This window comes from Providencia sp. PROV150, assembly GCF_028481025.1.
Taxonomy (GTDB): Bacteria; Pseudomonadota; Gammaproteobacteria; order Enterobacterales; family Enterobacteriaceae; genus Providencia; species Providencia hangzhouensis.
Map to the genome: position 1 here is coordinate 1 of NZ_JAMPPJ010000031.1, position 57,671 is coordinate 57,671.

General features: G+C 41.8%; 51 protein-coding genes and 1 riboswitch (1 of these 52 running past the window's edge). Of the genes, 21 read left to right on the plus strand and 30 right to left on the minus strand.

The window, feature by feature from the left end:
* Window positions 1-92: 92 nt before the first annotated feature.
* Window positions 93-293 carry a hypothetical protein gene (locus tag PSE83_RS18675; RefSeq protein WP_036958857.1) on the minus strand — a complete coding sequence of 67 codons (201 nt, stop codon included), beginning with the start codon at window positions 291-293 and terminating at the stop codon, window positions 93-95.
* A 325-nt stretch (window positions 294-618) separates the two neighbouring features.
* On the opposite strand from PSE83_RS18675, the gene secE reads away from it, so the two are divergent.
* The 9 genes from secE (at window position 619) to PSE83_RS18720 (ending at window position 13,990) form a co-directional block, all read left to right on the plus strand.
* Window positions 619-1,005, plus strand: coding sequence for a preprotein translocase subunit SecE (gene secE, locus PSE83_RS18680; protein ID WP_004265885.1), 387 nt, complete (start codon window positions 619-621; stop codon window positions 1,003-1,005).
* Window positions 1,006-1,551, plus strand: a complete 546-nt coding sequence (gene nusG / locus PSE83_RS18685; protein ID WP_004264378.1) for a transcription termination/antitermination protein NusG — start codon at window positions 1,006-1,008, stop codon at window positions 1,549-1,551. It begins immediately after the preceding gene.
* A gap of 158 nt (window positions 1,552-1,709) precedes the next feature.
* A complete protein-coding gene (gene rplK, locus PSE83_RS18690) occupies window positions 1,710-2,138 on the plus strand; it encodes a 50S ribosomal protein L11 (RefSeq protein WP_004264379.1) in 429 nt (142 codons plus the stop codon).
* Window positions 2,139-2,142: 4 nt separating this feature from the next.
* Window positions 2,143-2,844, plus strand: a complete 702-nt coding sequence (rplA, locus tag PSE83_RS18695; protein WP_004264380.1) for a 50S ribosomal protein L1 — start codon at window positions 2,143-2,145, stop codon at window positions 2,842-2,844.
* Window positions 2,845-3,178: 334 nt separating this feature from the next.
* Entirely contained in the window at window positions 3,179-3,676 is a 498-nt protein-coding gene (gene rplJ / locus PSE83_RS18700; RefSeq protein WP_004264381.1) for a 50S ribosomal protein L10, read from the plus strand.
* A gap of 60 nt (window positions 3,677-3,736) precedes the next feature.
* Complete coding sequence (gene rplL / locus PSE83_RS18705; protein WP_004264384.1) at window positions 3,737-4,102, plus strand: 50S ribosomal protein L7/L12; 366 nt, start codon at window positions 3,737-3,739, stop codon at window positions 4,100-4,102.
* A gap of 360 nt (window positions 4,103-4,462) precedes the next feature.
* A complete protein-coding gene (rpoB, locus tag PSE83_RS18710; RefSeq protein WP_004264386.1) occupies window positions 4,463-8,491 on the plus strand; it encodes a DNA-directed RNA polymerase subunit beta in 4,029 nt (1,342 codons plus the stop codon).
* Window positions 8,492-8,599: 108 nt separating this feature from the next.
* Window positions 8,600-12,823, plus strand: coding sequence for a DNA-directed RNA polymerase subunit beta' (gene rpoC, locus PSE83_RS18715; protein ID WP_004264390.1), 4,224 nt, complete (start codon window positions 8,600-8,602; stop codon window positions 12,821-12,823).
* A gap of 216 nt (window positions 12,824-13,039) precedes the next feature.
* Entirely contained in the window at window positions 13,040-13,990 is a 951-nt protein-coding gene (locus tag PSE83_RS18720; RefSeq protein WP_004264394.1) for a hypothetical protein, read from the plus strand.
* A gap of 71 nt (window positions 13,991-14,061) precedes the next feature.
* On the opposite strand, the gene dcuC is transcribed toward PSE83_RS18720, so the two are convergent.
* Complete coding sequence (gene dcuC / locus PSE83_RS18725) at window positions 14,062-15,435, minus strand: C4-dicarboxylate transporter DcuC (RefSeq protein ID WP_004264398.1); 1,374 nt, start codon at window positions 15,433-15,435, stop codon at window positions 14,062-14,064.
* Complete coding sequence (pepT, locus tag PSE83_RS18730) at window positions 15,432-16,685, minus strand: peptidase T (RefSeq protein WP_196725485.1); 1,254 nt, start codon at window positions 16,683-16,685, stop codon at window positions 15,432-15,434. The genes dcuC and pepT overlap by 4 nt, the downstream gene beginning before the upstream one ends.
* An 890-nt stretch (window positions 16,686-17,575) precedes the next feature.
* Here pepT and PSE83_RS18735 point away from each other — a divergent pair.
* Both PSE83_RS18735 and PSE83_RS18740 read left to right on the plus strand, forming a co-directional pair.
* The gene (locus PSE83_RS18735; protein WP_094962838.1) at window positions 17,576-19,135 is read left to right on the plus strand and encodes a sulfatase-like hydrolase/transferase; all 1,560 of its coding nucleotides are present in this window, start codon (window positions 17,576-17,578) and stop codon (window positions 19,133-19,135) included.
* Window positions 19,136-19,259: 124 nt separating this feature from the next.
* The gene (locus PSE83_RS18740) at window positions 19,260-19,979 is read left to right on the plus strand and encodes an oligogalacturonate-specific porin KdgM family protein (protein ID WP_004264412.1); all 720 of its coding nucleotides are present in this window, start codon (window positions 19,260-19,262) and stop codon (window positions 19,977-19,979) included.
* A gap of 174 nt (window positions 19,980-20,153) precedes the next feature.
* Here the strand turns inward: PSE83_RS18740 and PSE83_RS18745 are convergent, their stop codons facing one another.
* The 11 genes from PSE83_RS18745 to agaR form a co-directional block, all read right to left on the minus strand.
* The gene (locus PSE83_RS18745; RefSeq protein ID WP_004264422.1) at window positions 20,154-21,221 is read right to left on the minus strand and encodes a glycoside hydrolase family 88/105 protein; all 1,068 of its coding nucleotides are present in this window, start codon (window positions 21,219-21,221) and stop codon (window positions 20,154-20,156) included.
* Between the two features lie 17 nt (window positions 21,222-21,238).
* Window positions 21,239-21,994: a 2-dehydro-3-deoxy-D-gluconate 5-dehydrogenase KduD gene (gene kduD, locus PSE83_RS18750; RefSeq protein WP_036958862.1), complete on the minus strand. Its 756-nt coding sequence runs from the start codon at window positions 21,992-21,994 to the stop codon at window positions 21,239-21,241.
* A 68-nt stretch (window positions 21,995-22,062) separates the two neighbouring features.
* Window positions 22,063-22,893, minus strand: a complete 831-nt coding sequence (gene kduI, locus PSE83_RS18755) for a 5-dehydro-4-deoxy-D-glucuronate isomerase (protein WP_096865042.1) — start codon at window positions 22,891-22,893, stop codon at window positions 22,063-22,065.
* A 37-nt stretch (window positions 22,894-22,930) separates the two neighbouring features.
* Window positions 22,931-24,103, minus strand: a complete 1,173-nt coding sequence (gene nagA / locus PSE83_RS18760; protein ID WP_272661021.1) for an N-acetylglucosamine-6-phosphate deacetylase — start codon at window positions 24,101-24,103, stop codon at window positions 22,931-22,933.
* The gene (gene agaF, locus PSE83_RS18765) at window positions 24,100-24,531 is read right to left on the minus strand and encodes a PTS galactosamine/N-acetylgalactosamine transporter subunit IIA (RefSeq protein ID WP_096865040.1); all 432 of its coding nucleotides are present in this window, start codon (window positions 24,529-24,531) and stop codon (window positions 24,100-24,102) included. Before agaF ends, nagA begins: the two co-directional genes overlap by 4 nt.
* 62 nt (window positions 24,532-24,593) lie before the next feature.
* Window positions 24,594-25,481, minus strand: a complete 888-nt coding sequence (locus PSE83_RS18770; RefSeq protein ID WP_036958865.1) for a PTS system mannose/fructose/sorbose family transporter subunit IID — start codon at window positions 25,479-25,481, stop codon at window positions 24,594-24,596.
* On the minus strand, window positions 25,471-26,241 hold the full coding sequence (gene agaW, locus PSE83_RS18775) for a PTS N-acetylgalactosamine transporter subunit IIC (protein ID WP_094962833.1): 771 nt from the start codon (window positions 26,239-26,241) through the stop codon (window positions 25,471-25,473). The genes PSE83_RS18770 and agaW overlap by 11 nt, the downstream gene beginning before the upstream one ends.
* A gap of 48 nt (window positions 26,242-26,289) precedes the next feature.
* A complete protein-coding gene (gene agaV / locus PSE83_RS18780; RefSeq protein ID WP_004264439.1) occupies window positions 26,290-26,784 on the minus strand; it encodes a PTS N-acetylgalactosamine transporter subunit IIB in 495 nt (164 codons plus the stop codon).
* Window positions 26,785-26,818: 34 nt separating this feature from the next.
* On the minus strand, window positions 26,819-28,003 hold the full coding sequence (locus PSE83_RS18785; RefSeq protein ID WP_004264442.1) for an SIS domain-containing protein: 1,185 nt from the start codon (window positions 28,001-28,003) through the stop codon (window positions 26,819-26,821).
* A gap of 8 nt (window positions 28,004-28,011) precedes the next feature.
* On the minus strand, window positions 28,012-29,295 hold the full coding sequence (kbaZ, locus tag PSE83_RS18790) for a tagatose-bisphosphate aldolase subunit KbaZ (protein ID WP_004264449.1): 1,284 nt from the start codon (window positions 29,293-29,295) through the stop codon (window positions 28,012-28,014).
* A gap of 51 nt (window positions 29,296-29,346) precedes the next feature.
* On the minus strand, window positions 29,347-30,123 hold the full coding sequence (agaR, locus tag PSE83_RS18795) for a transcriptional repressor AgaR (RefSeq protein ID WP_036958927.1): 777 nt from the start codon (window positions 30,121-30,123) through the stop codon (window positions 29,347-29,349).
* A gap of 527 nt (window positions 30,124-30,650) precedes the next feature.
* On the opposite strand from agaR, the gene PSE83_RS18800 reads away from it, so the two are divergent.
* The 6 genes from PSE83_RS18800 to PSE83_RS18825 all read left to right on the plus strand — a co-directional run bounded on the left by PSE83_RS18800 (window position 30,651) and on the right by PSE83_RS18825 (window position 38,224).
* Entirely contained in the window at window positions 30,651-31,886 is a 1,236-nt protein-coding gene (locus PSE83_RS18800) for an anaerobic sulfatase maturase (RefSeq protein WP_272661022.1), read from the plus strand.
* Window positions 31,887-31,909: 23 nt separating this feature from the next.
* The gene (locus tag PSE83_RS18805) at window positions 31,910-33,517 is read left to right on the plus strand and encodes a sulfatase family protein (protein ID WP_110592650.1); all 1,608 of its coding nucleotides are present in this window, start codon (window positions 31,910-31,912) and stop codon (window positions 33,515-33,517) included.
* 63 nt (window positions 33,518-33,580) lie between these two features.
* Window positions 33,581-35,047 carry a DUF2264 domain-containing protein gene (locus PSE83_RS18810; RefSeq protein WP_094962828.1) on the plus strand — a complete coding sequence of 489 codons (1,467 nt, stop codon included), beginning with the start codon at window positions 33,581-33,583 and terminating at the stop codon, window positions 35,045-35,047.
* Window positions 35,048-35,162: 115 nt separating this feature from the next.
* The gene (locus PSE83_RS18815; protein ID WP_036958871.1) at window positions 35,163-36,017 is read left to right on the plus strand and encodes a tagatose bisphosphate family class II aldolase; all 855 of its coding nucleotides are present in this window, start codon (window positions 35,163-35,165) and stop codon (window positions 36,015-36,017) included.
* 87 nt (window positions 36,018-36,104) lie between these two features.
* Window positions 36,105-36,686: a DJ-1/PfpI family protein gene (locus PSE83_RS18820; protein ID WP_096865035.1), complete on the plus strand. Its 582-nt coding sequence runs from the start codon at window positions 36,105-36,107 to the stop codon at window positions 36,684-36,686.
* Window positions 36,687-36,922: 236 nt separating this feature from the next.
* A complete protein-coding gene (locus PSE83_RS18825) occupies window positions 36,923-38,224 on the plus strand; it encodes a uracil/xanthine transporter (protein ID WP_036958874.1) in 1,302 nt (433 codons plus the stop codon).
* 80 nt (window positions 38,225-38,304) lie between these two features.
* Here the strand turns inward: PSE83_RS18825 and PSE83_RS18830 are convergent, their stop codons facing one another.
* The 16 genes from PSE83_RS18830 to PSE83_RS18905 form a co-directional block, all read right to left on the minus strand.
* Window positions 38,305-39,306 carry an ABC transporter substrate-binding protein gene (locus tag PSE83_RS18830; protein WP_004264481.1) on the minus strand — a complete coding sequence of 334 codons (1,002 nt, stop codon included), beginning with the start codon at window positions 39,304-39,306 and terminating at the stop codon, window positions 38,305-38,307.
* A gap of 12 nt (window positions 39,307-39,318) precedes the next feature.
* Complete coding sequence (locus tag PSE83_RS18835) at window positions 39,319-40,086, minus strand: ABC transporter ATP-binding protein (protein ID WP_228677527.1); 768 nt, start codon at window positions 40,084-40,086, stop codon at window positions 39,319-39,321.
* A 2-nt stretch (window positions 40,087-40,088) separates the two neighbouring features.
* Window positions 40,089-40,847: an ABC transporter permease gene (locus tag PSE83_RS18840; protein ID WP_004264486.1), complete on the minus strand. Its 759-nt coding sequence runs from the start codon at window positions 40,845-40,847 to the stop codon at window positions 40,089-40,091.
* A gap of 12 nt (window positions 40,848-40,859) precedes the next feature.
* Complete coding sequence (locus PSE83_RS18845; protein ID WP_004264489.1) at window positions 40,860-42,662, minus strand: arylsulfotransferase family protein; 1,803 nt, start codon at window positions 42,660-42,662, stop codon at window positions 40,860-40,862.
* A gap of 331 nt (window positions 42,663-42,993) precedes the next feature.
* Entirely contained in the window at window positions 42,994-44,115 is a 1,122-nt protein-coding gene (gene thiH, locus PSE83_RS18850; protein WP_004264492.1) for a 2-iminoacetate synthase ThiH, read from the minus strand.
* Window positions 44,112-44,882: a thiazole synthase gene (locus PSE83_RS18855; protein WP_004264496.1), complete on the minus strand. Its 771-nt coding sequence runs from the start codon at window positions 44,880-44,882 to the stop codon at window positions 44,112-44,114. The genes thiH and PSE83_RS18855 overlap by 4 nt, the downstream gene beginning before the upstream one ends.
* Window positions 44,883-44,884: 2 nt before the next feature.
* Window positions 44,885-45,085: a sulfur carrier protein ThiS gene (gene thiS, locus PSE83_RS18860; RefSeq protein ID WP_004264499.1), complete on the minus strand. Its 201-nt coding sequence runs from the start codon at window positions 45,083-45,085 to the stop codon at window positions 44,885-44,887.
* A complete protein-coding gene (locus PSE83_RS18865) occupies window positions 45,073-45,831 on the minus strand; it encodes a HesA/MoeB/ThiF family protein (protein WP_004264502.1) in 759 nt (252 codons plus the stop codon). The genes thiS and PSE83_RS18865 overlap by 13 nt, the downstream gene beginning before the upstream one ends.
* A gap of 75 nt (window positions 45,832-45,906) precedes the next feature.
* Window positions 45,907-46,608 (minus strand): thiamine phosphate synthase, encoded by a 702-nt coding sequence (thiE, locus tag PSE83_RS18870; RefSeq protein ID WP_148495218.1) that lies wholly within the window; start codon window positions 46,606-46,608, stop codon window positions 45,907-45,909.
* Window positions 46,592-48,565 (minus strand): phosphomethylpyrimidine synthase ThiC, encoded by a 1,974-nt coding sequence (gene thiC / locus PSE83_RS18875; protein ID WP_272661023.1) that lies wholly within the window; start codon window positions 48,563-48,565, stop codon window positions 46,592-46,594. The genes thiE and thiC overlap by 17 nt, the downstream gene beginning before the upstream one ends.
* Before the next feature lie 144 nt (window positions 48,566-48,709).
* A riboswitch (TPP riboswitch) is annotated at window positions 48,710-48,821 on the minus strand.
* A 374-nt stretch (window positions 48,822-49,195) separates the two neighbouring features.
* The gene (locus PSE83_RS18880) at window positions 49,196-49,858 is read right to left on the minus strand and encodes an HAD family hydrolase (protein WP_272661024.1); all 663 of its coding nucleotides are present in this window, start codon (window positions 49,856-49,858) and stop codon (window positions 49,196-49,198) included.
* 18 nt (window positions 49,859-49,876) lie between these two features.
* Entirely contained in the window at window positions 49,877-50,893 is a 1,017-nt protein-coding gene (locus tag PSE83_RS18885) for an ABC transporter ATP-binding protein (RefSeq protein ID WP_036958879.1), read from the minus strand.
* The gene (locus tag PSE83_RS18890; protein ID WP_004264512.1) at window positions 50,893-51,723 is read right to left on the minus strand and encodes an ABC transporter permease; all 831 of its coding nucleotides are present in this window, start codon (window positions 51,721-51,723) and stop codon (window positions 50,893-50,895) included. Before PSE83_RS18890 ends, PSE83_RS18885 begins: the two co-directional genes overlap by 1 nt.
* Complete coding sequence (locus tag PSE83_RS18895; protein WP_004264514.1) at window positions 51,713-52,615, minus strand: ABC transporter permease; 903 nt, start codon at window positions 52,613-52,615, stop codon at window positions 51,713-51,715. Before PSE83_RS18895 ends, PSE83_RS18890 begins: the two co-directional genes overlap by 11 nt.
* Window positions 52,615-53,430, minus strand: a complete 816-nt coding sequence (locus PSE83_RS18900; protein ID WP_004264515.1) for an alkaline phosphatase family protein — start codon at window positions 53,428-53,430, stop codon at window positions 52,615-52,617. The genes PSE83_RS18895 and PSE83_RS18900 overlap by 1 nt, the downstream gene beginning before the upstream one ends.
* A 28-nt stretch (window positions 53,431-53,458) precedes the next feature.
* A complete protein-coding gene (locus tag PSE83_RS18905) occupies window positions 53,459-54,511 on the minus strand; it encodes an ABC transporter substrate-binding protein (protein ID WP_094962814.1) in 1,053 nt (350 codons plus the stop codon).
* 249 nt (window positions 54,512-54,760) lie between these two features.
* Here PSE83_RS18905 and nudC point away from each other — a divergent pair, with 249 nt between their 5' ends.
* From nudC to PSE83_RS18925, 4 genes are all read left to right on the plus strand, one after another.
* Window positions 54,761-55,552, plus strand: coding sequence for an NAD(+) diphosphatase (nudC, locus tag PSE83_RS18910; protein ID WP_004264517.1), 792 nt, complete (start codon window positions 54,761-54,763; stop codon window positions 55,550-55,552).
* Between the two features lie 92 nt (window positions 55,553-55,644).
* Window positions 55,645-56,709, plus strand: coding sequence for a uroporphyrinogen decarboxylase (gene hemE, locus PSE83_RS18915; protein WP_004264519.1), 1,065 nt, complete (start codon window positions 55,645-55,647; stop codon window positions 56,707-56,709).
* A gap of 109 nt (window positions 56,710-56,818) precedes the next feature.
* Entirely contained in the window at window positions 56,819-57,490 is a 672-nt protein-coding gene (gene nfi / locus PSE83_RS18920) for a deoxyribonuclease V (RefSeq protein ID WP_050763795.1), read from the plus strand.
* A 74-nt stretch (window positions 57,491-57,564) separates the two neighbouring features.
* Window positions 57,565-57,671, plus strand: partial view of a YjaG family protein gene (locus PSE83_RS18925; RefSeq protein WP_004264521.1) — the beginning only. Its footprint extends 481 nt past the window's final position; the window shows 107 of its 588 coding nt (coding positions 1-107); the start codon lies at window positions 57,565-57,567; its stop codon lies off the right edge, out of view.

Here is a 57,671-nt window from a genome sequence, read left to right on the forward strand (position 1 = left end):
CCGCTCTTTCTGAATAAGAAAGAACCACTTAGTAAAAAAGGGCGTCTAATAGACGTCCTTTTTATACGTTGCAAAATTCAGACGTTGCAAAATTAAGAACCTATCTCATCAATCATTTGTATAATTATTGGTGAGATAGGCTCTGAAACAACGAATTGATAACTGTGCGGGCTACTTTGCGCAGTTATATGAGATTTATTAAGGTTTTGCTCGGAAGATATGGTATATTTTACTGCTGCCACAAAAAGAAAGTCACTTTCTTGATTGGTGTAGTTAAAAAATTTACTGGGCATGCTGAAATTCCTGCAAAATGGAATAGCACTTGTGAAATGGGTAGCACTTGTAAAGTGATAGTACTGACGTACACGTAGTACTTGCGAAATAAAATGTTACTGCAACTTGTTATTTTTGCAGAACGAATAACGCTAATTACCTCCATTAACAAGGCTAATTACTTTTTAGATCGCAGGTGATGCTATTGATATCCCTATCAAATTTTTGCAGGCTTAGTTTGTAGTAATTGAGGGATATGTTGGCATATTCTATTGGTTTGGCTTGGTTGTCTTACCTTTGTAAACAAGCAAGCTTTGTACATACTTCATGGTAACAGGTTGAATTATGAGTGCGAATAGCGAAGCTCAAGGAAGTGGACGCAGTGCAGACATCTTCAAGTGGGTCATTGTCTGTGCCTTATTAATAATTGCTATTGTTGGTAATTATTACTTCCGTCAATATAATCTCGCGCTGCGTGCTTTTGCAGTTGTGGCTGTTGTCGCTATTGCAGGTGCTGTCGCTTTATGGACCACAAAAGGTAAAGCAACACTGGCGTTTGCACGCGAAGCTCGCGTCGAGATGAGAAAAGTCATTTGGCCTACTCGCCAGGAAACATTACAAACTACTTTAATTGTTGCTGCAGTAACGGCTGTAATGTCATTAATACTGTGGGGACTAGATGGTATCCTGGTGCGTTTAGTTTCATTTATTACAAGCCTGAGGTTATTCTAAATGTCCGATTCACCTAAAAAGCGCTGGTATGTCATTCAGGCATTCTCTGGTTTTGAAGGTCGCGTAGCACAATCTTTACGTGAACATATCAAATTACATGCTATGGAAGATTCTTTTGGCGAAGTTATGGTTCCAACAGAAGAAGTTGTTGAAATCCGTAGCGGTCAGCGCCGTAAGAGTGAACGTAAATTCTTCCCAGGCTATGTCTTAGTCCAAATGGTCATGAATGATGACTCTTGGCACTTAGTGCGTAGTGTACCGCGTGTAATGGGGTTCATTGGCGGGACGTCAGATCGTCCAGCGCCAATTAGCGATAAAGAAGTTGATGCTATCATGAACCGCTTACAACAAGTTGGTGATAAACCACGTCCGAAAACACTGTTTGAACCGGGTGAAATGGTTCGTGTTAGCGAAGGTCCGTTTGCTGACTTTAACGGTGTGGTTGAAGAAATTGATTATGAAAAGAGCCGCTTGAAGGTTTCTGTTTCTATCTTTGGTCGTGCAACTCCAGTCGAATTGGATTTTGGTCAGGTAGAAAAAGCCTAATCTAAACGACAAAACTGACTTGCAAAAGGCGTGAAATTTGACTACAATTTCGCGCCTTTTGTTTTTATGTTCGGCGCAAATTAATGTGCGGGGCATGTTTAATGTAACGGGGAGCCTTGCAAACCGTAAGGCGCTATCACCCATCTAGAGGAAATATCATGGCTAAGAAAGTTCAAGCCTACGTTAAGCTGCAAGTTGCAGCTGGTATGGCGAACCCAAGTCCACCGGTTGGTCCAGCACTGGGTCAACAAGGTGTTAACATCATGGAATTCTGTAAAGCGTTCAACGCAAAAACAGACAGCCTGGAAAAAGGTTTACCAATTCCTGTTGTTATTACTGTTTACGCAGACCGTTCTTTCACTTTCGTTACCAAAACTCCACCTGCAGCAGTTCTGCTGAAAAAAGCAGCTGGCGTTAAGTCTGGTTCAGGTAAGCCGAACAAAGACAAAGTTGGTAAAGTGACCTCTGCTCAGATTCGCGAAATCGCTGAAACTAAAGCTGCGGACATGACTGGTGCTGATGTTGACGCAATGATGCGTTCAATTGAAGGTACTGCTCGTTCCATGGGCCTGGTAGTGGAGGACTAAGACAATGGCTAAACTGACTAAGCGCATGCGCAATATCCGTGAAAAAGTTGATGCAACTAAACAGTATGACATCAATGAAGCCGTTGCACTGCTGAAAGAATTAGCAACTGCTAAATTCGTAGAAAGCGTTGACGTAGCTATCAACCTGGGCATCGATGCTCGTAAATCTGACCAAAACGTTCGCGGTGCAACTGTACTGCCACACGGTACTGGCCGTTCAGTTCGCGTTGCTGTGTTCGCACAAGGTGCAAACGCTGAAGCTGCTAAAGCTGCAGGTGCTGAACTGGTAGGTATGGAAGATCTGGCTGATAAAATCAAAGCTGGCGAAATGGACTTTGACGTTGTTATTGCTTCTCCAGATGCAATGCGCGTTGTTGGCCAATTAGGTCAAGTTTTAGGCCCACGTGGTCTGATGCCAAACCCGAAAGTTGGTACTGTAACTCCAAACGTTGCTGAAGCAGTTAACAATGCTAAAGCAGGTCAGGTTCGTTACCGTAATGACAAAAACGGAATCATCCACACCACTATCGGTAAAGTTGATTTCGACGCTAACAAACTGAAAGAAAACTTAGAAGCACTGCTGATCGCGCTGAAAAAAGCAAAACCAGCTTCTGCTAAAGGTGTTTTCATCAAGAAAGTTAGCCTGTCCACCACTATGGGTGCAGGTGTTGCTGTTGACCAAGCTGGTCTGTCAGCGACAGTTTAATTGCTATAGCTTCGGCTAATTGGTAATTAGGCTTTACCTTTGCGTCAAATTTGTATAAAATTTGACGCCTTGAGTTTGTTGGGTACACAAAATGTATCCAACAAACCACGAATTTCGGTATGGAGTCTGGCCTTTCCAGACCCCGTCCAAGACCGCAGGTGTGGTTTATTAGTTATAATAGCTACTTAATTTACCTGCGTAGACGGTGACAGAGATACCTAGAATTTAATTCTGGATTCTATTCTGCTCACCGTGTTTTAGCGCTCTTACATAATGTTGTGTTTGAGTGATGTGAGTCCCGGGTTTTCCCGGTTAATCCAGGAGCAAGAAGCTAATGGCACTAAATCTTCAAGACAAACAAGCGATTGTTGCTGAAGTCAGCGAAGTAGCCAAAGGCGCGCTTTCTGCAGTTGTTGCTGATTCACGCGGCGTAACTGTAGCAAAAATGACTGAACTGCGTAAAGCAGGTCGCGAAGCAGGCGTTTATATCCGTGTTGTTCGTAACACACTGATCCGTCGTGCTGTTGAAGGTACTTCTTACGATGTACTGAAAGACGTGTTTGTCGGTCCAACCTTAATTGCTTTCTCTAACGAACACCCGGGCGCTGGCGCTCGTCTGTTCAAAGAGTTCGCGAAAGCGAATCCAGCATTTGAGATTAAAGCTGCGGCCTTTGAAGGTGAGTTAATCCAAGCGAAAGATATCGATCGTCTGGCAACTCTCCCAACTTACGATGAAGCAATCGCACGCCTGATGTCAACCATGAAAGAAGCCGCTGCCGGCAAATTGGTTCGTACTCTGGCTGCTCTGCGCGATCAGAAAGAAGCTGCATAAGCCCTTTCCTTCGTTGCTTTTTAACGTATAAACTATTTCTGAATTTTAGGAACACTTGTTATGTCTATCACTAAAGACCAAATCCTTGATGCAGTTGCAGAAATGTCTGTAATGGACGTTGTTGAACTGATTACTATGATGGAAGAAAAATTCGGCGTTTCTGCTGCTGCAGCTGTTGCTGTTGCTGCGGGCCCAGCTGAAGCTGCTGAAGAAAAAACTGAATTCGACGTTGTACTGTCAGCTGTTGGCGGTAACAAAGTTGCAGTTATCAAAGCAGTTCGTGGCGCAACCGGTCTTGGCCTGAAAGAAGCTAAAGATATGGTAGAGTCTGCTCCAGCGACCATCAAAGAAGGCGCGAGCAAAGACGAAGCTGAAGCTCTGAAAAAATCTCTTGAAGAAGCAGGCGCTTCTGTTGAACTTAAATAAGTTCAATTGCAAGAACGCAGCCTAATCTAATTAGGCTGACGGCTGGTGATTTTTTTAATCACCAGCCTTTTTGCGCTGTAAAGCGTGATGGGTGTTAACAGCTTTTCACGCAGTTTTAATGTTAACAACAACCCTCCAATACTTCTTTCTATTGACGACTTAATATACTGTGTTCTTCGCTACGACCCGCTCGGGTAGCTCGGTAGCAATGGCAACGCAATGAAATGATTTAAGAGTAATAGCAATGAGTATTAAGGAAAGTATTCATTTTCCGTTTCTTATAAAAAAACGCGTTGCGGTTCAGTCTCTTATACTAAGAGCTAACCACTTGGGTCACTGATCAACGAGCTGAGGAAACCTATGGTTTACTCCTATACCGAGAAAAAACGTATCCGTAAGGACTTTGGTAAGCGTCCACAAGTTTTGGACATACCTTATCTCCTTTCTATCCAACTTGACTCGTTCCAGAAGTTTATCGAGCAAGATCCAGATGGCCAGAATGGGCTGGAAGCAGCTTTCCGTTCTGTGTTTCCAATTCAGAGCTACAGCGGTAATGCTGAATTACAATATGTCAGCTATCGTTTAGGCGAGCCTGTTTTTGATGTTAAAGAATGTCAAATTCGCGGTGTAACTTACTCTGCGCCTTTACGTGTGAAATTGCGTCTCATCGTTTATGAGCGTGAAGCACCGGAAGGAACTGTTAAAGACATCAAAGAACAAGAAGTCTACATGGGTGAAATTCCACTCATGACTGAAAACGGAACTTTCGTTATCAACGGTACTGAGCGTGTCATCGTTTCTCAGTTACACCGTAGTCCTGGTGTATTCTTCGACAGCGATAAAGGTAAAACACACTCTTCAGGTAAAGTGCTATATAACGCACGTATTATCCCTTACCGTGGTTCATGGCTTGATTTCGAATTTGACCCGAAAGATAACCTGTTTGTACGTATTGACCGTCGCCGTAAATTACCTGCGACCATTATTCTGCGTGCAATGGATTACAATACCGAAGAAATCTTAAATCTGTTCTTCGAAAAAACTGTATTCCAAATCCGTGATAATAAACTGATGATGACGCTGGTTCCTGAGCGTTTACGTGGTGAGACAGCTTCATTTGATATCGAAGCGAACGGTAAAGTCTATGTAGAAAAAGGCCGCCGTATCACTGCACGTCACATTCGTCAGTTAGAAAAAGAAGAAGTGAATAGCATCGAAGTTCCTGTTGAATATATCGCAGGTAAAGTCGTTGCTAGAGACTATATTGATGAAAGTACCGGTGAGCTGATTTGTGCAGCGAACATGGAACTTTCTTTAGATATGTTGGCACGTCTGAGCCAGTCTGGTCATAAAACAATCGAAACATTGTTTACCAATGACTTAGACCACGGTGCTTACATTTCTGAAACCGTTCGTGTCGACCCAACTAACGATCGTCTGAGTGCATTGGTAGAAATCTACCGCATGATGCGTCCTGGTGAGCCGCCAACCCGTGAAGCCGCTGAAAACCTGTTCGATAACTTATTCTTCTCTGAAGATCGTTACGACTTGTCTGCAGTAGGTCGCATGAAGTTCAACCGTTCACTGAACCGCGAAGAAATCGAAGGTTCAGGTATCCTGAGTGAAGAAGACATCATTGATGTTATGCGTAAACTCATCGATATCCGTAATGGTAAAGGCGAAGTGGATGATATCGACCACTTAGGTAACCGTCGTATTCGTTCCGTTGGTGAAATGGCAGAGAACCAATTCCGTGTCGGTCTGGTTCGTGTTGAGCGTGCAGTGAAAGAGCGTCTTTCTCTGGGCGACCTCGATGCATTAATGCCACAAGATATGATCAACGCGAAACCAATTTCAGCCGCAGTTAAAGAGTTCTTTGGTTCCAGCCAGCTGTCCCAATTTATGGACCAGAACAACCCGCTGTCTGAAATTACGCACAAGCGTCGTATCTCTGCGTTAGGCCCAGGTGGTCTGACTCGTGAGCGTGCGGGCTTCGAAGTACGTGACGTTCACCCAACTCACTACGGTCGCGTTTGTCCAATCGAAACGCCTGAAGGTCCAAACATCGGTCTGATCAACTCATTATCTGTTTATGCACAGACCAATGAGTACGGTTTCTTAGAAACCCCATACCGTTTAGTCCGCGATGGCTTAGTAACAGACGAAATCCATTATTTGTCTGCAATTGAAGAAGGTAACTTCATCATTGCTCAGGCAAACACCGTTTTAGGTGATGATGGTAGCTTTGTTGAAGAACTGATTACTTGCCGTAACAAAGGTGAATCAAGCTTATTCAGCCGTGAACAGGTTGAATATATGGACGTTTCGACTCAACAGGTTGTTTCTGTTGGTGCGTCACTGATCCCATTCCTTGAACACGATGACGCCAACCGTGCATTGATGGGTGCGAACATGCAACGTCAAGCGGTTCCTACTTTACGTGCCGACAAACCATTAGTTGGTACAGGTATGGAACGTGCAGTAGCGGTTGACTCTGGTGTTACTGCTGTTGCAAGACGTGGTGGTTCGGTTCAGTACGTTGATGCTTCTCGTATCGTTATCAAAGTTAACGAAGATGAGATGTACCCAGGCGAAGCTGGAATCGATATTTATAACCTGACTAAATATACTCGTTCTAACCAGAACACCTGTATTAGCCAGATGCCTTGTGTATCTTTAGGTGAACCTGTTGAACGTGGTGACGTGTTAGCGGATGGTCCTTCAACAGACCTCGGCGAATTAGCACTTGGTCAAAACATGCGCGTGGCATTCATGCCATGGAATGGTTATAACTTCGAAGACTCCATCTTAGTTTCTGAGCGTGTTGTTCAAGAAGACCGTTTTACAACTATTCATATTCAAGAGCTCTCTTGTGTGTCTCGTGACACTAAATTAGGGCCTGAAGAAATCACTGCAGATATTCCAAACGTCGGTGAAGCTGCTCTGTCTAAACTTGACGAATCCGGTATCGTGTATATTGGTGCGGAAGTGAAAGGCGGCGACATTCTGGTTGGTAAAGTAACACCTAAAGGTGAAACTCAACTGACTCCAGAAGAGAAACTGTTACGTGCTATCTTCGGTGAAAAAGCATCAGACGTTAAAGACTCTTCTTTACGTGTTCCTAACGGTGTATCTGGTACGGTTATTGACGTACAAGTATTTACCCGTGACGGTGTAGAGAAAGACAAACGTGCATTAGAGATCGAAGAAACTCAGTTACGTGATGCGAAGAAAGACTTAACAGAAGAGCTGCGTATTTTCGAAGCTGGCCTGTTTGCACGTATCCGTTCTGTACTGGTTAACGGCGGAATTGAAGCTGAAAAACTGGACAAACTGCCTCGCGACCGTTGGTTAGAGTTATCTTTAGCAGACGAAGAGAAGCAAAACCAGTTAGAGCAATTAGCTGAACAGTATGACGAACTGAAATCTGAGTTCGAGAAAAAACTCGATGCAAAACGTCGTAAAATTACTCAAGGTGATGACTTAGCACCGGGTGTACTGAAAATTGTTAAGGTTTATCTGGCTGTTAAACGTCAGATCCAACCGGGTGATAAAATGGCGGGTCGCCATGGTAACAAAGGTGTTATCTCAAAAATCAACCCAGTTGAAGACATGCCTTACGATGAAAACGGTAACCCAGTTGATATCGTTCTGAACCCGCTGGGCGTACCATCACGTATGAACATCGGTCAGATTTTGGAAACCCACTTAGGGATGGCAGCGAAAGGTATTGGTGAGAAAATCAATGCTATGCTTAAACAGCAAGAAGAAGTTGCCAAACTGCGTGAGTTTATCCAAAAAGCATACGATTTAGGTGATGATCCACGCCAGAAAGTTGATTTGAACACTTTCACTGACGAAGAAGTTATGCGTTTGGCTGAGAACCTGAAAAAAGGTATGCCAATTGCAACACCAGTATTTGATGGTGCGAAAGAGAAAGAAATCAAAGAACTGCTGAAACTGGGCGGTCTGCCGACTTCAGGTCAGATTACATTATTCGATGGTCGTACTGGCGAGCGTTTTGAGCGTCAAGTTACTGTCGGCTACATGTACATGCTGAAACTGAACCACTTGGTTGACGATAAGATGCATGCCCGTTCAACAGGTTCTTACAGCTTGGTTACTCAGCAACCGCTGGGTGGTAAAGCGCAGTTCGGTGGTCAGCGTTTCGGGGAGATGGAAGTGTGGGCACTGGAAGCATACGGTGCAGCCTATACTCTTCAAGAAATGCTTACAGTTAAATCGGATGACGTTAACGGCCGTACGAAGATGTATAAAAACATCGTCGATGGTAGCCATCAGATGGAACCTGGTATGCCGGAATCTTTCAACGTATTGCTGAAAGAAATCCGTTCACTGGGTATCAACATCGAGCTGGAAGACGAGTAATTCGTTTTATGCCGGAAAGCTTGCTTTCCGGCACATGTAAGCACTGGGATTTGGGGAGAGTGTCTTTGAACACTCACCTGACAGGTCTAACTCCGACAGGAGCATTTTGTGAAAGACTTAATAAAGTTTCTGAAAGCGCAAACCAAGACCGAAGAGTTTGATGCTATCAAGATTGCTCTGGCATCACCTGATATGATCCGTTCATGGTCATTCGGTGAAGTTAAAAAGCCAGAAACCATTAACTACCGTACGTTCAAACCTGAACGTGATGGTCTTTTCTGTGCGCGTATTTTCGGGCCAGTAAAAGACTACGAATGTCTGTGCGGTAAGTACAAACGTTTAAAACACCGTGGTGTGATTTGTGAGAAGTGTGGCGTTGAAGTTACACAGACCAAAGTCCGTCGTGAGCGCATGGGTCACATTGAACTTGCATCTCCGACTGCACACATTTGGTTCTTAAAATCACTGCCATCCCGTATCGGTTTGCTGCTTGATATGCCACTGCGTGATATCGAACGCGTTCTGTACTTTGAATCATATGTGGTTGTTGAAGGCGGTATGACTAGCCTTGAGCGTGCACAGATTCTGACAGAAGAGCAATATTTAGATGCGTTGGAAGAGTTCGGTGACGAATTTGATGCGAAAATGGGTGCGGAAGCAATCCAAGGCCTGCTGAAAAACCTCGATCTTGAGAACGAGTGTGAAACGCTGCGCGAAGAGTTAAATGAAACTAACTCTGAAACTAAGCGTAAGAAGCTGACCAAGCGTATCAAACTGCTGGAAGCATTCATTCAATCTGGTAACAAACCAGAGTGGATGATCTTAAACGTATTACCAGTATTACCACCGGATCTGCGTCCATTAGTTCCACTGGATGGTGGTCGTTTCGCAACATCAGATCTGAACGATCTGTATCGTCGCGTAATCAACCGTAATAACCGTCTGAAACGTCTTCTGGATCTGGCTGCGCCAGACATCATCGTACGTAACGAAAAACGTATGCTGCAAGAAGCGGTTGACGCCCTGTTAGATAACGGTCGTCGTGGTCGCGCAATCACTGGTTCTAACAAACGTCCTCTGAAATCTTTGGCAGATATGATCAAAGGTAAACAAGGTCGTTTCCGTCAGAACTTACTTGGTAAGCGTGTTGACTACTCAGGTCGTTCTGTTATCACCGTAGGTCCATACCTGCGCCTGCATCAGTGCGGTCTGCCGAAGAAAATGGCTCTTGAGTTATTCAAACCATTTATCTATGGCAAATTAGAATTACGTGGTCTGGCTACAACCATTAAAGCTGCGAAGAAAATGGTTGAGCGCGAAGAAGCGGTTGTTTGGGATATCTTGGATGAAGTCATCCGTGAACACCCAGTCATGTTGAACCGTGCACCAACACTTCACCGTCTGGGTATCCAAGCTTTCGAACCTATTCTTATCGAAGGTAAAGCTATCCAATTGCACCCACTCGTTTGTGCGGCATATAACGCCGACTTCGATGGAGACCAAATGGCGGTACACGTTCCTCTGACTCTGGAAGCTCAGTTAGAAGCACGTGCGTTGATGATGTCAACCAACAACATCCTGTCACCTGCAAGTGGTGAGCCGATCATCGTTCCTTCTCAGGACGTTGTATTGGGTCTTTACTACATGACACGTGACTGCGTAAACGCGAAAGGCGAGGGCATGGTATTAGCCGGTCCTAAAGAAGCTGAGCGTGTTTACCGTTCAGGTCATGCGTCACTGCATGCCCGCGTTAAAGTCCGTATCACTGAAGAAGTAAAAGATTCGGAAGGTAACATTACAATCAACACTGGTTTAGTTGACACCACTGTTGGTCGTGCAATTTTATGGATGATCGTACCGAAAGGTCTGCCTTATGCTCTGGTAAACCAAGCGTTAGGTAAGAAAGCTATCTCCAAAATGCTGAACACCTGTTACCGTGTTCTGGGCCTGAAGCCTACTGTTATTTTTGCTGACCAAATCATGTATACCGGTTTTGCCTATGCGGCACGTTCTGGTGCATCAGTTGGTATCGACGATATGGTTATTCCAGAGAAAAAAGCTGGGATCATCGCCGAAGCAGAAGCTGAAGTTGCAGAAATTCAGGAACAGTTCCAGTCTGGTCTGGTAACAGCAGGCGAACGTTACAACAAAGTTATCGATATCTGGGCAGCAGCAAACGAACGTGTTGCTAAAGCGATGATGGAAAACTTGTCGACTGAAGCGGTTATTAACCGTGATGGCGTCGAAGAACAACAAGTTTCTTTCAACAGTATCTTTATGATGGCCGACTCCGGTGCTCGTGGTTCTGCAGCTCAGATTCGTCAGCTAGCAGGTATGCGTGGTCTGATGGCTAAGCCAGATGGCTCGATCATCGAAACACCAATCACGGCAAACTTCCGTGAAGGTCTGAACGTTCTTCAGTACTTTATCTCTACGCACGGTGCGCGTAAAGGTCTTGCCGATACCGCATTGAAAACAGCGAACTCCGGTTATCTGACTCGTCGTTTAGTTGACGTTGCACAGGACTTGGTTGTGACTGAAGACGACTGTGGAACTCATGAAGGTATCCTGATGACTCCGGTTATCGAGGGTGGCGACGTTAAAGAACCACTGCGTGAGCGTGTATTGGGTCGTGTGACTGCAGAAGATATCCTGATCCCAGGAACGGCAGACATTCTGGTTCCACGTAATACATTACTGCACGAAAAACTGTGTGACCTGTTAGAAGCTAACTCAGTCGACAGCGTTAAAGTTCGTTCAGTTGTAAGTTGTGAAACTGACTTCGGTGTGTGTGCTCACTGTTATGGTCGTGACCTTGCTCGTGGTCATATCATCAATAAAGGTGAAGCTATCGGGGTTATCGCGGCACAGTCAATCGGTGAGCCGGGTACACAGTTAACGATGCGTACGTTCCACATCGGGGGTGCGGCATCTCGTGCGGCGGCAGAATCTAGCATTCAAGTCCGTAACACAGGTACCCTGAAACTGGTTAACGCTAAATTCGTTACGAACTCAGAAGGCAAACTGGTTATTACTTCACGTAATACAGAACTGCGTCTGATTGATGAATTCGGTCGTACGAAAGAAAGCTATAAAGTCCCTTACGGTGCGCACTTGACGAAAGGCGATGGCGATGCAGTAACGGGCGGTGAAACTGTTGCGAACTGGGATCCACATACAATGCCAGTCGTCAGTGAAGTATCGGGTATTATCAGCTTCTCTGACATGCTTGATGGCCAAACAATGACGCGTCAGACTGACGAATTAACCGGTCTGTCTTCAATCGTTGTTCTGGATACTGCGGAACGTACCAGTGGTGGTAAAGACCTGCGTCCTGCACTACGTGTTATTGACGCAAATGGTAACGATGTTCTTATTCCTAACACGGACATGCCTGCTCAGTACTTCTTACCGGGTAAAGCAATTGTTCAGTTAGATGATGGCATCGCAATCAACGTCGGTGATACCTTAGCGCGTATTCCACAAGAATCTGTGGGTACTAAAGATATCACGGGTGGTCTACCACGCGTAGCTGACTTGTTCGAAGCACGTCGTCCGAAAGAGCCTGCAATCTTGGCTGAAATCAGCGGTATTATCTCGTTTGGTAAAGAAACCAAAGGGAAACGTCGTCTGGTTATCACACCATTAGATGGTAGCGATCCGTACGAAGAGATGATCCCTAAATGGCGTCAACTCAACGTGTTCGAAGGTGAGATCGTTGAACGTGGTGACGTGGTTTCCGATGGTCCAGAATCTCCACACGATATTCTGCGTCTGCGTGGTGTCCATGCTGTTACGCGTTATATCACTAATGAGGTTCAGGAAGTTTACCGCTTACAAGGCGTTAAGATTAACGATAAACACATTGAAGTTATCGTTCGTCAGATGCTGCGTAAAGTGACTATCGCGGATGCAGGAAGTTCTGAATTCCTCGAAGGTGAACAAGTCGAGTACTCACGTGTTAAAGTTTCTAACCGTAAACTGGAACAAGAAGGCAAAATTCCAGCGAACTTTGCTCGTGATCTGTTGGGTATTACTAAGGCATCTCTGGCAACAGAATCCTTTATCTCAGCAGCATCGTTCCAAGAAACGACACGCGTACTGACTGAAGCCGCAGTTGCGGGTAAACGTGACGAATTACGTGGTCTGAAAGAAAACGTAATTGTTGGACGCCTGATCCCAGCAGGTACTGGTTTTGCGTATCACCAAGACCGTATCCGCCGCCGTCATCTGAACGACGTTGTGGATGCACCACAAGTCAGTGCAGACGAAGCAACAGCAAACTTAGCTGAGCTGTTAAATGCAGGTTTTAGCAGTGACAACCAGAACTAATTTCTGATTTCACTGTAAAACGCCTGACAAAAGCCAGTGCCGAAAGGTACTGGCTTTTTTTATGTCTTAGGTTTATCTGAATATGTAACGCGTATTTCTATTTTTAAAATATATCCAGCAGTAAAAAAAATGAATAATAAATTGCTTGGCTAAAAATAAACGGTAATAAAAATTATTTTTAAATTATTTAATAGGAATAAATAAAAGGAATATGCGATGGATAAAAAAAAGACAAATGAACAGGTTGATGTGAATCAAGCTAATCTCTCGGCTTATCATGGAATATTATCAGACTCATTAGGGGCCATAAATACATCTCAGATAGTGACGGGAAACGGGCAAATTGCATTAGATTTAGTTGTTGTTATTGATACTAGTGGCTCAATGTCTGATGAGGCAGGGGATTTAAGTAAACAGATTGATGCGACGATTGAGGCGGCATCAGCAAAGTGTCCATCTCACCTTCGGGCGACATTTTTAGGTATCGAAGGGACTTGGGCAAATACGAAGTTTGATCAATCTGCCAGTGAATATTTAATTAAGATCGGTGCGAACGAAAGGGATCTACAAGCAAGATTACCGTTTAAAGAATCCGATGGACGAGATCATGCTGGAAATAAAGAAGATTTATGTCGTGCGGTTATTGATATTAGTAAACACTTTGATTGGCGAGATGATGCGCGTAGGGCTATTTTTGTGCTGGGTGATGAAGGGATGGAAGGTGGCGGTGGAATTCTTACTCGTGCTGCGATTGCAAAAAATAATGAAGCCATATCTGTCGCTCAAGAAAGAGGAATTAAGGTGTATACCTACCAAGGTACACCGGATGATAGCCCAACAAATCTAGATCGTTTTCCGACTCTTGCTGATAGAGATAACGTGACGAGGGAGTATGAACGACTAGCCAAAGAAACCGACGGACGTGCGTACATTTACACCACAGGGATTGCAAATTTCTCGTTGGTTTTACAGGAAATATTATGTGATAGCTTAATACCACCAGCCAAACCAGATCGAAGGCTTTCAGAGTGTGATTCTGTCTGTGAAAACTTGCCACTCATTATAAATACTGTGAATACATTGTCTGATATTATAAAAAAGACCATAGATTCTTGCTGCCCTGATCCCAAGCATGATGACCACTCAGATTGTCAGTGTAAACATTAGAATTGGTTTGCTAGAAAAAGTAAAAGCGGGAATATTTCCCGCTTTAATTATGTGAATGGTAAATATAGTAATTAGTAAAAAATACCAATGATCGCACAGTGAGCCACAAAACCTACCATCAGCGGCACGGCGGTTCGTTTTACCACATCAAATGGCTGCAGTTTTGCACCACTGGATACGGCAATGATTACCCCCGCGACTGGGGACATACCTCGGCCCATGTGTGAGGCTTGTTGCATTGGTAAAATCATTGCAATAGGGTTAACGCCCATACTATGTGCAATTTGTGGAATTAACTCAACGAACGCGAGGAATGGCGCATTACCTGAACCCATAATAATAGCAGCGGCAAGTGTGACGAGTGCGAACACAATCGCCATGGCAAATGGTGGCAAGCCGACGGATTCAGCACCTAAAATCAGTTGGTCAATTGCTCCACTGACTTTAATACCATGAGCGAACACTCCAGCGGCAACCAATAAGCCGACCACATTACTGAATGCATGACCCATACCATTTAGAAATGTTTGGAAGCCATTACAAACCGCTTTAAAATTACGTACGCGAAGTGTTTCAATCACCATGCAAATGGCCATCGCAATCAGCACGATAGTCACAACATCTAAGTGAATACCGGAAAAGAACAAATTGGACGTTCCTACTGCCATAATAATGGGGAGCATAGGAAGAAGTGCATAATATCCAGGAACTGACTTAGTAATTTCTTCTTTTTCATGTGACTGAACGGCTTTACCAATTTCAGGTACGAAACCTTGTTTTCGGTCACAGTGACGTTGCCAGAAAATATGGGTAATACCGACGACCAATACAGTGGCTAATGCCGCTGGCCCTTGATAGTAAAGCACATACTCAACGACAGACATATCGACCGCTTTCGCACCACGAATGGCATCAATCGCGGTTGGTGTATAAGCCACCCCAAGAGAAGTTGCGATAACCCCAGCCGCAGAAGCAGGTGATAATCCCAAACCAATCATAATTGGGAACATGGTTCCCATTAATAATACGGCTAAGCCTGTTGCTGATGGGATAGCTAACTGCAAGATACTCGCCAGCAAGAAAGAGAAAAATAGCAGTACATAAGGGGAACGCATATTTTTCAGTGGCTTAGTTGCAACACGTACTACCGCTTCATTGGCACCGATATGGTCCATATAGTGCGCAAAGCCCATCAATGCCATGATCATTAAACCGAGATCCGCTGCGCGGCTACTGAATAAATCTCGCATGACTTCAAATGGGTCGAGCCAAGTGATACCGGTGGTGGCGACATTTTTAGGGAGGATAGGACCCCAACCAAGGGCTAGGGTGAATATCATCAATACTAAGCCAGCGATTAATAGTACTGGCTCAGCTTTGTACCCCTTCAAAATAAATCGCGCAACCAAAACAACGATAATCAGAACCGTTAGAATTGGGATCATGCTTTAGCTCCTGGTTTGAAGCGTTCTGCGGTGATTTGTACCACTTGTTTTAATACATCGCTGGCGGCATGTAGGGATTTAACGGGTAAATATTCATAGATTGAATGGAAGTTATGTGCGCCTGTGAAGATATTAGGGCAAGGCAATCCATTTTGCGATAATGCAGCTCCATCATAACCCCCACGCATAGGAATGACTTTTGGAGTGATACCACAAGCTTGGTAGGCATCAACGGCAATATCAATAGGGTAACGGTTATCACCTTGTAGGCTATTGTAAACGTTAGAGTAGCGGTCTGATAGCTTACAAACAACACTTTCGCTTCCCCAAAGGCTTTCGCAGCTCTCTGCTAATTGTTTTAAGAAAGCCATACGTTTGCGATAGCCGTCTTCGGTAAAATCACGCACATCCATTTTTAAAACAGTACGGGCGCTGTTACCTGACATTTGTTTCACCCAATAATAGCCTTCGCGTCCATCGGTATACTCAGGAGCTTCACCACCCGGTAACATGGCAATAAATTTTTGTGCCATTAATAATGAGTTAACCAGTTTGCCTTTTGCGGACATTGGATGAGCCGATTTACCCGTAAAGATGATTTCGGCATCACCTGCGTTCCAGTTTTCATACACCAGTTCACCGATACCGCAGCAGTCCAAAGTATAGGCAAAATCAGCACCAAACTCTTTAACATCAAAGACTTTTGCGCCACGGAGGCCTTGCTCTTCATCTGGAACGAAACCAATTTTAATGGTGCCGTGCTTAATTTCTTGATTTTGCTTAAAGTATTGCAGCATATCCATGATAGAGGCAATTGCCGCTTTATCGTCAGCACCTAATAGGCTAGTTCCATCAGTGACAATTATGTCATCACCAATGTAATTCACTAATTCAGGGAACTCACTCTTACGTAGATAAATATTAAGTTCTTTATTCATGCATAAATCTTCACCGGTGTATGGCAAAATTTGTGCTTTAGTATCATTGGTTTGTTCTGCGCTAGTGTCTAAATGGCCGAAGAAAGCGACGGTTGGGACATCATAATCAAGATTGGAAGGCAAAGTTGCGGTGACAATAGCTGTGTCACGCAGCTTAATATCTTCAACGCCCAGAGCTTCTAACTCTTGGACCAGCTGTTTCGCAAGGACGCGTTGTCCTTCTGAGGAAGGCATAATTCCTGCCGCACCCTTTTCCCTATCAGTGGTGGTGTTAATTTTGGTATAAGAAATAAACCGCTCAACAATATTCATTCTTTTTATTCCCCAGCATCTTATAGAATGCGTTTTACATTAGTTATATCTGTGGCTGTAATTTCATTTCACAGTATTATTCTTGTATCACAATTAAAGATATTCTGAATATCAGACCTGTTGAATTTTTCTAAGAAATGCTAGTGAGAATATAAAATTGATAATTAATAGTGGCATTATTCGAATAATGAATTAAAATGGGCGACTTTACTCCTGCCTTATTTTTCGTCTTAAATAATATTGTTAAATTATTGATATTAAATCGTAAGAATATTCTTTCGTAATGTGTTTTTTATTTAACACCTTATTTTAAACTTATCCTATCTTAAATTTAATTAATATATATTGCTGTTAGATGTTCAAAAGATAATTTTTCCTAGAAATAAAAATTTTTAATTAGCAAAATTAATAGAAAATTAGATGGAATGAATGCTTAAAATCATATTTTGATATTTTATTTCTTTGCCTTTCATTTAGATAATTGAATCAATTTTATACTGACTGTTTTTTGCAGGATGGTGATAAAAATTTTCTTTTGTCTTGTTTCGTATTACCTCTACTTTTTTACATTGAAAGCAAATGAAGATTTACTGGCAGGTATTTCTTCGTCATTTGATATGTAATTTTCAAGCAAAATTTTACTTCTGTGCTCAGCATCTCTGAATTATTTATTTTTATTAAAAATCAGTATGTTAATTTTGATTGTCATAAGTTTGCATCATATCTTTATTGTGGGGAAATTGACTTATTTTCTACGAATTGATTACTTTTTGTGATCTCCACTTGAATTTTGATATTTTCGATCACTTACTTTTTGATATTATGCAAAAGTATAAATAATATGTATTAATCAAAAACGAAAGAAAACGTAAACAAAAGAGGATGAAGCAATGACTGTTTCGCGCAGAACCTTTATAAAAGGATTAGCAGCCAGCGGTGCAGCAATGTCGGTTTCTAGTCCCATTTTAGCCAATGATGGAAAACCTTCAAATGTTAAGCCTTACCGACCCGATAACGCCCCTAACTTATTGATAGTATTCCCTGATGAGATGCGTGCCCACGCATTACAATTTATGGGAGAAGATCCGTCAATTACCCCTAATTTAAATAAGTTTGCCAAACAAGCGAAAGTCATGACGCAGATGGCATCCAATTACCCATTATGTTCCCCATTCCGTGGCATGTTTATGACTGGGCAATATCCTGTTCGTAACGGTATTACAGGCAACGCACATGATTATGGTGGAAAGGTAGGGATTGATTTATCACCTTATGCCAATTGTTGGTCTGATGTTTTGAAATCATTGGATTACAGCACGGGGTATATTGGTAAATGGCATTTAGATGCGCCATATGCACCTTTTATTGAAAGCTATAATAACCCAATGGAAGGTCGTTATTGGAATGAATGGGCTGCTCCAAACCGCCGCCATGGCTTTGATTTTTGGTACTCCTACGGCACATATGATCTGCATATGAAACCGATGTATTGGGCCAATAATACACCACGGGAAAAACCGATTTATGTAGACCAATGGGGACCAGAGCACGAAGCGGATATGGCCATAAAATTCTTACAAAATAAAAATGGGCAGTACCGTGATAATACCAAGCCATTTGCGCTGGTTGTTTCTATGAACCCTCCGCATTCACCGTATGACCAAGTTCCACAAAAGTATCTCGATGCCTATAAAGGAAAAACCTCGCAAGAGTTAAATACTCGGCCAAATGTTAAATGGGATGTGGAATACCAAGAAGGCTATGGACCTCAATATTTCAAAGAATATCTGGCGATGGTAAACGGCGTTGATGAACAATTTGGTCGCATCGTTGATGAGCTTGAAAAACAAGGTCTTGCGGATAATACATTGGTTGTTTTTTTCTCTGATCATGGTAGTTGTCTTGGCGCAAATGGCCAGCCGACAAAAAATAACCCTTATGATGAGTCGATGCGTGTTCCGATGATGTTTCGGTTACCGGGTAAAATTCAACCAGGGCAAGATGATGCATTAATGTCAGCGCCGGATATCTACCCAACGATTCTAGGTTTGTTGGGGTTAGAGCAATGGATCCCTGGTTCAGTTGAAGGAAGTAATTTAGCTGAACGTGTAGTCACTGGTGAGGGGGAAGTCGCTAACTCTCAACTTTATTTATTTATTCCGTATGGTGAACCTTCGTTTGGTAAACGTGGCGTGAGAACGAAAACGCATACATTGGTTATTGACCGTCAGGATGGGCAACCACTGAAATATACGCTTTATGATAATGTAAATGATCCTTATCAAATGAAAAATGTGGCAGATGAGAACAAACCCATTATTGATAAATTAATTAAAGAAGAGCTTATACCGTGGTTAGAAAAAACCGGTGATTCTTGGAGACCAACAGAGTTTATTACAGCAACAACAAATAAATTAAATAAAAAAGTTTCAGCTTGTGAAGTTAAATAAATCATTTTTTGCCACCTAATAAACTAGGTGGCATTAATTAAAAAAAATGAAAATATTATTCTCTAATAAAACAGGGAATCACTATCCTCGTGCTTAAATAGTACACAGCTTTGGAATAAAGATAATGAAAAAATTAATTATTGCTAGTGCAGTGTTATTTTCAATTTCATCACAATATGCTCTCGCAAATAACTATAAAACAACAATTGAATATCGTCATCAATATTTAGATGCATCAGGGAAAAGCGGAGATAGAATTAAAGCTTTTTTGGATACAGGGAAAAATATTGGATTTGAGTTAGATGCACGCTATGGAAATAAAGATGGTGCTTATGACGCAATGAAAATTGATGGTTCGGAATTTTCAGCTTTTTATTATACAAAATTGAATCCAAATTTAGTGGGGCTTGTCGGTGCTTCTCTTGATTTCGATAAATTAGGTTTAGTTTATGTTCCTTATGTCCGTTTAAATTATACATTCGATAATGGTATTCGTTTACAAGGCCGTTATAAATGGAAAGTGTGGGATTATGGTCAAGTAGGAGAAAATGGCAGTAATTATCACTCTAAAATCCAAGAGTTTGATAGCTGGATAGGTTACAAATGGGGTAACTTAGATTTACAGTATCAATTGGATTTAATGTGGGAAATGGCTGACAACGCTCAACCTCTTTACAATGATAAAAAATTCGATTATCAACACAACGTTCGCCTTCGTTATGATATTAAAGCAGATGATGGTGCGTTATGGCGCCCATTTGTTGAAGTGGGCAATGTGAAAGAAAATAGGTTTTCAAGTGACCGTCAAACACGATTCCGTGTGGGTATTCAATATACTTGGTAATATCATTTTCATATAAATATATATTTGCCCACGAGTGATCGTGGGTTTTTTATTGCCGGTTTGCAAAGAAGAGAAAAGAATAAATACTGAAAAACAAGAAAAATGGCCAATAAATTGGCCAAAAGAAAGTAATGAAATGACAATTTGAGCAATGGTAAATCGGGTTGTAATGAATTAAATTTTGAGTTTAATAACTTCACTTGCTGCTAATAAATAGGCTCCAGCTCCATAATCCATATTATGGTCATATTTGACATCTCGTGGGTTGAACGCCGGAAGCTGTACCCAACCTAGCATTCCATTGGGGTGAATACAGTTTTGTAGTGCACACCATGATTTTTCGAGCAGAGGCAGGTAGCGTGCTTCTTCCAGTAAACCTTGGTTTAAGCCCCACGCTAATCCATAGCAAAATAATGCAGTGGCACTACTTTCAGGGGCAGGGAAGCTTTGGGGATCAAGTAAACTAGTGCGCCAGAAACCATCTTCTTGTTGGTATTGAATGACAGTTTCCATTAGCTCGGTAAATAAATTTACATATTGCTGGCGGGCAGGGAACTCTTTAGGTAACGATTGTAAAATACGTGGGATAGACGCAATGACCCAACCAATACCTCGGCTCCAAAATACTTTTTCACCATTTTTTTCACGTAATTCACCACCCTTGCCATCAGGAATGTAGCGATAATCGCGATAAATTAAGCCAGTTTCAGGATCACGCAAATGTTCTATCGCATCCCAATAAGCGGTATGCATGTAGTCTAAGTAGCGATTGTCATTTGTTTTAGCTGATAACGCGGCAAAAGCAGGGGGAGCCATGAAGAGTGCATCACACCACCACCAGTCTTCTCGACCTGGTTTTGGCTCTACTAACATAAGGTTGAATGCATTAATAGTGGGTTCAAGGACTTCTGGATGATCAAATTGCGAACTTACAGCTAAATAGGCTTGAGTACAGACATGGTCATCGGCAAAACGTGGGTTAGGTCCTGTACGAAATCCAGTATGTAATGTGTAATCCAATACACCAGCGAGATATTCGTTATCCTGTGTTGCTTGCCATGCAGCAGCAACACAAGACCACAGAACACCACGTTCCCAGTCCGTATCTTTAATAAAACGGGTTTTGCCACTACGACGAAGTACACTGCGTACTTGGTTTTTTGATTGATAACGGTAAACCCGTTTCATATCATCTAAAACCGTATTACGTTGTAATAGTTTTGGTAATGATGATTGTTCCATTATTTTCTCCAGATGGGTTAGCGAGCTAACCAGCCACCATCAACAGCAATGGTATAACCATTAATATAGTCACTTGCTTTGGAGGCTAAAAAGATGGCTGGCCCTGCTAAATCCTCAGGAGTTCCCCAACGGCCCGCAGGAATGCGCTCTAAGATAGCTGCGTTGCGATCCGCATCAGCGCGCAGTGCTGCCGTGTTGTCTGTTGCCATGTAACCTGGGGCAATCGCATTCACATTAATGTTGTATTGGGAAAGCTCAGTAGCGAGAGCACGAGTGAGCCCCATGACGGCTGACTTACTTGCAGTGTAAGATGGAACCCGAATACCACCTTGGAACGAGAGCATTGAGGCAATATTAATAATTTTCCCACCATTACCTTGCTTCACGAATTGGCGTGCAACACGTTGAGATAAAAAGAATAAGGTTTTTTGATTAATATTAATCACATCGTCCCAATCTTTTTCACTAAACTCTAATAAGTCTTCACGGCGAATAATACCCGCATTATTGACAAGGATATCAATATGGCCCATGGCGGATACCGCATCATCAACCAAAGTTTGTAACCCGTCTTGTTCCATTAAATTCATAATAATGTAGTGAAACTTACGGCCTAAAGCTTCGACTTGAGCGCGTGTATCAGGAGCATCTTGGATGCCAACTCCAACAATATCTGCGCCTGCTTGTGCTAAACCAATTGCCATTCCTTGACCTAAACCAGTATTACATCCAGTGACAATCGCAACTTTTCCTGTTAAATCAAATAAGTTCATCTGTACCTCACTTACGATGTGGCAGTACTGCCACATCGTTTTTTATTATGTTAAAAAAGATAAAAGGGTTATTTCAGATCTTTCATGGCGACATGATCCATATCGTGGAACACCTGATTTTCCCCAACCATTCCCCAAATAAATGTATAAGCAGCAGTTCCCACGCCTGAGTGAATAGACCAACTTGGGCTAATGACGGCTTGTTCATTACGAACAACAATGTGGCGTGTTTCCGAAGGCTCACCCATATAATGGAAAACAACGTTGTCTTCTTTCATATTGAAATATAGATACACTTCCATGCGACGTTCATGGGTATGGCATGGCATGGTATTCCATAAGCTACCGGGCTCGAGTACTGTCATGCCCATTGATAATTGGCAGGTTGGTAAAATAGATGGGTGTAAGAATTTATAGATGGTACGAACGTTACAATTCTCTACATTACCTAATTTTTCTGGTGAAGCTTGTTCGATAGTAATTTTGCGTGTTGGGTAGGTATGGTGTGCAGGTGCACAGTTCATATAAAAACGTGCAGGGGTAATCGCATCAGTACTGATAAACTCGACAGATTTGGCTCCCATACCAATATAAATAGCTTCTTTTGGTGCGATATCATAGGATTGGCCATCAACGATAACTTGACCTGCGCCCCCAATATTAATTGCACCCAGCTCACGACGCTCAAGAAAGAACTCAACGCCTAATGCTTTTCCTGCCATTAGAGCGAGTGGCTTTTGTGTTGGAACAATGCCACCCACAATAATGCGGTCGATATGGCTATAAGTGAGATTCATTTCCCCTTCACGGAACAAGTTCTCGATCAGGAACTGTTTGCGTAAGCCTTCTGTATCAAGTGTTTTTGCATGCTCACTGTGAATTGGTTGACGAATTTCCATTATAAATACCTCATGATTTACTGATAGGTAACCGACTTTAATGGTCGGTATCCCCGAATACAGAGTGAACGTGTTCACCTCTGATGAATGTGTCTGTTAGATAAAAATTGTTATCAACAACGGCAAAATTAGCTTGAGCCCCAACTCGGATGTAACCAAATTGGTCATCGATTCCAAGGTATTGAGCGGGAACCGATGTGGCCATTTGTACGGCTTCCCATTCAGGAACATGCGCGAGTTGCACCATGTTGCGCAATGCGTTATCAAGGCTACATGTACTACCCGCAAGAGAGCCATCAGCTGTACGAGCTTGCCCTTGAGTGACCTTCACCGTCTGTGCCCCAAGGAGATAATCGCCATCCGGTAAGCCCCCAGCTCGCATACAATCTGTAATTAAAGCGAGCTGCTGATAACCTTTCATTCGATAAGCTAGCTGCATCATGACGGGGTGAACATGAATGCCATCGGCAATCAGCTCTGCAAGGACATCGTGGTACAACACTGCGCCACAGCAACCGGGCTCTCTATGATGTAAACCCGTCATGCCGTTATAAAGATGCACGCCACAATCTGCACCATGTGAAAATGCGAGACTGGTTTGTATGAAATCAGCGGCAGTATGTGCAACACTGGTCTTAATATTGTGTTGTACTAGCCAATCAATAGCCTCAATGGCACCTTCTGCTTCAGGTGCAACAGCAACTCGCAAAAGTGTGTGATTAGCACATTGCACAAGGTCTTCCAATTCATGAATGGTCGGCGATTTTAAGTACTTAACAGGATGCGAGCCTCGATGACGTTCAGTGAAGTAAGGGCCTTCTAAAAAACTGCCGACTAACTGGGCTCCTGATGTTTGCGGCTTGGCGATAAAGTCACTCACTTGGATGAGTGCGCGTTTGATATCATCCATTGGTGCGGTGACGGTGGTTCCCACCCAAGCCACAACACCGGTTTTGACTAATGCATCAGCGATGGTTTGCAACCCTTGTTGGCTTGCATCCATGACGTCTGCGCCAGCACGACCATGAATATGGATATCAACAAACCCCGGTAGTAAGGAGCACCCTTCAAGACGGATGACTGGGCAGTGTTCGGGGGCGGTATCCGTAATTTCCTGTATAACACCGTTGCACACTCGAACATACTGCTGATAGCGAATTCCCTCAGGTGTAAAGGTACGATCCGCTAAAATGGCATATTGCTGTTTCATAGGCCATCTTCTTCACATTCAGGCTCTGACATCATAGCCAGTTGTTGGCGTAGATCTTGAATACTACTCGTGCCAATATCGTGTAAGATAGAAAGAAGTTCTTTTGCACCAACCCCTTCACGTTCCAATGCCGCATTGACAATCATCGGTAGATTAACGCCAGCTAAAACTTCAACGGATTTATCTTCCATCATAATTGCCATAGCGCGGTTACAAGGGGTTCCACCAGGAAGGTCGGTGAGAAAAAGTATTTGTTCACAATTCATGGCACTCATTGCTGCTCGCATTTGTTGTTCCAATTCGTCGGGAGAAAGGGTTTCAACAAAATCAATAAACACCATATTTTCCTGTTCACCTGCGATGGCTTTGACAGCGGAAGCCATACCGCTCGCAAAATTAATGTGCCCAGAAACAATCAAACCAATCATTGATAACTCCTTGCTGGTGGGTAACTTAGCTACCCACCTAAAAACAATTTAATACGATTCTGTTACATCACACCAAGTACATGGCCAATAACACCGAAGGCCAAGACAGAGAAGATAAGCACCGGCGGTTTTGCCCAGAAACCTGTCCCTTTCACCATTTTGAACATCAAAAAGACAAGGCACAGAGGGAGTAAGTTAGGCATGATTTTGTCGAACAAGGCGGTTTGTAGTTCGACCACCTTGCCACCTACCTCAACAGCAGCGGTGGTTTGTACTTTTATGAAAGTGGCGGAAAGTGCCCCAATCACAAAAATCCCCATGATGTTGGCGGCTTTTGCTAATTTTTCTGTTGCGTCGCTCATGTTAACCATCGCCGCAGTACCTGCGCGATATCCCATGAACATCAAGCCAAAATAGACAAAAAAGTGAACAATTTGGTACAAAAAGAAGAAAACAAATGGGCCGGCAATTGAGCCTTCCATTGCGATAGATGCACCTAATGCTAAAGTCAGTGGCATCAATGTCATATGGTCGATAGCATCGCCAATTCCACCTGTTGGCCCCATACCTGCCACTTTCATTACGTTGACAGTAGAAGGCTTCTCTTTGTTCTCTTCCATGGCAACGGCAGTACCAAGTAAGAAAGTAAATAATTTTGGACTCGCATTGAAAAACTGTAAGTGATTTTTCAGTGCAGTTGCATAATCGCGTTTGTTATTACCATGAATTTTGCGTAGGGCTGGGATGATGGAGAATGCAAAGCCTCCCCCTTGCATACGTTCAAAGTTAAAGTTACCTTCCATAAATAGCCCGCGAAATGCACAACGCCATAGATCGCCTTTCGTGATGACTTTGCGGACAGTGGTATCTTGGTACTCATCAATGCCATCAACGTAGGATTCCACTGGTAAGTTTTTGGTTTCTACTGCTGTTTTGTTATCAGATACCATCTTCAAAATCCTCATTTTGTTGTGAGTTATTCTTGTTGTTGTTACCGCTGAAGAAGTAATACAGGGCTGCCGCAGATGCGCCGAGTATTGCTACTGCCATAATTGGCAGTTTGAGATAAGTGGTCATAACGAAACCAACAAAGAACACACCAGCCACTTCTTTTGACCACATGATTTTCAACAACATCGCGAAGCCAATTGCTGGAACCATTTTGGCGCCAATACCTAAGCCTTCGAGGAGTACTTTTGGTGTATTTTCATCAATCCACTGTGCTGCGTGTTCACCGAAGTAAACCGTTACAAAGGCGACGATCGCGTAGAGTAAAGAACGAACGGTAATTGTGGCGATTAATAACCGGGAGATCCCCGCCGCATCGGCTTTTTCAGCGTAGCGATCAGCTTTCCCCATAGTGAATGCGGTGATCGCAAAAAAGCCAATAATGATCATTTGCATGAGAACGGCAATTGGCATACCAATTCCCATCGCTACCGCTGGTGATTGATTGGTCATAATGGCGAATGCAACGGCGGCGATAGTGCCTAAGGTAACATCAGGTGGCTGAGCCCCTGCATTTGGAACAAGCCCCAGCCAAGCTAATTCTAATGTTGCACCCGCAATTAAACCGACTTGCATATCACCCATAATCAGGCCGACAACAGGCCCTGTGATCAGTGGACGATGGATATTGAGTGCAACGTCATACTTATCTATACCGCAAAAGAAGGCCCATAAAGCCACGAGAGAAGCTTCATAAATCATAATAGTTTTCCTTAAACGCCTTAGTGTTAAGTTGTTATCTCAATCTGCTTATGCTGTTGCGAGAGTAAGAACATTAACGGGGGTTTGGTCTGGAGTATTTTGAATTGTGCAAGCTACTCCTTTGTCGACAAGCCGACGAAATGCTTCTAAGTCGCGCTCATCCACAGACACTGTTTTGGCAATTTGGCGTTTTCCTTCATGGAAGTGCATATTGCCAACGTTGCAGTGAGTGATAGGAACTCCACCTTCGACAAGGCGAGCAACATCTGTTGGGTTATTGCAAAGAATAAAGATTTTTTGACGAGGAGACGCTTTGTGAATGACATCGATAGTTTTTTCGATAGAGAAAAATCGGACAGCATATTCTCCACCTGCGGACGCTTTCATCCCTGCTTGCATAAAAGCAGAATTAGGACCCTCCGCAGCATCATCATTAGCGACAAGAATTAAATTTGCTTCAGTGTGTTTACCCCAAGTGATTCGAATTTGCCCATGTAATAAACGCTCATCGATTCGGGTCCAGACAATATTTGGTGTGTGCATATAATTGCTCTCTTATTATTAGCTATATTTATCATTAAGAAGGCATGAAGCCATCTTCTTGATATGAGAACGGGTAAATAGTGACACCTTGAACAACCCGATTAATTTCTCCAGTTGGAGATGGGTTATCTGGTGTATTCCCCAGTGCAATGGAACTATGGAATGCAAAGGCCTGCGCTAACATTAAATAAGGAAAAAATAGGGCTGAGTCTGAGCACTGCTCCATTTTTTTAATATAAACGAAACTTTCCTCTATTTGTGTGTCATCAGAAGAGGAGGTGACCGCGATCACTTTTGCTGAAGCATTATCGTGAATTACCTCTCTTAATAAGTCAGTCTCATACTGTCTGGTGTATTTATCGTTTGACAGAAACAGCACGACTAACGTTTCTTTATTGACGATAGATTTCGGTCCATGGCGAAACCCTAAAGGCGTGTCAAAGTTAGCAACGACCTTACCAGCCGTTAATTCCAACATTTTTAGGGCAGCTTCTTGTGCAAGGCCTTGTAAGCCACCACTACCTAAATAAATGACTCGTTTAAATTTACCTGCATAATCTTCACGGATACGGCGGTTAAACTGAGTGTAACTGTCGTGATAATCTTGGAAATAGGGTTTAATTTCATTCAAATAGAAGGATTCGGTTAAGAAAATACACAGCGCAGCCATCATCATGGATGAAAAGCTTGACGTCATTGCTAATGAACGGTCATTTGATTCTTCTGGCATTAAAATGGCTAATGCATTGGTATTATTTTGGCAATAACGATATAGCTGCCCTTGCTCGTTGCAGGTTAAAACTAAGTGGTAACACTGAGTTAGGCATTTTTCTGCCACATTAAGAGCAGCAACACTCTCGGGACTATTGCCAGAGCGAGCAAAAGAAATTAGTAACGTTGGTACGTTTTCCGCTAAATATTCTTTTGGGTCGGCGACTAGATCCGTGGTGGCAATGGCATCAATACGGCGTTTTAAATGGCCTGTTAGAACGGGGGCAAGGGCGCGGCCTGCGAAAGCCGATGTTCCAGCTCCCGTCATGATAATGCGTGCGTCTGGTGCCTGAAGCACTTTAGCTAAAAATGTATCAATTTCAGCACGTTGTTCTTGTATTAGCTGGTTTGTTTTTTCCCAGCATTCAGGTTGTTGCTCAATTTCTTTTGCTGTCCAGAATGCGTTTAGCTTTTCGAGTTCAGGTGTTTGATAGCTTAAATATTCCATGTCAAACCTCAGTGACTAAATTTACATGCATCGGCATATACCGAAAGTACGTCGCGAATTTTTGCAAAAATAAAGGATTTCGCTGAGCCATCGATCATGCCTTCTCTTAATTGTTGGAATTGATGTGGCATGTATTGGCTTAAAAGTGGTAACGGGATCGGTTTTGAAGATAAGTTAGCCATCAGCGTTTCTATGGCTTGGTTAATTTCTTTATCAGGCCAGTAATAACGAATACGGTCACTAAAACTATAAACGCGTGCAAAAGCTTGCTGCTGGGCATCACCATGGTAGTATTTTTGCCAAAATTCGGGCTCACGGCACATCAACTGTTCCATTTTCTCTTTTAAGTGAGAACACTGTTCTGCTGGGAACATTTCATTCTCAATTTCACACAGAGAATAGAGGGCTTCTCGCATAGCAAATGTTAAAGCCGGGCCCACTTTCAAAATGGCAAAGTGGTCTTGGACGAGTTGCTTATAAGCATCTGGTGTTTGGTAATCGGTGGAGTGTGCTTCAAAAACAAGATGAGGGTAGTCATCAACAACTTTACTTAATGCTTGTGCTTTTTCGGGTTGATAATCAATAACACCGGTATGGTCAAATTCCACACCAGGTTGAACGACGAGGCCAATAACACGTGTCCAGCAGTCACCGACACCTGCTTTTTCGAACGCTTTCGCATGGCAGTCTAAGGTTTTTCTCGCGGCTTGTGGGTCTGTGACTTCAACACCTTCAAGCGCTTCAGTTGCTCCACCTGGTACGGGGACTTCCGTACCAATAACATAGACGATATCGCTGTAGCCAAATTTTTCTTTGGCGGTTTTTTCTGCAATAACTGCGAGTCGGGCGGCACGTTGTGCAACGATTTCATCCGTGAGTGGAACAGGGTCATCTGCACAGGACATACTGCAATCAAGGTGGATTTTTTTGAACCCTGCGGCAACGTAATGTTCAATTAGGATATCGGCATTATCCATGGCGTCAGCGGCATTAAGCCCTTGCCAACGGTTAGGACCTAAATGGTCACCACCAAGAATTAGCTTATTTAGAGGAAAATTGATTTTTTCTGCTTTCTCAACCACATAATTGAAAAAGTCAGCCGGAGTCATACCCGTATAGCCACCAAATTGGTCAACTTGATTGGATGTGGCTTCAATTAAAAGAAAGGAATCATTATCCAGCGCTTGGTGCAATGAAGCTTCAATAACAAATGGGTGGGCTGAGCAAACAGAATAAATGCCATTCTGTTTACCAAGTTTATTTTGCTGAACAATCTTTTCTAAAGGATGCATTAATACTAACTCCACAATCAACACGGTTGTATTGTTAATGGAGTTAGCGAGTTATTGCTCTTTATCGACGATGATCACTTCAATTTTATGGTTTTTCAACTCTTGGACATATTCATCAGGGATCCCAGAGTCTGTCACCAAAACATCAATATCAGCGAATTCACGGATCATATGACAGCTGCGCTTACCAAATTTCGTAGAATCAGCAACCGCAATAACAGTTTCCGAGATTTCACACATTAACCGGTTAAGGCTAGCTTCCTGTTCATTGTGTGTCGTGATACCAACGCGTAAATCGAACCCATCAACCCCAAGAAAAACCTTGTCAAAACGATAATTTCTGAGGCTATTTTCTGCTTGTGAGCCAGAAAACGATAAAGCATTTTTGCGCAATGCGCCGCCAGTCATTAGTACATCAACGCCAGCGGCTGTTGCTAACTCCATTGCGACATCTAAACCGTTAGTCATGACAACGACGCTATCCCGCGACTTTAAGTGTGTCGCAATTTCTCGTGTCGTTGTCCCCGAGTCTAAAATGATCGTGTCGCCATCATTAATGAGCGCGGCGGCTGCTTTCCCTATTAATGTTTTTGTGCCCGCATTCTGCCCACGTTTTTCATGGATGCTAAGTTCAGCAATAAACCCAGTATTTGGAATTGCTGCCCCATGGGAGCGGACCACATAACCATTCTTTTCAAGAAAGCTTAAATCGCTACGGATGGTGACACTTGAAACTTTAAATATTTCGGCTAAATCTTCGACTCGTGCTTTACCTTGTTGGTTAATCATGTCGAGGATTTCCATGCGCCGTTCAACTGCCGCTTTCACTTTCATCTCCTTACGAAACCAAATGATTTTCTTTCATTTGATTTCGAATTAAGTTTACTACGCTAAAAAATACCGACAACGAAAAAAAACAAAACTTTTGATCTCTTTCACAAAGTTTCGATTTGTGTGTTGTTTGCTTACGGATATTTTCAAATTTTAAATATCATATCTTCGAATAAGAAAGTATCCAATCAATAAAGTAGCAATAATTGTACTTTTACTAAGCAACCCCTGTGTTTTGCATAAATATTAGCAATATTTGCAAAAAATTCGCTAAATATAAGCTCAAAAATTGGCATAAAGTGCGATGGTGGTAATTGAAGTTCGAAAGGAATAGAAGTTTCTTTAAAGCAAAAACAAAAGTTACTGGGCTACTGTGTGTTATTTATATGCTTTTCAACGTTTCTGACTCAAATTAAACGCTTTCAAATTCTTTCATTTTTTGATTTTGTGATTTCAATCTCTTTTGGTTTTTCGTGTTTTGCGTAATGCTATAAAAATAACCTGACTGTTTCGGATTAATTTAAATGCCTGCAAACCAACCCACTTATTTTCATATGATGGCGAAACCCACCAGTTATCGCTGCAATATTAAATGCGAATACTGTTTTTATCTTGAAAAAGAAAATGTGTTTCACGAGCAACCAAAGGAAGACCAGCATGACGTTATGCCTGATAACGTACTACGTCGTTATATCAAAGACTATATCCAGTCCCATGCTGGTGAACAGGTAGACTTTTCATGGCAAGGTGGGGAGCCAACCCTTGCAGGGCTCGAATTTTTTGAGCGTGTTGTTAAGTACCAAAAGCAATATGCCCAAGGAAAAATCATCACGAATAGTGTGCAAACTAACGCTATTGCGATTAACCGACAATGGGCGCAGTTTTTTGCAGACCACGGTTTTTTAATCGGTGTATCTATTGATGGCTTAGAAGCTGTTCATGATAAATATCGAATTTCCGTTAATGGTAACCCAACTTTTGAGCGTGTGAAGAAAGCGATTCAGCTCCTGATTGAATATGGTGTTGAATTTAATACCTTAACCGTTGTTAATGACCAAAATTGGCGAAAAGGAAAAGAAACGTATCGAGCTTTGAAAGCATTGGGTTCCACTTTCTTTCAGTTCATCCCCATTGTTGAGGTGGATAGGCGCTTTTCACATACTCAAGGTGGCCATTATGTCCCTGGGCCAAATGCCGCGATGGCACCATTTTCAGTACCCGCTGAGGGATATGGGCAGTTTATGGCTGATGTTTTTGATGAATGGATCTACCAAGGAGACATTGGCAAAATTTATATTCGTCTATTTGATAGCTTATTAGGCACTTGGATGGGCTATCCGGCATCAACCTGTGTGCAATCTAAAACGTGTGGGCAAGCGCTGATTATTGAATCTAATGGGGATGTCTACTCCTGTGATCACTATGTGTACCCTGCCAATCGGTTAGGTAACGTACAACAACACTCCCTTTCTCGTATTGTCTCCTCTAAACAGCAAGTCCGTTTTGGACAAAATAAATATGACAAGCTAACGAGTCTTTGCCAGCGCTGTGAGGTTCAAAGCCTTTGTTATGGCGGCTGCCCTAAGCACCGGATCACGGCGATAGAAGGTGAAAAATATCGCCATAACTATTTATGTCGTTCATATAAAAAGATTTTTCATCATACCGCTTTAGGTATGCAGTTAATGCGTCAAGCGATATCTGGTGGTGCTTTAGCTAGTGATGCACTTGGCGCAATACAGCGTGCTTATAAGCAATAATAATATTATCTGGAGATATTTTTGTGAGATTACCTTCTATGAAGAAAAGCCTATTGGCAGGGCTGATAGCAGCAAGTAGCTTAGTACCTCCCATTGTAGCGAATGCAGGTGGTACACCGGAAAAGCCGAATGTTTTACTGATTATTATGGATGACTTAGGAACAGGGCAGCTCGATTTTGTGCTTGATAGCCTTGATGTCAAAGAGCTTGCGCAGCGCCCATCACCACAGCGTTATCAAGGTGATATTAATAAGATGGTGGAAGCGGCCAGAACGGCGATGCCAAATGTTGCGGACATGGCTGCAGGCGGAATTAAGATGACCAATGCATTTGTGGCTCATCCTGTTTGTGGCCCATCACGAGCGGGTATTTTTACTGGGCGCTCTCCTGCAAGTTTTGGCACTTACAGTAACGATGATGCGATGTTAGGTATTCCTCAAGATATCAAACTATTACCCGCATTATTCCAAGAAAATGGCTATGCCACAGCCAGTATTGGAAAATGGCATAATGCGAAGGTATTGAAAAAACCTAAAATTGCACCAGAAAAGCAAACTCGCGATTATCACGATAATATGATTTCGACACCGGAGCCAGGTTTCGCACCTCATGAAAGAGGTTTCGATTATGCATATAGTTTCTATGCATCAGGGGCGGCACTTTGGAATTCCCCCGCAATGTGGCGAAATGGTGAAAATGTGCCAGCTCCTGGCTATACCACGCATTTGTTAACGGATGAAGCCATTAATTTCATTGATGGGCACAAAGACAAACCTTTCTTTATCAATCTTTCATACAGCGTACCACACATCCCATTAGAAGAAGCTTCACCAGCGAAATACATGGATAAATTCAATACTGGTAATGTTGAAGCCGATAAATATTTTGCTGCGCTAAATGCGGCCGATGAGGGAATTGGTAAAATTATCAATACACTAAAGGAAAATGGTGAATTAGATAATACGCTAATTTTCTTTATTTCTGACAATGGTGCGGTGCATGAGTCGCCAATGCCAATGAATGCGATGGATAAAGGCTTTAAAGGGCAAATGTTTAATGGTGGCGTACGCGTTCCATTTGTTGCTTATTGGCCGGGGCATATTCCCGCAGGTAAACACAGTGATGCGATGGTTTCTGCGATTGATATCTTACCAACTGCATTACAAAGTGCAGGGATCACCATACCCGATAGCATGAAAGTAGAAGGCAAAAATATTATGCCACTATTAACGGGTAAAACAGAAAAGTCACCACATGACTATCTGTATTGGACAGGTCCAGGGACGAAACATTACAGCGAAGAAAACCAAGATTTTTGGCATGGCTACCATGAATGGATCACTTATCAACGCAAAGAAATTCCAAACAACCCTAATTTAGAAAAACTATCGAAAGGCTCATGGGCTATCCGTGATGGGGAATGGGCGCTTTATTTTTATGATGATGGTTCTAACCAGCTCCAATTATTCAATGATAAACAAAATCCAGCCGAATCGAATAATTTAGCAGCTCAATACCCAGAAAAAGTAAAAGAGTTGAAATCTGCTTATTATCAATGGATTAAGGATAAACCAAAACCTGTCGTATGGGGACAAGACCGTTACCAAGTCCTGATTGAATCAGCAAAATAAATACAAACTTTTGTTCTAATCTGCGCGCAAGGATGCGCCAGTTTGCATCATAGAGAAACACGTATGACAATACCGACTGAACGCCCAAAGCTGCCTTATGAGCACCCAGATATAAAAATTTATCAGAAGTTATTCAAAGAGAATATCATTCGAAGATTAATTAGAAAGTCAGCCTATCAATGTAACGATAACCACATCATCAAAGCCTTTCAAGATGAAAATCAACCACTTTCAGTTCTTTGCGAATTATTAGTGCGCTATACCACGGAAGCTTTTGTTCATTATCAAACATGGGGTTACTCTCACGCATACTATCCTGGCAGCCCAGGCCAGCAAACGGTGCGGACAGATGCCCTTGAAGGGGTTAGTAGGGTACTGCCTTTACTTGCTTCATGGCTAGTTCATAGCCAAAAAGCAATATTGAATGGGTTAAATTTAGCATCAATTGACCTTTCTGAAATCATCAAAAATGCATTTTTACATGGTACAGACCCTGCTCATAAAGGCTATTGGGGAAGGCTTGAAAATTATGACCAAAAAATTTGTGAATCTGCAGATTTAGCGCTGACTCTCTGGTTGAGTCGTGAGTGGGTATGGGATAAATTGGATAACTCTGAGCAACAACGCATTATTGAGTGGTTCGAACAGGTTAATCATTGCGATATCGTTGATAACAACTGGCACCTTTTCCCTCTTACCGTGCAATTTGTGATCCGAGCTCTCACAGGTCGAGATACCATTGCAATGTGGCGGTATGAAAGAGTGAAACAATTTTACGTGGGTGATGGCTGGTTTCGGGATGGTGCGAAAGGTAACTTTGATTACTATAATGCATGGGGCTTTTACTATTCATTATATTGGCTGAACCAAATTTGCCCCCACTTCGATGATGAATTCATTCGTAGTTCATTAAATCAGTTTAACCATCATTATCGTTATTTTATGACACCGCAAGGGATTCCATTTTTTGGCCGCAGTGCATGTTATCGCCTCGCGGTGTCCGCGCCTTTATTAGCCGGTGTTGATTTAGGAGGGGATGCTGTGAGTGTGGGGGAGGCTAAAAACGCACTAGAAAGTACTTTGCGTTATTTTATTGGTCATGGTGCCTTAAAAGCGGGAGCGCCAACTCAAGGTTTATTTAGCTATGATGCCCGCCTAGTCGATAATTACAGTGGTCCTGCGAGTAGTTTTTGGTCATTACGTGCTGTAATTATTGCTTTGTATTGTGGCAATCGAATTCAACTTTGGGATAGCCCTTGTAGCCCACTGCCAGTTGAAAGCTCAGACTTTCATTTCGAAATACCATCAATTGCGGTAACGGTTATTGGTGTGAAAGAAACACAAGAGGTCACCGTGATATTTCGTGAAGATTACCTCAAACAGCAATCCCCATTGACGCGCCGCTTAGAGAAACAATTATGCTCTCAGAAAGTAATTGAAACGCTACTAGGCCAATCAAAACGACCTAAAAACAACTTGTTACGTAAAGGAGTGACAAGTTATAGCTCTAAAATGACTCACTACTTCTAATCTTCCTTTCATTTGCTTTCAGTGCGAAAGAAATAGAAATGTGATTTAGATCTTTTACCTTTCTGTTTCTTTCGTTTAATATTATTCGAAATTAATCGAAAGCTGAGAGGCGATTATGTACTTGGTATCTACCCGTAATATGTTGAACAGAGCCCAACTGGGAGGCTATGCAGTTCCTGCATTTAATATTCATAATTTAGAAACCATTCAAGTTGTTATGGAAACTGCTGCAGAAATGGCATCTCCCGTTATTTTAGCAGGAACCCCGAGTACGTTTTCTTATGCAGGAAGTGACTACTTGATAGCTATTTGCCAGCAAGCGGCTGAGCGCTATAAAGTCCCAGTGGCTTTGCATCTAGATCATCATGAAGATATTCCAGATATTTTCCAGAAAGTCTCCGCGGGTGTGCGTTCTGCGATGATTGACGCTTCTCATTTTCCGTTTGAAGAAAATATTCAAATAGTTAAACGGGTTGTTGATTTTTGCCATCAATGGGACTGCACAGTTGAGGCTGAGCTGGGGCGTCTAGGGGGGCAAGAAGATGACTTAGTTGTTGATGCCGCAGATGCACTTTTCACCGACCCTGACGCTGCGATTACTTTTATTCAAAGAACTGGTATTGATTCCTTAGCTGTTGCAATTGGAACCGCTCATGGCATGTATAAAAGTGAGCCACATTTGGATTTTGCTAGGCTGGACGCAATCCGTAAGAAAACGAATTTGCCTTTAGTTCTTCATGGTGCTTCGGGGATCCCTGATGCAGATGTCAGGCATTGTATTGAGCTTGGAATTTGTAAAGTCAATGTCGCGACAGAGCTAAAAATCGCGTTTTCTGATGCAATCAAGCAGTATTTCATTGAGAACCCAGAAGCTACTGACCCTCGCCATTATCTGGTTCCAGGAAAGGCAGCGATGAAAGCGGTGGTGATGGATAAAATTCGTGTTTGCAAAAGTGATGGAACACTTTAACAAGTAAAAATCATCTAGATTTGCTGGGGTATAACCCAAATTTATTGTTGATAGTCCGCAATAAATCGTTTTGAAAATAAAAGGAATATTATGAAACAAGTTGCTGTTTTGCTCGCAGATGGCTTCGAGGAAGGGGAAGCGGTCGTTTTCATTGATATCATGCGTCGGTTAGATATTCATGTCGATGTCTTATCTTGCATGGATTCGCTTATTTTAAATACGTATTTTGGTACTAAAATTAGTGCAGATTATCTGTTAGTCGAAAAGTTATCCCATACTTATGATGCAGTTATGATGCCTGGTGGGCCAAAAGGAACTGACCGTTTGTATGCGAATGAAAAAGTAGTTGATTTCCTTCGGCGGCATATACATGAGGATAAGTATATTTGTGCGCTATGTTCTTCTGGTGCGAAAGTATTAGCAGCTCATGGGTTACTGGAAGGAAGGCATTATAGTACAGGGGACAAGTTGGCTGAGAAATTTGATGATGGCATCTATGTTGACCAAGATGTTGTTGTTGATGGGAAACTTATCAGTGCAAAAGGGCTTGGTGTAAGCTTTGAATTTGCATTTACCGTCGCAAAACATTTGCTGGCTGACAATGTTGATAAAGTGGATTGGCAAGCTAAGCATATATATTTTAAACATTGGCCACTTCCCTATCTATAACTTTTATCGGTGATCAAGATAAAAAATAAAGCGGGAATGATATTTTTTCCCGCTTTATTAATATTAAATAGCAGAATAATGATCAAAAATCAGAGTTAATAGTGTATGAAGCTAGTTCTCATCATGATAAGAATTAATTGTAATTTATCAGTATTATAACAGCTGGATTTAAATTAGAAATTTTCCGTTATAAACATTAAGCTGGTCAGATATATAATCGCCGGTAAGGAATGAATATGCGGAATATTGCTATTACAAAAAATAATATTATTTCTGGTTTTCAATGGTTCTTTTTTATCTTTTGTAATACGGTTGTTATTCCCCCGACTTTACAATCTGCGTTTCATTTATCACCACAAACCACGTTTGTTATAACCCAATATGCTTTTTTATTAACGGCTCTGGCTTGCTTGTTGCAAGCGTTTATAGGCCATAAACGCTCTGTGATGGAAGGGCCAACTGGGCTGTGGTGGGCAACAATTTTAACCGTAACCTTGTCAGAATCTATGCAAGGAACTTCTCTTGAGACGATAGGATGGAGCTTGGCTATAGGGATTTTTCTGTCTGGGATTATTACCATTTTTATTGGTTTAAGCGGTCTTGGTGGTTGGTTAGCTGGTTTGTTCAAGCCGGGAGTGCTTGTGGTGTTTATGTTTTTACTTGGTGCTCAACTGGTCACTATTTTTTTAAAAGGGATGTTAGGACTACCATTTGGGGTTGGCAGTGAAAATATTACAGTTAATTATCCTGTCTTCTTTTTAGCCCTCGCAGTACTAATATTTGTCATCGCGATGATCATTTATTTACCTATGAGTATCAGTAAATATGCATTATTGATTGGAACAATTACCGGATGGCTTGCTTATAGTGGGTTATTTGGCAGCACGATATCACCTGTTTCATCAGGGCAATGGGTGTTATTTCCATTAGGTAGATCCGATGAAATCAATATAAGTATTGCGCTGACAGCGATTTTGGCTGGAATATTAAACACATCCAATACGTTTGGAGCGATGCGAGGAACTGATGTTTTTTATCCCAATTCATTACCCGTTAAATCCTTATATCGGCGTAGTTTTATGATGTCAGGGGTTGTAACAATATTAGCAGCGCCGATAGGCGTAGTGCCTTTTTCACCGTTTGTCTCATCTATTGGTCTAATTACTCAAACAAAAGACAGTTCACGTATCTCTTTTACTATTGGCAGCCTTATTTTCTTATGTGTGGGGGGCATTGCGGTATTGACTCAATTTTTCCGCTCTTTGCCGTTAGCCATTGGTAGCGCGGTTATGTTAGCGACTTATTTGCCGCTGCTATTTTCTTCATTTTCATTTCTTGCGGATATGAAACTGAATGCACGTAATATTTATCGCCTCGCATTACCTATTTTTATTGGCATCTTTTTGATGTCAGCACCTGCTGCGGTATTAAATTCTTTGCCAACAATGTTTAGTTCTTTACTAGGTAATGGGTTACTCATGGGCATTATATTGGCACTTATTTTAGAAAATACGATCAAGTGGGATAACATTGCTTAATGTTTTGATAAAAAAAGCAAAGATGAAGGAAAATCTTTGCTAGAAAAGAAATTAAAAGGGATGTGATTTCATTTGGGCGTTTATTTTTTAGTATAAACCCAATTTTTTATATCAATAGGCTTAGTGATAATTTTGTTATCAATCAAAAATTGTTGAGTTTGCTTTAACTTACGGATGTCATTATCAGTAATATTAACGGAATAGCGTTTAGAAAAACTATCTATACTATGAAAATCATGTATTTTTTTTATGATTTCAATATTAGTATCGCTTTCTTTAGCAAGTAAAATTTCTGCCTGATCGGGGTTATTTTGCGCATATTTACTTGCTTTTAATAAAGCAATATTCATTGCTTTAATCACCTTCTCATTTTGATTTATGAATGCTTCTCGCCCTACGATAACAGAAATACCTGAGAGTTCAGGTTCAGTACGGGTTGAATAAAGTGTTGTAATCGTCGGAGATTTATTTTCTAAACGGGCGGTACTTTGCTCAGTCCATACCATCGCATCAATTGCTCCGTTTAATAATGCGGATTCAGCATCATTTGTCATTTGAATAATATTGAAGTCAGATAATTTATATCCTTGTTGTTCAATAAATAGCGTGAAATACCGTTGCATATACGTTCCTCGTGGTAATGCAACTTTCTTGCCTTTAAGGTCAGCTAACGAGTGAATATTGCTCTCTTTTCTTACTGCGATATTAGCATTGATGGAAGAATCCTCTGACATGATTAATTTTAAGGGAACACCTCTCGATGTGGCTATAATTCCCGGAAAATCAGCATAAACAGCAATATCAATAGCATTTGTCGCTAGGCCTTCATTGACGGCTGGACCTGCTCCTGCAAAACCAGAAATGGAATATTGGTAATCAACTTTTTGTAGCTCTTCTTCAAGATATCCTAGCTGTTTTGCTAAACCGAGCAAACCACTTAAACGACCATTATTATCTGCTGTACCAATACGAACAATTTTTTCATTATTTTTACTGTCAGGTAGCCTTTCATCCCCACAACCAACTAAAATGAAGGAAATTAATACTATGATAGGAAATTTGATATAATTTAATAATGTCATGATATGTTCCTTCTAGATTTCATATTCACTTGAAAAAAGTTCTGCAGAATTATCAAAAAATTCTTGAAGAATAATTCTCTTATAATATGCAAAATCAGAACTACCTCGATTTCGTGGATAAGGAAGATTAATATCAATTATTTTTTTTATGTTTCCAGGGCGGGATGACATTATAATTACTCGATTTCCCAAATATATTGCCTCTTCAATATCATGGGTAACTAAAATCATCGTCAGTTGCTTTTCTTGTTTGATAGATAAAATCTCTCGTTGCATTTCAATTTTGGTTAAAGCATCAAGTGCGCCAAGCGGTTCATCCAATAACAATAGTTCAGGTTGGGTGATTATTGTACGGGCAATTGCTGCACGTTGTGCCATTCCTCCTGAGAGTTGTTTAGGATAAGCATTAGCAAACTCAGTCAAGTTTACGAGTTTTAAATAATTTTCAACTAGAATTTTCTTCGTTTTTTTATCTATGTGGTCTAATCCGAAAGCGATATTATCAGCAATTGTTAACCAAGGTAGAAGCCTATTTTCTTGAAAAACCATTCCTCTTTCTATATTTGGTTCGGTTATCTCTTTATTTTTAAATAGTACACTTCCACTATTGAATTGGTTTAAGCCTGCAATTATGCGTAGTAAAGTACTTTTCCCACAACCACTATGGCCAACGATAGCAATAAATTCACCTTGTTGAACTTGAAGGTTAATATCTTCTAAAACAGGAAGTAACTTATTATTGATAGTAAAGTTTTTAAATCCATTTTTGATTGACAGCATATTTATTTCCTTTCTGTTCTTAACCATGGCAGCAGGTAATAAGATATAATTAATAAAATCTTATCTAATAATAAACCGACTATACCGATAACAAGAATACCCACTATAACGACTGGAGAATCTAGCATAATTCGGGCATCATTGATGCGATAGCCAATACCTGAGTTAGCTGCGATCATTTCTGCTGCAACGACTGTTGCCCAAGATAACCCCATTGCAAGCCTTAAACCTGTAAATAGGTTGGGAAGTAGTGATGGAATATAAATTTTTCGTAATTTTTGCCAGATATTGAATTGATAAAGATTACCTAATTCAATATAAGTCATAGGTGTCGTTTGTATTCCATTGATGGTACTTAGTAATATAGGGAAAAAGGCACTTTTTATAATAAGAATAATTTTAGTTACTTCACCAATCCCAAACCATAAAATTAATAATGGTATCCATGCTAGTGGAGGAATTTGACGTATAGCATTTAATGTTAGGTTGAAAATTTGGTTTGTTCGTAGCGACAATGCCATGATAATACCAAGAAAAAAAGCAAAAATAGCAGCAATAGCAAAGGCTATTAATACTCGGGATAAACTAATTGATAAATCTTGCCATAATTGCCCAGAATATAATTGGAAATTCAAAGAATGCCATGCTTGCGGAATAGATGGAAAAATAACAGGAGAAACACCTCCAATTGTTGTTGTAATATACCAAATTGTAAAAATAATGACTGGAAGTAGAAGTAAAAAAAAACTGTTTTTCAACATGATATATAAACCTCAACTTATTTTATCGAAATATTGATTGAGGAAGCTCACATATGTTTTTGTATCCTGTAATCCAACGAGTTTATCCACTAATTTCCCATTATTTGAGACTGCAATAATAGGTATACTTCTAAGTGAATACTTTTGAAGAATTTCAACAGAATTATCTACAGAGAGATAATTGATTTTATTTATTGAGTAAAATTTTACTAATGAAGGTAATAACTCATTCAATACTTTACATTTATTGCACCAATTAGCACCGAAGAAAATCAAATTATTTTTATTTTCATTAATAATTGAATCGAATGTTTCACTATCTATTTCATATATTTTATCGGAAAAGAAAAATATGTCAGATTTTTTGGAGGAATGATTATCTCCAGTGCGAGCAATACATAAGATATCATCATCTGGAATTTTATGTTTTATTATCCCTTCGATATACACTCCTGTAATTGTATCTTTAGGGGCTGCATTTGGTAATCGAAATTGAGAGACATCCATAGGTGCTATGCTATTTTCTTCAGGTATATCTAATTGAGGGATCCAATCATAAGGGATTCTATAAGCACGATAGATCATATTATTGCGTTTTTTTCCTTCTCGCCAGTAAGGTGAGACATATTCCCACACAATCTCATGTTCAGCTGTTATTTCAATCAATCGCCCATTTGAGCCTTCGGTAATTAAAGTATTACCATTTGGTAGACGCTGAGCGCTACTTACATATGGGCTATAGAATCGACTCGAATCCATGGGAGATGCAAAACCTAGTTTTTCTGCATCATGTTGCCAAATAATTTCGAGAGTAACTGGGTTTATTTCTAATACTCGAGAACTATCTCGCCATGCATTTTTTAAGCCATATACAGATGAAGGGTTTGGTGCTCCATAACCAGCCCAACCTCCATTATCAAAAATTAACAGATTTCCTGCACCTGGAAGGCCATGAGGTATAATATGAGCATGATGAGGTCCGATAATCCAACCAAGATGATGAACTTGTTTGTCGTTATAATCTGGCCCTAATTGCCAAACTATTTTTCCAGTTTTTCGACTAGTTATTCCGATTATATTTGCTTCTCTAGAATCCCAAATAATGTTATCAGGATGAAAACGTTCGTCTCCATTATCATAATGTAGATTTGGCCCTATACGAGACATGGTATTAATATGTAGATAATCTCCCATGCCTCCACCAGCATTACGCATATTTGGATCACGATATAAAACATTTCTAGCTTCTTCGCTGAAATTTAATTCTGAAAAGTGATCGCTAAATGCCCATTGCCAGATAATATTACCTTGCCAATCTACTTCGATAAAAATATCATCAAGTAGCCATTTATCTGATATTTCAGGTTTGTAAATATTTTGATGGCATAGTATTAGAGTATTTCCGCTATGGGTTTGTGATGTTAATGTAGGAGAATAATAACCAACAGGGTTTCCATCACGTTGAAAATCATGATGTTGTCTTGCCATCCATATTATTTCTTGATTAGGATCTTGTATTTTTTCTAATTTATTGAATGACCATATAATGTTACCATCCCAATCAAATTGAACTAAATCAACTTGATCTTGAACACCATATTTAGGTGATCGCAAACCATGACTACCAAATAAATATCCACCAGGTAAAATTTTATTAGGGAAACCATCAACTCCTTGCCATAAATGCACTTCTCGACCATTCATATCAATTAATAGCGCACCTTTTCCTGGTGCGTTAAAAAGGGTATAACCACTAAATGTTTTTTCTTTATTGAAAATAGTAGTTCCTGAAGGATAAATACTTGGATGCCCCATATTAAATATTCCTATAGTAAATTTTTTCTATGTGGAATAATGGTGTAAAGGTAATGGCTTTTGAAATATTTTTTATTATGGTGTTATAACTTAATAGAACAATACAGTAATGTTCTATTAAGTGCTTATATTTATAATATTAAGTGATAAGAATATAATACGTAATTAATACAAAAAGTTAAAAATATAATTGATTTTTTCCTAGTGATGGTATGAGTATTGTTCATATCTTATGATCAGTAACACAGTATGAATGATATTAAACTATACATTATGTTAATTCATTTACTGATCGTTATTTACGGGCTAACATTGCGTTAGCCCGTAAAATTTAACGGCCTAAATAACTATCCCAATCTTTCCAAACGGGCTGTAAACCGGCTTGCACAAGGGCATGTGCGACTTGAGCGGCACTGCGGTTATCATTTGGGGAAAACTGTTCTAGCTCTTCTTTGGTATCTGCATAGCCACCCGGTTGGGTTTTTGAGCCGGCACTGACGTTGTTAATTGCCAATGGCACCACGTGATCACGGAAATAAGGTGATTCACGGGTTGAGAGTGAAAGCTCGACATTCGGCGCCAGTAGGCGAAAAGCACAAATCAATTGCACTAATTCGGCTTCATTCATCAGTGATGCTGGTTCAACGCCACCTGCACAAGGGCGCAAGCGAGGAAAAGAGATAGAATAACGACTTTGCCAGTAGTATTGCTGTAAGTACAACAAATGTTCTGCAACCATATAGCAATCGGTACGCCAACTGTTTGATAAACCAATTAACGCGCCAAGGCCGATTTTATCTATACCTGCTTCTCCTAAACGTTCTGGAGTGGCTAGGCGCCAGTGAAAATCCTGCTTTTTACCTTTGAGATGATGTAGTTGATACGTGGGCTCATGGTAGGTTTCTTGATAAACCATCACACCGTCTAACCCCAAAGTTTTCAACTCCTTATATTCATCTGTGCTTAGTGGCTGCACTTCCATCATTAACGAACTGAAATAAGGGCGAATGATGGGGAATGTGTGGCGGAAGTAGTCCATACCCACTTTACTTTGGTGCTCCCCTGTAACCAGTAATAAGCTATCAAAACCAATTTTGCGAATGGTTTCGCACTCATTGATGATTTCAGCGTCATTTAGCGTTTTTCGCTTAATTTTATTACTCATCGAGAAACCGCAATAAGTACAATCGTTTGCGCATAGGTTCGATAAATAAAGTGGCACGTAAAAGCCAACAGCATGGCCAAAGCGTTGGCGGGTGAGTTTCTGGGCTTTTTGTGCCATCAGCTCAATATAGGGACGGGCAGCAGGGGAAAGCAGCGCCATAAAATCATCGAGTGTGAGTATATCTGCCGCCAAAGCGTGTTCCACATCGACAGGTGTTTTACTGTTTATCCGCAGTGTCGTATCGTCCCAATCCAGTGCTTGTAAGCGTTCTTGGAAACTTGGGATCATGATAAGGCTCCTAAAAAACGGGTCAATGGGCTGGACGCTTGCGCCTGTTGCTTCGGCGCAGCTAACCCGCTTTGATAAGCTAACTCAGCGGCTTCGACCGCGAGTTTAAACGCTTTTGCCATAAGTGCAGGCTGCTTCGCTACCGCGATTGCGGTATTGACTAAAACGGCATCGGCACCCATTTCGATGGCTTCTGCCGCATGGCTTGGCGCACCAATTCCGGCATCTACGACGACAGGCACAGAAGCTTGTTCAATAATGATACGGAGCATTTCTTTAGTTGCTAAGCCTTTGTTTGTGCCAATCGGTGAGCCTAATGGCATCACAGCGGCACAGCCTACTTCTTCCAAACGACGACAGAGTACTGGATCTGCGCTGCAATAAGGCAATACAACAAATCCCTCTTTAACGAGCTGCTCAGCGGCGAGTAATGTCTCGATGGGATCGGGTAGCAAATAACGCATATCTGGATGGATCTCAAGTTTGACCCAATTGGTACCGAGGGCTTCTCGAGCTAGGCGCGCTGCAAATACCGCCTCTTGGGCATTTTTCGCACCGGAGGTATTCGGTAATAGTTTCACACCCAATTCTTGCAGTGGCTGTAAAATACCATCATCTTGCCCACGTAAGTCAATACGTTTCATTGCCATTGTCACCAATTGACTGCCGGATGCTTCAATGGCGTCTTGCATTAGGTTGGCGCTGGCAAATTTACCTGTTCCAGTAAACAAGCGTGAGTGAAAAGTTAAATCTGCGATTTTTAACATTATTAGCCCCCAGCGATAGCTTGAAATAACAAGATATTGTCTTGGTCATTAATGAGATGTGAATCCCACTGACTCTTCGGAATGATCACTTGGTTGATAGCAAGTGCAGTTCCCACTATTGGCCGGTTGAGAGTGGAAAATAATTGATTAACCGTCAGTGGGGCGTCGAATTCCATAGGTTGGTCGTTAATTATGATATGCATGTTTCTTCCCGACAGATTGGACATTGCAATGACGGCGTTAATTGCAATGTATTCCATTGTTGCTGTTTCCCATCAAATAAACGCAATTTACCGCTCAGTGAAGAGGGAAGGCCGACAAGTAATTTAATGGCTTCTAGTGCTTGCAACGTGCCGATAATTCCAACTACAGGCCCTAATACCCCGGCAGTGCGGCAGTTGCGCTCAGGTTCATCTTGGTCTGGATATAAACAGGCATAGCAACCGGTGCTAAATGGCGGCTCAAGTACCATTAATTGGCCGCCAAACCCAACCGCACTACCGCTAACTAAGGTTGTATTGGTCATGACACAAGCGGTATTGACCGCATGGCGAGTGGCCATGTTATCGCAGCAATCAAGCACTAAATCGACTTGTTCAGCTAAAGGAATTAAAGTCTCAACATCCAACTTCTGTGCGACAACATGGGTTCTTACCAATGGATTGAGCCGATGCAGCCTATCTGCGGCAAGCTGGGCTTTTGGCTGGCCGATATCATCGGTATCGTAAAGTACCTGCCGTTGTAAGTTAGAAACGTGCAAGTCATCGTGGTCAGCTAGCCACAATTCGCCGACACCAGCCCCCGTTAAATAAAGGGACGCGGGGGAGCCTAACCCCCCTAAGCCGACAATGAGGACTTTGCTATTTTTGAGTTTTTGTTGCCCCTCGGGACTAATGTCTTCGAGTAGTAGCTGGCGGCTGTAACGCATGAATTCTTGGTCACTTAACATGATTGAATTCCTTAAATCATCACTCACCCTGTTTTATGATGATAAAGCAGGGCGAGTTATGTGATTAAAAATTGGCTAGTTGGCAGTATTTCGCTCAATTAAATCCAACAACGTTTCTGTTGCAGCGCGCCAATCATCGGCTTTGGTAATCGCACTGACCAGCGCAACACTACCTACCCCAGTTGCTAGCACTGCAGGGACTTTATCAATAGAAATTCCACCAATGGCGACAGTTGGGTAATCAGGCGTTGCTTCCACCATGGCTTTAAGCGTTTCTAAACCCTGAGGCGAAGAAGGCATTTCTTTCGTTTGTGTTGGAAAGATATGCCCCATAGCAATGTAAGAAGGACGCACGGATTTCGCGATAGCCAGTTCGTGCTCATCGTGCGTTGATATTCCTAACCGTAAGCCCGCTTGGTGGATTGCTAATAAATCGGTAGTTTCCAAATCTTCTTGGCCCAAATGTACGCCATAAGCACCCAACTCGACCGCTAAGCGCCAGTAATCATTAATAAATAAACGTGCGTTATGTTTTTTTCCTAGCGCAATCGCTTGTTGAATATCATCACGAACATCGGCATCAGGTTTGTCTTTGATGCGTAATTGGATGGTGGAAACACCTGCATTAAGCAAGCGTTCAATCCATTCAACGGAATCCACAACGGGGTAAAGCCCAAGGCGTTGTTCGGTCGCAGGAAAAGGACTATTTGGGATAGATATAGTATTTGGAATAGATATAGTATTTGGAATAGATATAGCACTAGGCAATTTTGGCATTTTCATCCACCTCTGCGTTCACAATTTCAGCACCATGGTAGAGCTCGCTGCCATGAGCACGGAAGGCTTCTGACATCTGTTCCATACCGGCTTCTTTTTGTGCCGCGTAGTCACGAACTTCTTGGGAAATCTTCATTGAACAGAATTTCGGTCCGCACATAGAACAGAAATGGGCAATTTTCCCAGAGGCTTGTGGTAAGGTTTCATCGTGATATTTGCGAGCAGTTTCAGGGTCTAATGCCAAGTTAAATTGGTCTTCCCAGCGAAATTCAAAACGGGCTTTGGACATGGCGTTATCACGGATCTGTGCACCAGGGTGCCCTTTAGCAAGGTCAGCGGCGTGGGCTGCAATCTTATAAGTGATTAGCCCTTGCTTAACATCGTCTTTATTCGGCAATCCCAAGTGTTCTTTCGGGGTGACATAGCATAACATTGCACAGCCAAACCAGCCGATCATGGCGGCACCAATACCAGAAGTAAAGTGGTCATAACCCGGAGCAATATCGGTTGTGAGTGGGCCTAAGGTATAGAATGGCGCTTCGTGGCAATGTTCCAATTCTTCCGTCATATTACGGCGGATCATTTGCATTGGTACGTGGCCAGGGCCTTCGATCATGACTTGGACATCATATTCCCACGCAATTTTGGTTAACTCACCAAGGGTATGTAATTCGGCAAATTGTGCTTCATCGTTGGCGTCTTGGATTGAGCCTGGGCGCAGGCCATCCCCTAATGACAAGGAAACGTCGTAAGCGGCACAAATTTCACAGATTTCACGGAAGTGCTCATACAGGAAGTTTTCTTGGTGATGAGACAAGCACCATTTGGCCATGATGGAGCCACCGCGAGAGACGATCCCTGTTAGGCGCTTGGCGGTCATCGGTACATAGCGTAGTAATACGCCGGCATGGATAGTGAAGTAATCGACGCCTTGCTCTGCTTGTTCTAATAATGTGTCACGGAACATTTCCCACGTGAGATTTTCGGCGACACCGTTTACTTTTTCGAGCGCTTGGTAAATCGGAACCGTACCAATAGGCACTGGGCTGTTACGTAAAATCCATTCGCGAGTTTCGTGAATATAACGGCCAGTGGATAAATCCATGACGGTATCCGCCCCCCAACGTGTTGACCAAATCAGTTTTTCGACTTCTTCTTCAATAGATGAGGTGACCGATGAATTACCAATATTAGCATTAACCTTAACCAAGAAATTACGGCCAATAATCATTGGTTCTGATTCGGGATGGTTGATATTGGCTGGGATAATGGCGCGACCCGCCGCCACTTCTTGGCGAACAAATTCAGGGGTAATATTCTCCGGTAAATTTGCGCCAAAGCCTTGGCCTGGGTGTTGTTGCAATAAAACTTCGCCACGAATACGTTCACGCCCCATATTTTCGCGGATTGCAATAAACTCCATTTCAGGGGTTACGATGCCTTTACGTGCATAGTGTAATTGAGTAACACACTTGTTAGTTTGGGCTTTTAATGGGTGGGGGCGGTTGTTAAAGCGCAGATGATCAAGACCTGCATCAGCAAGGCGTTGCTGGGTAAAATCGGAACTTAAATTTTCGACAGGTACGGTATCAGCTCGTTCACTTATCCATGGCGCACGAATTTTTTTAAGGCCTTTATGGACATTCAATTCAGAAACTGGGTCGCCGTAAGGGCCAGATGTATCATAGATAGGAACAGGTTCGTTATCTTCAAATTGAGGGTTATCTTTATCGCCACCAATCAAGGTTTGAGAGAGTTGGATTTCTCGCATCGGGACTTGGATATCGTCTCTAGAACCTTGTAAATAAATGCGCTGTGAATTAGGAAACGAAACGCCAAAAACGGTATTAATAAAATTTTCAGCGGCATCACGTTGAGCTTTGCGGGTGCGAGCGGGTGCTGCTTGTGGCGATAAATCAGCAGTAGGGATGATATTTTGTTCTGTATTATTGGACATAGCAATTTCCTGACATTGTCACGGCTATCACAGTTTTATGTGTAGCGGGTTTATCGAAAGAAAGTTGCTTGTCAGGAGTTCGGAGGAGTAATAAAAAGACGTTGCGGCTAATTTTTCACCAAATGTGAGGTGATAAACTAACGCTGAGTGATTACTCTTGTTCCCTTCGCGGGTATTAACCCGATCAGGTTCCGCGGATCCCGAATTAACGGTCTCAGCCTGATGCATTGCATACTAGGCACTCCGACAAGAGATTTCAGTATAAGCTTTCCTCGTTATTCTTCAAGCGATAAGTGCGTTGGCTGCTCTCGGCTACCCAAGTCACATACTTATGTATGCTCCTTGGGATATCCTCATTTGCCGCCTTCTTCTCACTTGAATAATTTAGAGGAAAGTAAAATGGAATAAGGTTATTTCCTTGTTATTTTTCAAGGGATAAGCGCTTCCTCGTCATTCTTCGCGCGATAGGTGCGTCGATTTCATAGATTTACCCGAATCACATACTTATGTATGCTCATCGGGATAATTCTATTTATCTCCTTCCTCTAGCACGAATAATTTAGAGGAACCTTTGAAAAGATTAGTTAGTTAAAACCAAAATTAAAACCAAGTTTGAAATTAAAATTGGGCTTACAAACCCCAAGTATATTGCGGCCAATTGTGTTCGCGTGCGGCTTGCGTTAGGCGTTCGTCACCGTTGATAATAAATACTTCATCGGCAAATTGGCACATCGGGAGATCGTTGGCGGAGTCGGTGTAGAAACACACATAGGCGTCAGTGATCGGTTGGTGACGGACCCAAGCTAATAGGCGTTTGACTTTACCTTCCTTAAAGGTTGGAATACCGTCGATCTCTGTGGTGTAGCAGCCATCTTGTTGCTTGATATCGATCCCCATCGCGACATCCGCACCTAGTTTCGCAGCAATTTTTTTCACAATAAATGAAACGGTTGCGGAGATCACAATAATTAAGATCCCTTTAGCTCGATAATTTGCGATCGTTCTAATGGCGTCAGGGTAGACTCGCGGTAAAATCACGTTTTGTACGAAATCATCCAACCAGATATCCACTTGCTCAGCTTTTACATTGGCGAGGGTTTGTAGGTTAAAATGCAGGTAAGTCGGCATATCCAAAGTGCCTGCATTATACTGCGCCATCATGGCTTTATCTGCCTCCACAAATTGTGGGTCGCTAATGATTTGCTTATCCCACAGATATTGTGTCCACAATACACTGCTATCACCTTGAATTAACGTATCATCTAAGTCAAAAATGGCCAGTCGGTTTTGCATTATATTCCTATCTACTTATTAACTAAGTGTGCGAATTTCATTTTTATTAAACATAAGTTCAAGGCGAGTTCCAGGTTCAAATAAACGCTCAGATGAGCGGTTAAGTAAATCCACCGTCATATCACCTGCAGGGGTATTCACACTATAACGAATAATATTGCCAAGCAACTGATGGTCCAATATCACGGCATCAACAGGGTGAGAAATATGGCTACCGTATTGGCGCCCCGCTTCTTTGACATATATAGACTCAGGGCGGATAGCAAGTGTACCTTGTAAATTAAGGCCTAACATCGTATTGGCCTTTTCGGAATCAACAAGGTTGTAATGGCCCATAAACCGAGCGACAAATTCTGTTGCTGGTTGGGTATAAATATTCTCTGCCGTATCACTTTGCACGATCTGCCCTTTATTCATCAAAAAGATCCTATCGGACATGATCATCGCTTCATCTTGATCATGAGTAACAAAAATGGTGGTTAAGCCTAATTCACGTTGAATTTGGCGAATTTGCTGGCGTAAGTGCTTGCGAATCCGTGCATCAAGAGCGGAAAGCGGCTCATCAAGTAACAAAATTTGCGGTTTCATCACTAATGCTCTTGCGAGTGCTACTCGTTGGCGTTGTCCCCCTGATAGTTGATGGGGAAATTGTTGTTCTTTTCCTTGTAATTCAACTAATTCAATCACTTCAGCGACTGCTTTAGATCTGGCTTGGCTATCAATTTTACGCATTTTTAAACCAAACGCGATATTGTCAACCACAGTCATATTGGGAAATAACGCATAACTTTGGAACACCATGCCAACGCCGCGTTGCTGTGCGGCTTGGTGGGTTACATTCTGGCGATTAATATAAAGTTCGCCATCATTAAGTTGTTCAAGCCCTGCGATACAGCGTAATAAAGTCGATTTTCCGCAACCACTTGGCCCAAGTAGGGTAATAAATTCGCCTTTTTCGATAGTAAATTGAATATCAGCAAATACCTGATTAGTGCCAAAAGACTTGGCTAAATTTTCCGCAATAACATAACTCATCATTCATCTCCTGAACGATTTAATCGCATTGCTAACCATGTCAGCAATAAGGTAAACAGAAAATATGACATCACCAGAGCAGAAGTGAAATGCCCGCTGGTTTGTCGCATATTGAAAAGATAGATTTGCAAGGTTTCATAACGTGTTCCCACAAGGATATTGGCAAACACAAATTCACCCATTAAAAATGAAAATGAAATTAATAATGAGACCAACATACCTTTGCGAATATTGGGTAACACAATCATCATAAAGGCTTGGAAGGTACTGGCACCGAGTAAATGCGCGGCATCCATTAAGTCATGTAAATTAATGCCTTGAAAGCTATTCGCAAGAGCACGATACATAAAAGGTAACGTGATGGTGAAATAAGTACCAATCAGGATCCAAGGTGTACCAACCAACATGAATGGTTCATCAGCAAATATTTGCAGCAAGCCCACCGATGAGACCACAGGCGGGATCGCAAAAGGCAAAATAATGAGTAAATCCATCATCCCTTTGAGTTTGGGGAACCGATAAAATACCGCAAACGTCATGGGTAAAATAATTAATGTGCTAACCAGTAACGTACCAAAGCAAATTATTAATGAACGACCAAATGCCATGAGAAAACGCGGGTCTTGCCACAATTGTAGATACCATTTAATCGACAAGGCATCAGGTAGCACAGTGGCTCCCCAAGAGCTGGCGATGGAATACAAAAATGTGGCAATAATAGGTAGCGCTAATAGGCTAGCAACACTGATTAGAACTAACTTATGAAGCAATAATCCAGAGGGTTTATTGCTATTGGTTATAACTGGGCTAATCGCATTATTATTTTGCATGGTAGCTCCGCTTGATTAACCAATGATGGATAGCCGTGATAAAAGCTAAGATAGCGATAAGTAACATTGATAAAGCCGCAGCCATATTCGGCTCGAGAAATAAATCACCGGAAACTAAACTGGCAATTCGGATAGTCACAAGGTTGTAATTACCACTTGTTAACGCATAGGTACTGGCGTATGCGCCCATTGCATTAGCAATTAGGATAATAAAGGTGCCAAGTAGAGCAGGGGAAAGCACCGGAATAGCAACTTTTAGCCAATAGGTTAGTTTGCTTGCTCCCATCGTTTTTGCTGCGTCTTCCCATTCAGGTTTTAGTGCGTCAAAGGCGGGATAAAGCAACAGAACACCTAATGGGATCTGAAAATATACATACAACAGCATTAACCCGCTGGCGCTATAGATATTGAAATCTTCGATAATCCCCCATGACTTGAGTTGCAAGGTAATCGCCCCATTGAAGCCCAAAATAATAATGAATGCGAAAGCAAGAGGAACACCGCTGAAATTACTGGCCATGGTGGTGAAGGAAATCATTATCCGGCGAATTTTCCCTTGCATTTTATAAATGGAAAATGCCGTGATACTCGAAATGAATAAGCCAATTACACTGCAAATAATGGAAAGCCATAAGGTATTTTCAAACGCTTGCAAGTAAAAATCATTATTGAATACTTCAAGATAGTTACCTAATGACCATGCTTCTTCGTAGATAAAGCTATTAATAAGCACCCAAATCATTGGGGCGATTTGGAATAAACTAAACAGTACAAAGAATGGTAGCAGTAGCAGTGCAGCACGCCAATGAAAACGAGCAAAGCGTTTTTTTAACATGGCAATTTTTCCCTGTGGTTGGAATGTCTGCTCACAGGAAGCAGGGATATCAGCCATTACAAACCTCCTCGTAATAGTGCATCACAAACAGGTTTATCCAGAGAGTTGGCACCAAGTAAACGACAGATGGTTCCACAAATCGCGGTTTGCTCAATATCGCAGGGTTGATGAGAAAATTGCGAACCGACGACAAACAATGGGACTAAACACTCTTCAGGAAGTGTCCCGCCGTGGCTACGATCATTATTCATCCCATGATCACTAGTGATCAGGATTTGATAACCTTGCTCAATCCATGTAGGAATATAATTCGACAGGGTGATATCTGCATGGCGTGCTGCATTACGATATTGCGGCGAATCAAAACCAAACTTGTGCCCTGTGTCGTCTATATTCATAGGGTGAATCAATAAAAAATCAGGGTTAAATTGAGTACGTAAATATTCCGCATCGACAAATAAGTGATCATCAGGGTAATGGTCTGCTTGATAAAAGCAGCCATGCTGGATAGCTAGCGATTCATCGTGAGTAAAACGGTCTCTTGTTGCGACGAAAGGCGCTCGGTTATACAGCTCACTCACCCAATAATAAGCGGCGGCGGCGGTTGTTTTGCCGGCAAGGCGCGCAAGAGAGAATATGCTGTCAAAATGGGATAAACGGATAATTTGGTTATTCACAATACCGCTTTTGACAGGAGGAACTCCCGTTAGTATGCACTCATATAAAGGGCGAGACATCGAAGGAAGCTCGCACTCTAATTGGTAAAGTGTTGCACTGTCGGCTTTGATTAAGCCGTTAAGATAGCCCATACAATGATGGGCTACTGAATAACTTAAACCGTCTAGGACAACAAGTATGACTTTCTCAGACATTAACTTTTCCTAAAATCAATACATTAAATTACTGCTGGTGGATCAAAACTTGTTGCTGCCACATTTTAGGGAGATTACGGGACGATTTTTCCCAGCCATCTGCATTTTTAATTGGCTGAACATTTTTATATTGTTCTTCTGGTAATAATTTGGCTTTAATATCGTCAGGTAATGTTAGATATTGTGCACGAATTGGCCGAGCGTAGCCTTCAGCAAGGTTTAATTGGCCTTTGTCACTGAAAATAAATTCACGAGCTAATTTTGCTGCATTTGGGTTTTTGGCAAATTTATTGATGATAGTGGTGTAACCTGAAATGACAGAACCGTCAGATGGGATCACGACAGTAAAGCGATCGCGGTTGATCTGATCTCGGTAATTCAGTGCGTTAAAGTCCCATAAGATGCCAACTTCGACTTCACCTTTTTCGATATTTGCGACAGTTGGGTCATTAACGGATAGGCGTTTTTGTTTGGCGAGTTCAGCAAAAAATTCAATGGCAGGTTTTAGGTTATTTTCGTCACCACCACGGGCAAATGCGGCGGCCAGTACAGCATTATTGGCTTGTGCAGCGATTCCAACATCCCCAACGGTGACTTTATATTTCCCTTTTAATAGGTCATCCCAGCTTTTCGGCGCATCTTTCACTAGATCATTATTAATCATAAAAGCAATTGACCCTGTATAGGCTAAAGCCCAATGGCCGTCTTTGTCTTTTGCCCAATCAGGAATTTGTGCCCAAGTTGTTGGTTTATAAGGTTGAGTCACACCTTTTTGCACGGCAACAGGCCCAAAAGAGGCACCTACATCACCAATATCTGCGGTCGCATTATTTTTTTCTGCGGCAAATTTGGCAATTTCTTGGGCGGAGCTCATATCGGTATCTTGATGCTTCAACCCATATTGCGTCGCTAAGTCTTGCCAAGTTCCTTTCCAATTAGCCCAAGAGTCAGGCATTCCAACGCTGTAAACTTGCCCTTCTTTTTTCGCTGCATCGATTAACTCTGCTAAATTAGCATCAGCAGCTAATGTCACACTGGATGCAGTCAATGATAGTAAAATCGCAGGAACGATAGTTTTCATTATTTTCTCACTTTTGAAGAACGGTGAACCGTATTGGTTACTTAGCATCCTAATTTTAAGAGGTGACAGTTAGTTGACCCTTTTATGACAGTTTTTAGACATTTTATGGAATGGAACGTCTAAAAAGTGTCAAAATTGATAATGAAAAATAATGAAACAAACGTTTGAATGACATTGCGCCAAAGAAGTGTATTGTGTCATTAATAGATTTATTTTTTCGACAATAAAAACTAACAAAAGATATGAAAAATGAATAAGTTAAAATTATCAGGAACTGAAAGTGGTTGGTGGTTTATCTGTTTTTCCGGGCGTTTGTGGCTACCTCATGGAGATATTCCACGAGGCATGGCAAAGGACTATTTGTTAGAAGGAAAAATAGCGACACCAATTGGTGAGTGGCAAGGGGAAATTGTCTGGTTGATAGCCGAAAAAATGCCATCAGATATGGCATCTCCCCGTATTGTTGCTGCGCAAGATGAGGGTTTATTTCGTCTCGCTGGGCGAGGCGTGCAATTGGCGGAGTTTTATCGTTCTCATCGTTATTGCGGCTATTGTGGTACTGCAATGCGCCATAGTGAAACAGAATGGGCGTGTTTGTGTGACCATTGCCATGAGCGCTATTACCCGCAGATTGCCCCTTGTATTATCGTGGGGATCCGCCGTGATGACCATATTCTATTAGCTCAGCACCGGCGCCATTCGCAAAATCCATTATTTACCGTATTAGCGGGCTTTGTTGAAGTGGGTGAAACACTAGAAGAGGCTGTTATGCGCGAAGTCATGGAAGAGAGCAATATAAAAGTGAAAAATATTCGCTACGTATCTTCACAGCCATGGCCTTTTCCTCATTCTTTAATGATGGGCTTTCTCGCGGATTATGAGAGTGGTGATATTAAAGTAGACCCGAAGGAGTTGGTGAGCGCAAATTGGTATCATTACAATGAACTGCCTTTGATCCCACCCGCGGACACCATAGCTAGGCGTTTGATTGAAGATACGGTCGCATTGTGTCGTCAAAGTGATTATGAAACGGGAAAATAGCACAGCGCTGATATTGTTATCATTAACATGATACAATAATGAACTTCGCTCTTAGCCATTTGCGGCGGCCACTTATAATAATGGAGTAAATAATGACTGAGTTAAAAAATGACCGCTATCTACGTGCTTTGCTACGTCAGCCTGTAGATGTGACCCCTGTATGGATGATGCGTCAAGCAGGGCGTTACCTGCCTGAATATAAAGCAACTCGCGCTGAAGCTGGTGATTTTATTGCTCTGTGCAAAAACACCGAATTGGCTTGTGAAGTGACATTACAGCCATTACGTCGTTTTCCATTAGACGCTGCAATTTTATTTTCTGATATTCTCACTATCCCTGATGCAATGGGGCTTGGGTTATATTTCGAAACGGGTGAAGGCCCACGTTTTCATAAACCGATTATGAGCGCGGCAGATGTAAAAAACATCCCTATTCCTGATCCTGAAATGGAACTTGGTTATGTAATGGATGCAGTTCGTGCCATCCGTAAAGCCCTTGAAGGTAATGTGCCACTGATTGGTTTCTCTGGTAGCCCGTGGACACTAGCGACTTATATGGTGGAAGGCGGCAGTAGCAAAGCATTCACTAAAATCAAAAAGATGATGTACGAAGACCCGAACACATTACATTTGTTATTGGATAAACTGGCGGACAGTGTCATTTTATACTTGAATGCTCAAATTCGTGCAGGCGCACAGTCCGTGATGATTTTTGATACATGGGGTGGGGTGTTAACTAAGCGTGATTATTTACAGTTTTCACTGAATTATATGCATAAAATTATTGATGGCTTAATTCGTGAAAATGATGGTCGCCGTGTTCCTGTCACCTTATTTACTAAAGGTGGAGGCCAGTGGTTAGAGGAAATGGCGGCAACGGGTTGCGATGCATTAGGCCTTGATTGGACGACTGAAATTGCTGATGCTCGTCGTCGTGTTGGTGATAAAGTCGCTTTACAAGGTAATATGGATCCATCCATGTTATATGCACCACCTGCGCGTATAGAAGAAGAAGTACAAAATATTCTATCTGGCTTCGGCCAAGGTGAAGGGCACGTATTCAATTTAGGCCATGGTATTCATCAGGATGTTCCACCTGAGCATGCAGGTGCATTTGTGGATGCAGTTCACCGTTTATCCCGCCAATATCATCAATAATTATCGTTTATTGATCTTCTAGGTTTGTGGTGTATTTATAGAATCTTGTAAGTACACCATTATCATCTATGATTAAGAATAATTTAATCTCATAAGCAATGGACGCATGATGGTTTTAGATACTCAATTGTTACGAAAAGAACAAACTAGGCAAGCTTCAAAAATCATTTTGCATGATGAACTTCCACCACTCAAACTGATTGGTGGAGCGGATGTGGGCTTTGAACAGCAAGGCGCTATTACGCGTGCAGTGGTAGCTGTATTATCTTGGCCACAGTTAGAACTTGTTGAGTATCAAATAGCACGAATACCGACTCAATTGCCTTATATACCGGGGTTACTTTCTTTTCGTGAAGTCCCTGGGTTAATGGCGGCGTGGGAAAAAATACAAAATAAACCTGAATTAGTACTCGTAGATGGACAAGGGATTGCACACCCACGGCGCTTTGGTGTTGCCTGCCATTTTGGGTTACAAGCTAATATAGCCACAATTGGCGTTGCAAAAAGCCGTTTATGTGGTGATGCGGTTGAGTTAAGTGAAGAACCCGAAAGTGTTCAGCCATTAATGGCAGGTGAAAATCAACTCGGTTGGGTATTGCGGAGCAAAAAACGCTGCAAACCATTATATGTTTCACCTGGTCATAAAGTAGGTTTTTCCTCTTCCTTAGAGTGGGTAAAGCAGTGTCTAAAAGGTTATCGGTTGCCAGAACCGACGCGTTTTGCTGACGGAATTGCATCAAATCGAACGTTTTTTAAGCGAATGAATGAGAAAATCAGCTAATTATCAGCAAAATATGTGGCATTGACAGATTTTCAGGTAAACTGCGAAGTATTAAGATTGATGAGTCAGAAATTATGTTAAGAAATCCCATTCATTTGAGGTTGGAAAAATTAGAAAGCTGGCAGCATACAACTTTCATGGCAAGCCTATGTGAAAGAATGTATCCGAACTTTCAAATGTT

What these genes read in the sequence shown, in the direction of transcription:
- PSE83_RS18675 (WP_036958857.1), bottom strand. Translation starts at nt 293, where the DNA reads ATGCCCAGTAAATTTTTTAACTACACCAATCAAGAAAGTGACTTTCTT.
- secE (WP_004265885.1), top strand. Translation starts at nt 619, where the DNA reads ATGAGTGCGAATAGCGAAGCTCAAGGAAGTGGACGCAGTGCAGACATC.
- nusG (WP_004264378.1), top strand. Translation starts at nt 1,006, where the DNA reads ATGTCCGATTCACCTAAAAAGCGCTGGTATGTCATTCAGGCATTCTCT.
- rplK (WP_004264379.1), top strand. Translation starts at nt 1,710, where the DNA reads ATGGCTAAGAAAGTTCAAGCCTACGTTAAGCTGCAAGTTGCAGCTGGT.
- rplA (WP_004264380.1), top strand. Translation starts at nt 2,143, where the DNA reads ATGGCTAAACTGACTAAGCGCATGCGCAATATCCGTGAAAAAGTTGAT.
- rplJ (WP_004264381.1), top strand. Translation starts at nt 3,179, where the DNA reads ATGGCACTAAATCTTCAAGACAAACAAGCGATTGTTGCTGAAGTCAGC.
- rplL (WP_004264384.1), top strand. Translation starts at nt 3,737, where the DNA reads ATGTCTATCACTAAAGACCAAATCCTTGATGCAGTTGCAGAAATGTCT.
- rpoB (WP_004264386.1), top strand. Translation starts at nt 4,463, where the DNA reads ATGGTTTACTCCTATACCGAGAAAAAACGTATCCGTAAGGACTTTGGT.
- PSE83_RS18720 (WP_004264394.1), top strand. Translation starts at nt 13,040, where the DNA reads ATGGATAAAAAAAAGACAAATGAACAGGTTGATGTGAATCAAGCTAAT.
- dcuC (WP_004264398.1), bottom strand. Translation starts at nt 15,435, where the DNA reads ATGATCCCAATTCTAACGGTTCTGATTATCGTTGTTTTGGTTGCGCGA.
- pepT (WP_196725485.1), bottom strand. Translation starts at nt 16,685, where the DNA reads ATGAATATTGTTGAGCGGTTTATTTCTTATACCAAAATTAACACCACC.
- PSE83_RS18735 (WP_094962838.1), top strand. Translation starts at nt 17,576, where the DNA reads ATGACTGTTTCGCGCAGAACCTTTATAAAAGGATTAGCAGCCAGCGGT.
- PSE83_RS18740 (WP_004264412.1), top strand. Translation starts at nt 19,260, where the DNA reads ATGAAAAAATTAATTATTGCTAGTGCAGTGTTATTTTCAATTTCATCA.
- PSE83_RS18745 (WP_004264422.1), bottom strand. Translation starts at nt 21,221, where the DNA reads ATGGAACAATCATCATTACCAAAACTATTACAACGTAATACGGTTTTA.
- kduD (WP_036958862.1), bottom strand. Translation starts at nt 21,994, where the DNA reads ATGAACTTATTTGATTTAACAGGAAAAGTTGCGATTGTCACTGGATGT.
- kduI (WP_096865042.1), bottom strand. Translation starts at nt 22,893, where the DNA reads ATGGAAATTCGTCAACCAATTCACAGTGAGCATGCAAAAACACTTGAT.
- nagA (WP_272661021.1), bottom strand. Translation starts at nt 24,103, where the DNA reads ATGAAACAGCAATATGCCATTTTAGCGGATCGTACCTTTACACCTGAG.
- agaF (WP_096865040.1), bottom strand. Translation starts at nt 24,531, where the DNA reads ATGATTGGTTTGATTGTTTCTGGGCACATTAATTTTGCGAGCGGTATG.
- PSE83_RS18770 (WP_036958865.1), bottom strand. Translation starts at nt 25,481, where the DNA reads ATGGTATCTGATAACAAAACAGCAGTAGAAACCAAAAACTTACCAGTG.
- agaW (WP_094962833.1), bottom strand. Translation starts at nt 26,241, where the DNA reads ATGATTTATGAAGCTTCTCTCGTGGCTTTATGGGCCTTCTTTTGCGGT.
- agaV (WP_004264439.1), bottom strand. Translation starts at nt 26,784, where the DNA reads ATGCACACACCAAATATTGTCTGGACCCGAATCGATGAGCGTTTATTA.
- PSE83_RS18785 (WP_004264442.1), bottom strand. Translation starts at nt 28,003, where the DNA reads ATGGAATATTTAAGCTATCAAACACCTGAACTCGAAAAGCTAAACGCA.
- kbaZ (WP_004264449.1), bottom strand. Translation starts at nt 29,295, where the DNA reads ATGCATCCTTTAGAAAAGATTGTTCAGCAAAATAAACTTGGTAAACAG.
- PSE83_RS18800 (WP_272661022.1), top strand. Translation starts at nt 30,651, where the DNA reads ATGCCTGCAAACCAACCCACTTATTTTCATATGATGGCGAAACCCACC.
- PSE83_RS18810 (WP_094962828.1), top strand. Translation starts at nt 33,581, where the DNA reads ATGACAATACCGACTGAACGCCCAAAGCTGCCTTATGAGCACCCAGAT.
- PSE83_RS18815 (WP_036958871.1), top strand. Translation starts at nt 35,163, where the DNA reads ATGTACTTGGTATCTACCCGTAATATGTTGAACAGAGCCCAACTGGGA.
- PSE83_RS18825 (WP_036958874.1), top strand. Translation starts at nt 36,923, where the DNA reads ATGCGGAATATTGCTATTACAAAAAATAATATTATTTCTGGTTTTCAA.
- PSE83_RS18830 (WP_004264481.1), bottom strand. Translation starts at nt 39,306, where the DNA reads ATGACATTATTAAATTATATCAAATTTCCTATCATAGTATTAATTTCC.
- PSE83_RS18835 (WP_228677527.1), bottom strand. Translation starts at nt 40,086, where the DNA reads ATGCTGTCAATCAAAAATGGATTTAAAAACTTTACTATCAATAATAAG.
- PSE83_RS18840 (WP_004264486.1), bottom strand. Translation starts at nt 40,847, where the DNA reads ATGTTGAAAAACAGTTTTTTTTTACTTCTACTTCCAGTCATTATTTTT.
- PSE83_RS18845 (WP_004264489.1), bottom strand. Translation starts at nt 42,662, where the DNA reads ATGGGGCATCCAAGTATTTATCCTTCAGGAACTACTATTTTCAATAAA.
- thiH (WP_004264492.1), bottom strand. Translation starts at nt 44,115, where the DNA reads ATGATCCCAAGTTTCCAAGAACGCTTACAAGCACTGGATTGGGACGAT.
- PSE83_RS18855 (WP_004264496.1), bottom strand. Translation starts at nt 44,882, where the DNA reads ATGTTAAAAATCGCAGATTTAACTTTTCACTCACGCTTGTTTACTGGA.
- thiS (WP_004264499.1), bottom strand. Translation starts at nt 45,085, where the DNA reads ATGCATATCATAATTAACGACCAACCTATGGAATTCGACGCCCCACTG.
- PSE83_RS18865 (WP_004264502.1), bottom strand. Translation starts at nt 45,831, where the DNA reads ATGTTAAGTGACCAAGAATTCATGCGTTACAGCCGCCAGCTACTACTC.
- thiE (WP_148495218.1), bottom strand. Translation starts at nt 46,608, where the DNA reads ATGCCAAAATTGCCTAGTGCTATATCTATTCCAAATACTATATCTATT.
- thiC (WP_272661023.1), bottom strand. Translation starts at nt 48,565, where the DNA reads ATGTCCAATAATACAGAACAAAATATCATCCCTACTGCTGATTTATCG.
- PSE83_RS18880 (WP_272661024.1), bottom strand. Translation starts at nt 49,858, where the DNA reads ATGCAAAACCGACTGGCCATTTTTGACTTAGATGATACGTTAATTCAA.
- PSE83_RS18885 (WP_036958879.1), bottom strand. Translation starts at nt 50,893, where the DNA reads ATGAGTTATGTTATTGCGGAAAATTTAGCCAAGTCTTTTGGCACTAAT.
- PSE83_RS18890 (WP_004264512.1), bottom strand. Translation starts at nt 51,723, where the DNA reads ATGCAAAATAATAATGCGATTAGCCCAGTTATAACCAATAGCAATAAA.
- PSE83_RS18895 (WP_004264514.1), bottom strand. Translation starts at nt 52,615, where the DNA reads ATGGCTGATATCCCTGCTTCCTGTGAGCAGACATTCCAACCACAGGGA.
- PSE83_RS18900 (WP_004264515.1), bottom strand. Translation starts at nt 53,430, where the DNA reads ATGTCTGAGAAAGTCATACTTGTTGTCCTAGACGGTTTAAGTTATTCA.
- PSE83_RS18905 (WP_094962814.1), bottom strand. Translation starts at nt 54,511, where the DNA reads ATGAAAACTATCGTTCCTGCGATTTTACTATCATTGACTGCATCCAGT.
- nudC (WP_004264517.1), top strand. Translation starts at nt 54,761, where the DNA reads ATGAATAAGTTAAAATTATCAGGAACTGAAAGTGGTTGGTGGTTTATC.
- hemE (WP_004264519.1), top strand. Translation starts at nt 55,645, where the DNA reads ATGACTGAGTTAAAAAATGACCGCTATCTACGTGCTTTGCTACGTCAG.
- nfi (WP_050763795.1), top strand. Translation starts at nt 56,819, where the DNA reads ATGGTTTTAGATACTCAATTGTTACGAAAAGAACAAACTAGGCAAGCT.